Annotated in this window: 41 protein-coding genes; 15 read left to right on the top strand and 26 right to left on the bottom strand. The window is 66.8% G+C overall.

All coding sequences use genetic code 11. From position 1 onward, the window contains the following. Positions 1-42 precede the first annotated feature (42 nt). Both C1Y63_RS08140 and C1Y63_RS08135 read right to left on the bottom strand, forming a co-directional pair. Positions 43-2,664 carry a hypothetical protein gene (locus C1Y63_RS08140; protein ID WP_106015965.1) on the bottom strand — a complete coding sequence of 874 codons (2,622 nt, stop codon included), beginning with the start codon at positions 2,662-2,664 and terminating at the stop codon, positions 43-45. Next, the gene (locus tag C1Y63_RS08135) at positions 2,661-4,163 is read right to left on the bottom strand and encodes an NUDIX hydrolase (protein WP_106015964.1); all 1,503 of its coding nucleotides are present in this window, start codon (positions 4,161-4,163) and stop codon (positions 2,661-2,663) included. Before C1Y63_RS08135 ends, C1Y63_RS08140 begins: the two co-directional genes overlap by 4 nt. A 287-nt stretch (positions 4,164-4,450) precedes the next feature. Between C1Y63_RS08135 and C1Y63_RS08130 the strand changes: the two genes are divergently transcribed. Together C1Y63_RS08130 and C1Y63_RS08125 are read left to right on the top strand one after the other, a co-directional pair. Next, positions 4,451-5,923, top strand: a complete 1,473-nt coding sequence (locus C1Y63_RS08130) for a CCA tRNA nucleotidyltransferase (protein WP_106015963.1) — start codon at positions 4,451-4,453, stop codon at positions 5,921-5,923. Positions 5,924-5,971: 48 nt separating this feature from the next. Beyond that, positions 5,972-6,580, top strand: coding sequence for a YqgE/AlgH family protein (locus C1Y63_RS08125; protein WP_106015962.1), 609 nt, complete (start codon positions 5,972-5,974; stop codon positions 6,578-6,580). 1,216 nt (positions 6,581-7,796) lie between these two features. Here C1Y63_RS08125 and C1Y63_RS08120 read toward each other — a convergent pair. The 11 genes from C1Y63_RS08120 to C1Y63_RS12525 form a co-directional block, all read right to left on the bottom strand. Beyond that, positions 7,797-8,129 (bottom strand): hypothetical protein, encoded by a 333-nt coding sequence (locus C1Y63_RS08120; protein ID WP_146128903.1) that lies wholly within the window; start codon positions 8,127-8,129, stop codon positions 7,797-7,799. 10 nt (positions 8,130-8,139) lie between these two features. Next, positions 8,140-9,117, bottom strand: coding sequence for a bile acid:sodium symporter family protein (locus tag C1Y63_RS08115; RefSeq protein WP_106015960.1), 978 nt, complete (start codon positions 9,115-9,117; stop codon positions 8,140-8,142). 247 nt (positions 9,118-9,364) lie between these two features. Then, positions 9,365-9,769: a Rieske 2Fe-2S domain-containing protein gene (locus tag C1Y63_RS08110; protein ID WP_106015959.1), complete on the bottom strand. Its 405-nt coding sequence runs from the start codon at positions 9,767-9,769 to the stop codon at positions 9,365-9,367. 404 nt (positions 9,770-10,173) lie between these two features. Next, a complete protein-coding gene (gene trpA, locus C1Y63_RS08105; protein WP_106015958.1) occupies positions 10,174-11,013 on the bottom strand; it encodes a tryptophan synthase subunit alpha in 840 nt (279 codons plus the stop codon). Next, positions 11,010-12,296 (bottom strand): tryptophan synthase subunit beta, encoded by a 1,287-nt coding sequence (gene trpB, locus C1Y63_RS08100; protein ID WP_106015957.1) that lies wholly within the window; start codon positions 12,294-12,296, stop codon positions 11,010-11,012. The genes trpA and trpB overlap by 4 nt, the downstream gene beginning before the upstream one ends. Positions 12,297-12,439: 143 nt before the next feature. After that, positions 12,440-13,912, bottom strand: a complete 1,473-nt coding sequence (gene trpCF / locus C1Y63_RS08095) for a bifunctional indole-3-glycerol-phosphate synthase TrpC/phosphoribosylanthranilate isomerase TrpF (RefSeq protein ID WP_106015956.1) — start codon at positions 13,910-13,912, stop codon at positions 12,440-12,442. Then, positions 13,905-14,942: an anthranilate phosphoribosyltransferase gene (gene trpD / locus C1Y63_RS08090; protein ID WP_106015955.1), complete on the bottom strand. Its 1,038-nt coding sequence runs from the start codon at positions 14,940-14,942 to the stop codon at positions 13,905-13,907. The genes trpCF and trpD overlap by 8 nt, the downstream gene beginning before the upstream one ends. Positions 14,943-15,030: 88 nt before the next feature. Further along, positions 15,031-15,699, bottom strand: coding sequence for an anthranilate synthase component II (locus C1Y63_RS08085; RefSeq protein WP_106015954.1), 669 nt, complete (start codon positions 15,697-15,699; stop codon positions 15,031-15,033). Beyond that, positions 15,696-17,363: an anthranilate synthase component 1 gene (locus C1Y63_RS08080; RefSeq protein WP_106015988.1), complete on the bottom strand. Its 1,668-nt coding sequence runs from the start codon at positions 17,361-17,363 to the stop codon at positions 15,696-15,698. Before C1Y63_RS08080 ends, C1Y63_RS08085 begins: the two co-directional genes overlap by 4 nt. A gap of 293 nt (positions 17,364-17,656) precedes the next feature. After that, positions 17,657-18,190, bottom strand: coding sequence for an NUDIX domain-containing protein (locus tag C1Y63_RS08075; RefSeq protein WP_106015953.1), 534 nt, complete (start codon positions 18,188-18,190; stop codon positions 17,657-17,659). A 308-nt stretch (positions 18,191-18,498) separates the two neighbouring features. Next, on the bottom strand, positions 18,499-19,194 hold the full coding sequence (locus C1Y63_RS12525) for an SdpI family protein (protein ID WP_146128902.1): 696 nt from the start codon (positions 19,192-19,194) through the stop codon (positions 18,499-18,501). Between the two features lie 552 nt (positions 19,195-19,746). On the opposite strand from C1Y63_RS12525, the gene C1Y63_RS08065 reads away from it, so the two are divergent. From C1Y63_RS08065 to C1Y63_RS08045, 5 genes are all read left to right on the top strand, one after another. Beyond that, positions 19,747-21,000 (top strand): dicarboxylate/amino acid:cation symporter, encoded by a 1,254-nt coding sequence (locus tag C1Y63_RS08065; RefSeq protein ID WP_106015952.1) that lies wholly within the window; start codon positions 19,747-19,749, stop codon positions 20,998-21,000. A gap of 633 nt (positions 21,001-21,633) precedes the next feature. Then, positions 21,634-22,065, top strand: a complete 432-nt coding sequence (locus C1Y63_RS08060) for a hypothetical protein (RefSeq protein WP_106015951.1) — start codon at positions 21,634-21,636, stop codon at positions 22,063-22,065. Between the two features lie 306 nt (positions 22,066-22,371). Continuing rightward, positions 22,372-23,481: an ATP-binding protein gene (locus C1Y63_RS08055; protein WP_106015950.1), complete on the top strand. Its 1,110-nt coding sequence runs from the start codon at positions 22,372-22,374 to the stop codon at positions 23,479-23,481. Between the two features lie 308 nt (positions 23,482-23,789). Then, the gene (gene leuS, locus C1Y63_RS08050) at positions 23,790-26,645 is read left to right on the top strand and encodes a leucine--tRNA ligase (protein WP_106015949.1); all 2,856 of its coding nucleotides are present in this window, start codon (positions 23,790-23,792) and stop codon (positions 26,643-26,645) included. Between the two features lie 265 nt (positions 26,646-26,910). Next, a complete protein-coding gene (locus C1Y63_RS08045; protein WP_158256122.1) occupies positions 26,911-27,456 on the top strand; it encodes a VanZ family protein in 546 nt (181 codons plus the stop codon). Positions 27,457-27,642: 186 nt separating this feature from the next. Here the strand turns inward: C1Y63_RS08045 and C1Y63_RS08040 are convergent, their stop codons facing one another. Beyond that, positions 27,643-28,548 (bottom strand): Fpg/Nei family DNA glycosylase, encoded by a 906-nt coding sequence (locus C1Y63_RS08040; protein WP_106015947.1) that lies wholly within the window; start codon positions 28,546-28,548, stop codon positions 27,643-27,645. Between the two features lie 18 nt (positions 28,549-28,566). Between C1Y63_RS08040 and C1Y63_RS08035 the strand changes: the two genes are divergently transcribed. After that, the gene (locus tag C1Y63_RS08035; RefSeq protein ID WP_106015946.1) at positions 28,567-29,508 is read left to right on the top strand and encodes a rhodanese-related sulfurtransferase; all 942 of its coding nucleotides are present in this window, start codon (positions 28,567-28,569) and stop codon (positions 29,506-29,508) included. Positions 29,509-29,774: 266 nt separating this feature from the next. On the opposite strand, the gene C1Y63_RS08030 is transcribed toward C1Y63_RS08035, so the two are convergent. The 3 genes from C1Y63_RS08030 to C1Y63_RS08020 form a co-directional block, all read right to left on the bottom strand. Next, positions 29,775-30,185 carry a hypothetical protein gene (locus C1Y63_RS08030; RefSeq protein WP_106015945.1) on the bottom strand — a complete coding sequence of 137 codons (411 nt, stop codon included), beginning with the start codon at positions 30,183-30,185 and terminating at the stop codon, positions 29,775-29,777. A gap of 398 nt (positions 30,186-30,583) precedes the next feature. Next, positions 30,584-31,057: a hypothetical protein gene (locus tag C1Y63_RS08025; RefSeq protein ID WP_233195648.1), complete on the bottom strand. Its 474-nt coding sequence runs from the start codon at positions 31,055-31,057 to the stop codon at positions 30,584-30,586. A 471-nt stretch (positions 31,058-31,528) separates the two neighbouring features. Next, positions 31,529-31,984 (bottom strand): MarR family winged helix-turn-helix transcriptional regulator, encoded by a 456-nt coding sequence (locus tag C1Y63_RS08020; protein WP_106015944.1) that lies wholly within the window; start codon positions 31,982-31,984, stop codon positions 31,529-31,531. Between the two features lie 1,450 nt (positions 31,985-33,434). Here C1Y63_RS08020 and C1Y63_RS13310 point away from each other — a divergent pair. After that, a complete protein-coding gene (locus C1Y63_RS13310) occupies positions 33,435-34,052 on the top strand; it encodes a DUF5318 family protein (RefSeq protein WP_158256121.1) in 618 nt (205 codons plus the stop codon). Between the two features lie 226 nt (positions 34,053-34,278). Here C1Y63_RS13310 and C1Y63_RS08010 read toward each other — a convergent pair whose 3' ends face one another. The 6 genes from C1Y63_RS08010 to C1Y63_RS07985 all read right to left on the bottom strand — a co-directional run bounded on the left by C1Y63_RS08010 (position 34,279) and on the right by C1Y63_RS07985 (position 40,278). Further along, complete coding sequence (locus C1Y63_RS08010) at positions 34,279-34,680, bottom strand: hypothetical protein (RefSeq protein ID WP_106015943.1); 402 nt, start codon at positions 34,678-34,680, stop codon at positions 34,279-34,281. 617 nt (positions 34,681-35,297) lie between these two features. Further along, entirely contained in the window at positions 35,298-35,750 is a 453-nt protein-coding gene (gene rplI, locus C1Y63_RS08005; protein WP_106015941.1) for a 50S ribosomal protein L9, read from the bottom strand. Between the two features lie 87 nt (positions 35,751-35,837). Continuing rightward, positions 35,838-36,383 (bottom strand): single-stranded DNA-binding protein, encoded by a 546-nt coding sequence (locus C1Y63_RS08000; RefSeq protein ID WP_106015940.1) that lies wholly within the window; start codon positions 36,381-36,383, stop codon positions 35,838-35,840. A gap of 75 nt (positions 36,384-36,458) precedes the next feature. Beyond that, a complete protein-coding gene (gene rpsF, locus C1Y63_RS07995; RefSeq protein WP_106015939.1) occupies positions 36,459-36,755 on the bottom strand; it encodes a 30S ribosomal protein S6 in 297 nt (98 codons plus the stop codon). Between the two features lie 698 nt (positions 36,756-37,453). Beyond that, positions 37,454-37,648: a hypothetical protein gene (locus C1Y63_RS07990; protein ID WP_106015938.1), complete on the bottom strand. Its 195-nt coding sequence runs from the start codon at positions 37,646-37,648 to the stop codon at positions 37,454-37,456. Between the two features lie 473 nt (positions 37,649-38,121). Beyond that, complete coding sequence (locus C1Y63_RS07985; protein WP_369831036.1) at positions 38,122-40,278, bottom strand: transglycosylase domain-containing protein; 2,157 nt, start codon at positions 40,276-40,278, stop codon at positions 38,122-38,124. Between the two features lie 1,325 nt (positions 40,279-41,603). Between C1Y63_RS07985 and C1Y63_RS07980 the strand changes: the two genes are divergently transcribed. From C1Y63_RS07980 to C1Y63_RS07965, 4 genes are all read left to right on the top strand, one after another. Next, a complete protein-coding gene (locus tag C1Y63_RS07980) occupies positions 41,604-43,355 on the top strand; it encodes a SpaH/EbpB family LPXTG-anchored major pilin (protein WP_158256120.1) in 1,752 nt (583 codons plus the stop codon). 112 nt (positions 43,356-43,467) lie between these two features. Then, positions 43,468-44,463, top strand: a complete 996-nt coding sequence (locus C1Y63_RS07975) for a class C sortase (protein ID WP_106015936.1) — start codon at positions 43,468-43,470, stop codon at positions 44,461-44,463. A gap of 1,194 nt (positions 44,464-45,657) precedes the next feature. After that, positions 45,658-47,313, top strand: coding sequence for a replicative DNA helicase (gene dnaB / locus C1Y63_RS07970; RefSeq protein ID WP_106015935.1), 1,656 nt, complete (start codon positions 45,658-45,660; stop codon positions 47,311-47,313). Positions 47,314-48,039: 726 nt separating this feature from the next. Then, on the top strand, positions 48,040-49,605 hold the full coding sequence (locus tag C1Y63_RS07965) for a sodium:proton antiporter (protein WP_106015934.1): 1,566 nt from the start codon (positions 48,040-48,042) through the stop codon (positions 49,603-49,605). Between the two features lie 351 nt (positions 49,606-49,956). On the opposite strand, the gene C1Y63_RS07960 is transcribed toward C1Y63_RS07965, so the two are convergent. Next, entirely contained in the window at positions 49,957-52,242 is a 2,286-nt protein-coding gene (locus tag C1Y63_RS07960; protein ID WP_106015933.1) for a cation-translocating P-type ATPase, read from the bottom strand. 272 nt (positions 52,243-52,514) lie between these two features. Continuing rightward, entirely contained in the window at positions 52,515-52,721 is a 207-nt protein-coding gene (locus C1Y63_RS07955) for a heavy-metal-associated domain-containing protein (protein WP_106015932.1), read from the bottom strand. Positions 52,722-53,133: 412 nt separating this feature from the next. Between C1Y63_RS07955 and trxA the strand changes: the two genes are divergently transcribed. Together trxA and C1Y63_RS07945 are read left to right on the top strand one after the other, a co-directional pair. Beyond that, entirely contained in the window at positions 53,134-53,523 is a 390-nt protein-coding gene (trxA, locus tag C1Y63_RS07950; RefSeq protein WP_106015931.1) for a thioredoxin, read from the top strand. A gap of 442 nt (positions 53,524-53,965) precedes the next feature. Continuing rightward, positions 53,966-54,769: a PspA/IM30 family protein gene (locus C1Y63_RS07945; RefSeq protein ID WP_158256119.1), complete on the top strand. Its 804-nt coding sequence runs from the start codon at positions 53,966-53,968 to the stop codon at positions 54,767-54,769. A gap of 267 nt (positions 54,770-55,036) precedes the next feature. On the opposite strand, the gene C1Y63_RS07940 is transcribed toward C1Y63_RS07945, so the two are convergent. Further along, entirely contained in the window at positions 55,037-56,593 is a 1,557-nt protein-coding gene (locus C1Y63_RS07940; RefSeq protein WP_106015929.1) for an NYN domain-containing protein, read from the bottom strand. Positions 56,594-57,671: the final 1,078 nt, after the last annotated feature.

The following is a 57,671-nucleotide window of genomic DNA, read 5'->3' as shown; positions in this document are numbered from 1 at the left end:
TCGCCTCGCGCGGCCCCTCCCCCGCTGGGTTCGCCGCGCTGCTTAGTCCTGCTGCTGGCGGGCCGCGGCGCGGGCTTCGCGGGCGCGCTTGCGCTGGATGAAGAAGCGGGCACCCAGGGCCAGCAGGGCGACGGTGACGGTCGCCGCGTAGGCGGCACCCTTCTTCACCATGCTGCTGCGGGTCTGCACGACGAGCTCCACGGGGGAACTGATGGCGGCCCCGGCGCGGGTCGCGAGCCACATGCTGATCTCGATGCGTTCGTCCTCGTCCGGCACACTGGCGGGCAGCATCACCGTCACCGAGCCCTTCGCGGGGATGAGCTGTTCCTCCGGCACGCCGATCTCCACCCCGCCGGGCGCAGCGTAGCGCAGCGACGCCATGACGGGCAGGGGCAGCCCGTTGCGGGCGACCATCGGCAGCGGGGACGCGTCCGAGGTGCGGGTGAAGACATTGCCCGGCGGCAGCAGGGTGACGCTGCCGCGCAGCGTTTGCAGCATGTCCCGGTTGGCGTTGAGGATGCTGTCGGCTTCCTCAGTGGCGGCGACGTGGGTGCTGGCACTCATGCGGCCCTGCAGGCTCATGGCGCGGACCACGTCCCGCAGCAGCGGCTCAATGAACAGGTACGGGGTGAGAGCGATCTTCGGGTCGTTGACCATGAGCCGCGCCAAGTCGTCACTGTAGGTGGCCTGCTGGGCGCCGCGCTGGATTTCCAGGTCGGTGACCGACATGGGGTCCGCGAAGGGGCTCCCCATGAGCACCGGGGTGCCGGGATCCGCGGGCGCCTGCAGCCCCTCGAGGCGGGCAGCGTCCGGAATCATCGCCGCCGCTGCGGCCTGTGGCTCGGCGACACCGCTATCAATGAGGTCGGTGACCTCCCGGAAGATGGTGCGGGCATCCGCATCACCCGACAGCGTCGCCGGCGGCACCACGATGAGGTTCTCCCCCGCCTTCGCGCCGGCCGCCAATCCGAGGGCTGCCGCCGCGTCGAGGCGCCGTGATTCGGCCGAATCACGGCGGTAGTCGAAACGGGTCGCCGGGTTCGAGTACGGCACCGTGACGGGGTTGTCGCCCATCTGCGCCAGCGTCGCCGCCAGACTCGAGGGGTACAGGGACGCCGTCACCCCGAGCTCCGGGGAAAGGATCGCGGTCGCCGAATCGTGGGGCGTGCCCCACACGGTGTTGTCGGCGACGAGGACACTCGCCGCACTCCCCGCCAGCCCGGCCGCGCCGACGGCGGCGGGCGGGGTCGGGTCGTCGAGGGCACTGCGCTCAGAGCCGGCCCCGGCGGCCTCCGCGGCGCTCGCCACCCAGTCGCCGGCGACATCCGACTCGCCCACGAGCGTCATCGCCGGCACGGCGTGGGAGTCGACGAACCCGGTACCCGGGATGACGACGGTCCGCACCGGCTGCGCGCCGGTGGTGCGGACGATGGTGTCCGCCCCCGTGGAGATCCCCTCCCGCACCAGCCACGACGACCCCGTCGCCGCCAGGGCGTTGACATCCGCGTTCGCCCACGGCAGCGCCACACTGCAGCCACCACGGGCCGCCAACGAGACGCGCGCCAGCCAGCGCTGCGCATCCCCCACACCGGTGCCGTCGCGGCCGGCGTGGGCGTGGGCGTCCTGCCCCCACGAGTCCCGCAGGCGGAGCTTCTCCGCCACGGGTGACGGGCGGGTCGCGGAGACGGTGTAGCCGTGCGTCATCCGCTCCACGGTGTCGAGCAGCGCCGGATCCAACGCCAAGCAGGCGGCCGTACCGACACGCGGGTCGGCGACCGCTTCCTCGTAGGCCCGCAGCAGCACATCAAGCCGCCCCCCGGGCGCAAGTTCGGCGGCAAGATCCTCGTTCTGCAGGATCAATGGCGCCCGGTCGGGGGCCTCCCCCGTCGCACCGGGGGTGATGTGCGTGGCGGCCGCCAGCGGCCACAGCAGCGTGATGCGCGCCGGCAGCGCCGCATCGGAGTCCACGGCATCGTCCGCGGTGTCGTTGGCCGCGCCCGCGGCCTCCAGGGCACTCGCCGCCGCCCGGGGCGCGCCGCCGACCAGGGTGCTGCTGTCGCGGGTGTCGCTCACAGTGAGGAGGAAACGCTCCGAATCGACCACCCGGGGGCCGTCCTCACCGGCGGCCTCCAACGCCACCATGATGGGGTACACGCCGGGCGCGGTGATGTCGAGAGCCTCCAGCGACAGCGGCAGCGTCACGGTTGTCTCCGCGCCGGCCGCCACCTGCTGCGCCACGGGCATCGGCTCCCCAAACGCGGCAAACTGATCATCGTCCGCCGCAAGCGCTGCTCGCCCATCGGCGACGGTGCCCACCGCATCCGCCCGACCCAACTGGACCGCAACGTCCCGGTCGCGGTGCGCGGCACCACGCACCGTCACCGTCAACGCACCCACCTGGCCGGGGGCCATGCGCGTCACCGACTGCCCGCCCACCGTCAGCGCATCGACGTCAATCTGTGCGCCCTGGCCCGCGGGCCGCAGCAGCGGGTTCGCCCACGTCTCCGCCACGGCCTCCTCGGTCGGCGACTGCGGGGTTGTGGGCCGCGCCGAGCCTTGCGGCATCGCACCCCAGGGGCCGATGCACAGTGCCGCCGCCGCGAGCAGTGCGCCCGCGCGCACACCGGTGCGCCCGCGCCCCCCTGGTGCGCCCGAGGGGATCATCGGGGTGTCCTTCGGCCGGCGGCGCGCTCCGCGCGGGCCAGTTTCGGCAACACCTCGTGGGCGACACGCGCCAACTTCCGCTCGTCGGCGTAGGCGAGCTTCTCCACCAGCTGGCTGGCGGGCGCCCACATCACCTCGGTGACTTCCGGGTCCTCGTCGTTGAGCTCCCCATCGACGTAGCGCAACAGGTGGTGGTGCACCGTCTTATGGATGCGGATCCCGTCGGCGACGAACCAGTAGTCGATCTCGCCGAGGGTGCCGCACACTTCACCGATGATGCCGGTCTCTTCGAAGACTTCACGTTCCGCGGTGGCGACGATGTCCTCGCCGTCCTCCACGTGGCCCTTCGGCATCGACCACAGCAGGCGGCCTCGCCTGTCGAGGCGGCCGATGAGCGCCACGTACACGCGCGACAGGTCGACGCGTCCGTCCCGGCCCACGGCTTCTGCGAGGCCGCTGACAACCAGGCCGCCGGCGCTCGTCTCGTAGGACACGTCGAGGGCGGCGACCTCCGGCGGCATCGGCCGGGAGAAGGCCGGCTGGCGGGTGCGTCCGCCCGCGCGGCGGCGGGTCGTCAGCCGCTCCCGCGAGCGATCCCGACCCCGGGTCGTGGTGCGGCCGGTGCCACGCGACGCGGCACGACCGGCACCCCGCTTCGGTGCGGTCGTCGTCCGCCGGCGGCGCCCCGACTGATCCTGGGATCCTTCGCTGCCGCGGCCCGTCGATGCGGGCGTTGCCGCGGGTGCGGAGTCCTGGCGGCGGCCACGGCCCCGCGAGGAATCGCCGCGCGTGGAACCACCCTGGGCGGAACGCTCCTGCGAGGACTGCTGCTTCTGCTGCGTCGGCGTGGTGGCGTCCCCGCCTTGGGCACGACGACGCCGCCGGTTGCGGCGCTGCGCGGAGCGGCTCTGCGGTGCGTTGCCCTGGGTGCGGGACTCCTGCCCGCTGGAGGGAGTGCGGCCCTGCGCGCCTGCTGCGGACGCATCGGGGGTCGCAGAGGCGGACGAGTGTGCGGAGGCGGACTTCTGTGCCGGCTGGAACACCGGTGCTTGTGCGGTGGGCTGCCCGTCGCGGCGACGCCCGGAACGGGAGGAGGAACGCTGCTGCGACGTCGTGGCGCGGGAGCCCTGCGGGGCGTTCTGCGTGTCCGCACCCTGGGTGCGCGTGCCCTCGGGGCGCTTGCCCTGCCCCTGCTGCTGGCCCCGGCCGCGCCTGCGGCGAGAGTTGCGGGACTTTCCGTCGCGGGCGTTGGGGCGTTCCTGAGCGTTGGCGCCGCTGCGGTTCTCGCCGCGAGGGGCAGAGCTCTGCTGGGCGCCTGCGCGGCCGGTGCTGCGCGCGCCGTCGCGGGTGCCCTCGCGGGCGGGTTGCCGCTCGGAGTTCTGGGGGCGTGCGGAAGTACCACGGGAGGCATCTCCCCCGCGTCCGCGCCGCCGGCGGCGGGAACGACGTTGCGCGCCGCTCGTCGATTGGCCGGTGTTGGCCCCAGAAGTCTCAGTCATCGTGTGTTGATGCTAGTGCCTTGACCCACTCGGAGGGGAACAACCTCGCCGGGGAGTGCACACTCTTTGCCAGCCAACTGCCAGAGTTGGGGTGGAAGCCCCGGTGGTTGGGTGCCGCGGAAGGAGCACACGAGCCCCGGCGCCGTTGGGATCCCGTGGGAGAGGTGCGTGGCAGAGGTGAATGTTTCACGTGAAACATCGTCGGCCGACTTCTGTGCGAGGTACGCGTGTGAGTGGCCGGGCGCGGGGCGGCCGGGCAGAGGGGCTGGGCCGGTAGAGTAAGGCGGGTGACTTCCCCGGAGAACTCCCCCGCCCCCGCACAGCCGCTCGCCGTCGCCGAGAAGGTCCTTGGTGACGTCGCGGAACGCCATGTCGCGCTCACGCGCGCCTTCCTCGACGCGGGTCATACGCTGTACCTCGTTGGCGGGCCGGTGCGCGACGCCCTGCTGGGGCACGTCAACCACGACCTCGACTTCACGACGGACGCCACTCCTGACGTTGTGCAGCCCATCATGGAGGCCTACGCCGACGTCGTCTGGACCGCCGGTATCGAGTTCGGCACCATCTCCGGGGAGAAGGATGGAGAACAGCTCGAGATCACCACGTTCCGTGCCGACGCCTACGACCGCGTGAGCCGCAACCCCGTGGTTCGTTTCGGCGACACCCTCGAGGACGACCTCGTGCGCCGCGACTTCCGCGTCAACGCGATGGCGGCCCGCCTCGGCGTCGATGCCGACGGCCACGGCACCGTGGAGGTCCTCGATCCCCTCGGGGGCCTCAGTGACCTCGCAGCGGGCGTGCTTGACACCCCGGGCACCCCGGAAGACTCCTTCAACGACGATCCCTTGCGCATGCTGCGCGCCGCTCGTTTCGTCTCCCAGCTGGGGTTCACTGTCGCCCCGCGCGTCCAGCAAGCCATGACCGAGATGGCCGGCCAGCTGGAGCGCATCACGGTGGAACGCATCAACCAGGAATTCACCAAGCTGATGCTCGGCACCGACCCCGCCACCGGCATCGACCTTCTTGTGCAGACCGGCCTGTGCGAGCAGTTCCTGCCCGAGGTTCCGGCGCTGCAACTCGAACCCGATGAGCACCTGCAGCACAAGGACGTCTACGCCCACTCCCTCAAGGTGCTGCAGCAGGCCTGCGACCTCGAGGAGGACGAGCCGGACCTCGTGCTGCGGCTCGCCGCACTTCTCCACGACATCGGTAAGCCCGCCACCCGGGCCGCCAAGCCCGGCGGAGGGGTCACCTTCCACCAGCACGAGGTCGTCGGTGCGAAACTCGCGCGCCAGCGCCTCAAGGCACTGCGCTACCCCAAGGAGGTCATCAAGAACGTCAACGACTTGGTGTTCCTTCACATGCGCTTCTACGGCTACGCCGACGGCGCGTGGACCGACTCCGCTGTGCGTCGCTATGTCACGGACGCGGGCAGCCAGCTCGACCGCCTCAACAAGATCGTGCGCGCCGACTGCACCACCAGAAACCAGCGCAAAGCCGCACGCCTGCGGCGCGCATATGACAACCTGGAAGACAGGATCGCAGAGATCGCCGAGAAGGAAGACCTCGCGAAGGTCCGCCCCGATCTCGACGGCGGCGACATCATGCGCATCCTCGGCCTATCCCCCGGCCCCACCGTCGGCAAGGCGTGGACCTACATGAAGGACCTCCGACTGGAGAACGGCCCCATGTCCCCCGAGGACGCCGAAGCGGCCCTGCTTGCATGGTGGGCCGACAACAAGCCGGCCGACGACTCCTAAAAGCCCCTCGACGAAACCCAGCACCCAAGGAAGCCCCGAAGACACCCCATGGACGATCTCTTCGCCGACCGGCTCTACAACGCCTTCGAACGCAACGACCCCGAACCTGGCACGCTGCTGCTCGCGGCCCCGGACCTCGAGGATGACCGCTTTGCACGCTCCGCGATCCTCATTGTGGAAAACAACGAGCACAGCACCTATGGCGTCGACCTGACCCAGTTCTCCGACACTGCAATCGCAAGTGTTTTCCCCGAGCTCGATCCCATCGCCGCGCCGCCCAAGGCTGTCTTTCTCGGCGGCCCCGTTGAACGTGGCGCCGCCTTCGCTATGGGTGTCGTTAAGACCGGTGTGGAGAACCCTGGGGACCGGCCCTACTTCCGCCACCTCGGTTCCCGCATGGTCCACGTCGACCTCCACGTTCCCGTCAATGAATTTAAGGACGAACTCGAAGGGCTCCGTCTCTTTGCCGGCTACGCCGAGTGGGCTCCCGGTCAGCTGAACGAGGAGATCGAACGCGGCGATTGGTTCGTCACGCCCGCGCTTCCCAGCGACATCCTCGCCGGCAGGAACGCCGACGTGTGGGGCGGCGCTCTGCGCCGTCAGCGGGGCATCATGTCGGTCTTCTCGACCTTCCCGGCCGACTTGGACATGAACTAGATCCGCGTCCCCGAACGTCGTCAAAGCCCCATGTTTCACGTGAAACATGGGGCTTCGTTGTGCGATTTGTGAAATTGTCCCTGGTTACGGACGTCAAGCACTCGTACGCCCGTCTCGTGGCCGATCGTGTCACAGCCCCTTCCCTTTAGTGTCCCGCGGTGGTACCGCATCCCGAGCGGGACGCTGGGACGGGTGCTCCGGCTGCTCGTGGTTGGCGGGTGGCGGCGTGTTGGTGAGGTGGGGGTGCCTCACGAGTGTCCACCCTCGTGAGATGCGTGAGTTCTACAAGCGGGCATCCGCCTCGTCGGCGGAGTTCGAGCCCCCGTCGTTTCGCTGTGTTGTGGGGCTGATCGGTACCCCTCCCCGTCGTGGCGTTTCACGTGAAACATTCGCCGTGGGAGGTGGTGGGTTCAGGCTGCGACTTGGTGGGGCCGAGGGTTTAGAGCGTCAAGAGCATGAGGCGCTCCCCCACCTCTCATCGGGCGGCGGGCCCGGAAGGCTTGTGCATGCGAGTTGCCCGTCGACATGGTGCGGAGCCGGGGTCGCGCACTAGACTTTCTATTCGTTCATGCATTCGACAGTGGGAGATTTCCCGAGCTTCCCCTGTGTGCGGCTGTTGTCAATGTTGTGCCACGGTATGCAACGCTACGGCTTTGAAGTCGGGTTGGGTGGTCGGACTTGAGGGATGGGAGGCTGCTCCAAGGGGAGCCGGGGTGGAGTTCCGTGGGCCACTTCTCCCCGATGCGACTCTTCTCAGTTGCGTGGGCACGCTTGAATAACAGTGACGTTAAAGCGTCCGGTCGCTGGTGGAACTTTTTCGTCCCCCGACGGTCGATGTTGACCCCCTGGAGCCGATGAAGATCACGGGATTTCCTGTCGACCAAAACTCATCTTCCGAGTGGCAAATCGGAGTCCCCTCCCCTGGTGCCCTCGGGCCGACTCGTATCGCTCCACCGAGTGAACTTCGTTCTTGTTCCCACCCTCGCATGGTGACGGGTGGGCGCCGACATTCCGGAACTCTCTCTTGGTTCAGGTTCCGGATTTTCCCCGGCGGCACCCGTTCGGCGCGTGCTTCGTGGCGCGTGTCGGTGTGGAAAGAACTCGGCACTCGGGACGGTCCCTTGAGCGTCTGTGACTTACCGTGATTGGCACGAAAAAAGCGGCCTCCGTTTCAAGTGAAACGAAGACCGCAAGGAGGCCTGTTGTGCGCGGGGCGCTATTCGGCCGCGAGCTCCGGGTGGAGCATGATGGCCTCTTGCCACAATGCCTCAAACTCTTCCGCCGTGAGCGGGGTGACGTTGATGCCCTCAAAGTCACCGTAGGTGTCGGGGTGCGGCACGACGTCCATGGGCTCGGCCATGAGGTTGACGGAGCGGCCGCCATTCTTGCCGCCGGTGATGGACTGGCCGTCGGCCATTTCGATGTAACGCTGGAAAGTACAGTTCGGGCCTTCCGGGAGCGGAACGACCTCGGCTACGTGAGCCGGCCCGGCCATCCCGTCAACGACGGTGTCGAGGCGAACGTACATCGGTGCAGTGGAGGAAGCCATGCGCACCATCCTAGCCTTGTGTCGCGTTCTCGTCTGGTGCGGCGGCGTAGCGGGAGGCAACGGCCGCGCAGATCATGAGCTGCACCTGGTGGAAGATCATGAGCGGGAGGATGAGCAAGCCGAGGCCGCCTGTGCCGAAGATGACCGCAGCCATCGGCAGACCAGTAGCGAGCGACTTCTTGGTACCGCAGAATTGGATGGCTTTCATGTCAGCGGAGTCGAAGTGCAGCCGCTCTGCCGTGAAGCGGGTCAGCCACAGCATCGCCATGACGAGGACGATCGAGAAGACGATGAGTCCGAGCACCTTCGCCACGGAGACCTGGCCCCAGATTCCCTCGACCATGCCGTGAGAGAACGCCGAGTAGACGACCATGGTGATGGAACCACGGTCGACGATCTTGGTGGCCTTGTTCGCAGCGATCTCCTTGACCCAGCGGCGCGAGAGCTGACCCAGGATGAAGGGCAGGAGGAGCTGGATCGCGATGTCGAGGAAGACGTGTCCGTCGACGGTGATGCCGCTAGTGCCGTTGGTCATGAGCAGCATGACGAGCAGCGGGGTGGCGAACACGCCGATGAGGTTCGATGCACTGGCGCTGACGATGGCCCCTGCGACGTTGCCGCGGGCGATGGAGGTGAACGCGATGGAGCTCTGCACCGTCGACGGAACGAGCGTGAGGTAGAGGATTCCGCGATAGAGCTCGGGGCCGAAGATGTGGGCCAGCGGTGCGAGCGCGAGGCCGATGATCGGAAACACGACGAACGTGAAGGTCTGAATGACGCTGTGGAGGCGCCAGTGCTTGAGCCCCGCGAGCGCTTCGGCGGGTGAGAGCCGGGCGCCGTAGAGGAAGAAGAGGAGCGCGATGGCGATCTTCGTTGCGGTCGAGAAGATCTCGGCGGGCCTGCCCTGAATGGGCAGCACGATGGCGAGTGCCACCGCCCCGAGGATCAGCATGATGAGCGGATCGAGTTTGAGCTGTGGTCTGGGCATGGAACCAGTCTATGGGTGGTTGCCTCACCCGTCAGGCAGTCGGTCGGCTCACCGGCAAATGAGTGTGCGCAGCGCGCGTTCCTACCCGTCGGCGGTTTCACGTGAAACATTCCCGGCTCGCGCGTCCCCTAGCCCCCATCCCCTCCCCGGCCGCGCCCGAGGCGCTCGCGGCGCTTCACTCCCGAATAACAAGCGCTGCGGCGGCCACACGAGCGAGGTGTGGCCGCCGCAGCGGGAGATCGAGATGTTAGCCGACCGTGAGGGTGCTGCCCTCGTTGCTGAGGTCTGCTGCCTCAAGGCCCTTGCGGGAGGGGCCGGCGATGGGCGCGCCATCGGTGATGTCAAAGACGGAACCATGAGCCGGGCACGCGACCGTTGCGCCGTCGACAACGGACACCTTGGCACCCTGGTGCGGGCACCGCGCCGAGTAGGCGTGGAACACGCCCTCGGTGGGCTGGGCGACGATGTAGTCGCCCACGATGATCGCGGAGCCAACAGGGACGTCTGTGGCATCGATCTGCTCGGCTGCGGACTCTTTGCCCCCGCAGGCGGCGAGGAGTGCGCCGGCGGCGGTGGTTGCCGTGGCGACGAGGAAGGTGCGTCGGCTGCAGTGGCTGCGCTGCTGTGCGGGCGTGTGCGGTGCGTCGGTCATGCCTGTGATTATCCCCCGCTCTGTCCCCGCTGTCAGCGGAGGAAAGGCTAGCCCACAGCGCATGGATGAGGAAGGGTGGCTCACGGCTGCGCGCCTCCAGCGGCACTGGCAGCCACCGCATGTTTCACGTGAAACATCCGGTGGGATTCGGCTGGGGCCGCACCGATCCGCAACCGTGTGGACATGGGGACTCCTCGCGCACCCACTGCTACTCCACTCCGCCTGCGGGCGGGATGGGCGCGCGTGACACGTGCCCCGCATGATGAGCAGCCGTGGTGGCGTCTCGCCCAGCTCCTCTCCCGACGCTGTGCGGTTTACAGGCTGGCGATACGTGTCAGGCCCCAGCCGTCCCCGTACGGGGCGTGGCTGGGGCCTGAGGGCTCTCCTGGCGGCGGATGGTGCGGCTATGCGCGGGTGGCGGCCTTCATGGTGGAGACGAACTCGGTGAGTTCGGTGAGCAGTGCGTCACGGTCGTCGATGGTGCGCGGCGCGGGGCTGGTGCCGACGCAGTGCTTGGCGACGATGTCCGTGACGGCGGAGCCGCTGATCGCGCCAGCCGCGCCGGCGTCGATGGCGGCGGCGACGTGCTTGGGGCGGGAGATACCGAAACCGAGGATGACGGGTGCCCCACCGAAGCGGGTGAGGTTGTCCACGACCTCCTTGAGGCCGTCAGTGGAAGAGGCGTGTTCCGCACCGGTGACGCCGACGCGAGACACGGCGTAGATGTAGCCGCGGGAGTTCGCGGCCACGCCCTCGAGGGTGGCTTCGCTGGCGTGCGGCGGGGCGATGAAGATCTGGTCAATGCCGGCAGCGTCGGCGGCGGCGATGAAGTCGCGGCCTTCACGGACGGGAATGTCGGGCAGCAGGACGCTGTCCGCGCCGGCGGCGGCGACGTCGGCGTAGAAGGAGTCGAGCCCGCGGGCGAAGGGCACGTTGCCGTAGATGAGCAAACCGATGGGCAACTCGGGGTGGGCGTCGCGGATGCGGCGCACGATCCGCAGGGCGGTGTCGACGTCGATGTGGGCGTCGAGGGCGCGGATGTGGGCGGCCTGGATGGTGGGGCCGTCGGCGACGGGGTCGGAGAACGGCACGCCGAGCTCGAGGGCGTCGGCGCCACCGGCGATGAGCGCTTCGATGATGGCGACGGAGTCGTCTTCGGTGGGGTCGCCGAGCATGACGAAGGGAACGAAGGCGCCTTCGCCGGTCGAATTCAGGCGGGTGAAGAGTGCGGGGTAGCGGCTCACTTGGCGGCCTCCTTGTAGACGTATTCGGGGTGGGCTTCGAGGGTGCGGCGCACGTGGTCGACGTCCTTGTCGCCGCGCCCGGACAGAGACACGAGGATGGTGATGTTCTCCCCTGCCTCTTCCGCGGCGGCGGCCCGCTTGAGTGCGTAGGCGAGCGCGTGGCTGGATTCGAGGGCGGGGATGATGCCTTCGTGGCGGGAGAGCATCTGGAAGGCGCGGAGCGCTTCCGCGTCGGTGATGCCGACGTAGGTGGCGCGCCCGGAGGCGTGGAGGTGGGCGTGCTGGGGGCCGACGCCGGGGTAGTCGAGGCCAGCGGAGATGGAGTAGGACTCTTCGACCTGCCCGTCGGAGGTGCGCATGAGGTAGGAGCGCGCCCCGTGGAGGATGCCGACCTGCCCGGCGTGGATGGGTGCGCCGTGCTTGCCGGAGTCGAGGCCGAAACCTGCGGGCTCCACACCGACGAGCTCCACGCCGTCTTCGTCAATGAAGTCGGCGAACATGCCGATAGCGTTGGAGCCGCCGCCGACGCAGGCGGTCACCACGTCCGGCAGGCCGCCGGTGCGCTCCAGGAACTGGGCCTTGGCTTCCTCGGAGATGACGCGGTGGAAGTCGCGCACGAGCGTCGGGAAGGGGTGGGGGCCGGCGGCGGTGCCGAGGAGGTAGTGGGACTCGTGGAAGGTGGCGGTCCAGTCGCGCAGCGCTTCGTTGACGGCGTCCTTGAGGGTGCCGGACCCGGAGTCGACGGGGACGACCTTCGCACCCATGAGTTCCATGCGGTACACGTTCGGCTGCTGGCGGGCGACGTCCTCTGCGCCCATGTAGATGACGCACTCGAGGTCGAGCAGCGCGCAGGCGAGGGCGGTGGCGGTACCGTGCTGGCCGGCGCCGGTCTCCGCGATGATGCGCGTCTTGCCCATGCGCTTCGCGAGCAGCGCCTGACCGATAACCTGGTTGGTCTTGTGGGCGCCCCCGTGGACGAGGTCCTCACGCTTGAGGAAGATGCGGGCGTACCCGCGACCTTCGCCGGGCAGCGGCAGGTTCTGACACTCCGTCAGTGGCGTTGGGCGGCCGAGGTAGTCGGTGAAGTAGCGGCGCAGCTCTGCCTTGAACTCGTCGTCGTTCATGGCGTCGACGAAGGCCTGCTCGAGCTGGTCGAGTGCCGGGATGAGGAGCTCCGGCACGTACTGGCCGCCGAACTCGCCGAAGTAGGCGGGCAGCAGCGTGCGGCCGCCGTCCGCGGGGGACCCGGTCCCCGGTGCCGTGGGTGTGGACTCAGTCGTCATGGGTGATGTCTTTCCTGTGGTGGTTGTCTGTGGTGGCTAAGTGAAAAGAATAAGTTAGTGTCCAGCGCAACGCCGGGTTGGCCCGCAGGCCCGGGGTGGCGTGATGTTTCACGTGAAACATCACCACTCCCCCACGCGGACGCTCAGTGTTTCACGTGAAACGTGCGCACCTTATCCAGGGCCCGGGCGAGCGCCGCCGAGTCTTTCGTGTGCGCCGGCTCCCCGGGGTACTCCACCCCGGAGTTGAGGTCGACACCCGCGCACCCGGTGGCGAGCGCGTCCTGCACGGTCTCCGGAGTAATGCCGCCGGCGAGGAGGCTGTGCTCCTTCACCGCGGCCGGGATCCGCGACCAGTCGAAGGCTTCGCCGGTGCCGCCCACGCCGGAGTCGAGCACGAGGCGATCGACTCCGTGGACGACCAAGGCCTCTGCGACGGCGGGCCCCTGCGGAGTCGTCATGCTCACCGCGCGCCAGAGCTCCACGCCCTCGGGCAGCTCGGTGCGGATGCGATCGACGAGCGCGAGTTCCTCCTCGACCGTGCCGGTCGGCGCGTGCACCTGGACCGCGACGATCCCCGGCTGCAGCAGCTCGTCGTATCCGGACGTCTGCCGGGACACGGCCACGTACCCGAGGTTCGGTTCGCCGGCGATGATCTCGGCCGCAGCCTCAGCGTCAACGGCGCGCGGGGAGGCGGGCTCGAAGATGAGGCCGCCGTAGGTCGCACCCGCCGCGCGGGCCGCCTGGGCGGCGGCAGCGCTGCGCAACCCGCACACTTTCACCGGGCCATAGACAAGGGAGCGGATTGCGGCGTCGATGTCCGCGCTGCCGGTGAGCTGGGAGCCGACGAGGAAGCCGTTGACGGCACCCGAGAGCGCCACCACGTCGGCGTGGGTGCGGATGCCGCTTTCGGAGAGGTAGACGACGTCGTCCGGGATGAGCGGCGCGAGCTCGAGGGTGCGCCCCAGGTCAATGCTCAGGTCGTGCAGGTTGCGGTTGTTGCAGCCCACGATCCGTGCGCCGAGCCGCAGGGCACGGTCCACTTCTTCGGCGTCGATGACTTCGGTGAGCACGTCGAGCCCAAATCGTTCGGCCTCGGCGGCGAGCCGCGCGTAGGTGTCGTCGTCGAGGATCGACAGCATGAGCAGCACAGCATCCGCACCGAAGTAGCGGGCGGCGTGGATCTGCACCGGGTCGATGATGAAGTCTTTGCACAGCACCGGCAGGTGGGTGCTGAGCGCCACCGTCTGCAGGTGGTCGTAGTCGCCGCCGAAGCGCTCCGGTTCGCAGAGCACGCTGATGCCGGCCGCGTAGCGGGAGTACAGGCGAGCAATGTCACCAGGGTGGTAGTCGCTGCGGATCACCCCGAGGGAGGGCGAGGCACTCTTGCACTCCATGATGAAGCGTGCCCCTCCCCTCCCCTGCTGGAGGGAGTCGTAGAGGGAGCGCGTGGAGCGCGGCAACGCCTCGACGTCGACGTGGGCGATGCGGCGGCGGATGCCCTCAAGGTGACCCCGGCGGGCCGTCACAATGCCCTCGAGGACGGTCGGCACGCCCGCGGGCAGCTGCACGCCGCGGAAGTCCTCTGACGCAGCGGCGGAGGCGGTGGGCTTAGACATCGAATTCTCCTGCGCGGGTGAGGTGGGTGGCGGCCCAGCGGGCGGCCTGCCCGGAGTCGATGACCTCACGGGCACGGGCCACACCACCGGCGAGGGTGTCTGCGTGACCGGCGAGGTAGAACAGGGCACCGCAGCTCGCGAGCATCGCATCCTTGTGGGCCTCGCTGCCGCGCCCGGCGAAGACGTCCATCATGAACTGCGCATTGTCGCGACCATCGCCCCCGACGAGAGAGGACAGGGTGTGGGTGCCCAGGCCGAGGTCCTCGGGCGTGACGGTGTAGTGGGTGATCTCCCCGTCGCGGAGCTCCCACACCTCAGTCGGCCCGTGGACGGCAATCTCGTCGAGGCCACTGCCGTGGACGACGAGCGCACGCTCGCGACCAATCTGCCGCATCACCTCGATGAGGTGGGGCCCGAGCTCCGCCCGGGCGGTACCCATGAGCTGGAGTGCGGGGCGGGCCGGGTTGAGCAGGGGGCCTAAGAGGTTGAAGATCGTCGGCACGCCGAGGGCCTGGCGGACGGGCATGACGTGCTTGAACGCCGGGTGGTAGGCCGGCGCGAAGAGGAAGGTAAAGCCCTGGGATTCCAGGGTGGCGGCCGCCTGCTCCGGGGAGAGATCCAGCGGCACCCCGAGGGCCTCGAGGACGTCCGCCGCGCCCGACTTGGAGGACACCGAGCGGTTGCCGTGCTTGACGACCTCCAGGCCGCCGGCCGCAGCGATGAGCGCCGAGCCCGTGGAGATGTTGATCGTGCCCGCCCCGTCGCCGCCGGTGCCGACGCAGTCGATGATGCCGGCCCCGGTACGGGGGAAGGGAGTGGCGGCCGCCGTGAACGCAGTCGCTGCCGCTGCGATATCCTCAGGGGTCTCGCCCCGAGTTTTCAGCGCGATGAGCAGGGCCGCGATCTCGACGGGGGTGAACTCGCCGGCGGCGACTGCACGGAACAGATCCTGCAATGCCGTCGGCTCCAAGCAGGCGCCGTTGAGCAGGGCGCGCAGGTCCGCGGCCGGGGTGGTGGGGGGTGTCGTCATGGTGCTAGCTATCCAAGGTGTGGGGGGTGTACGAGCAAAGGAGAAAGAAGAATGCCAGTGGTGGGGTGTGTGCGCCGGGCGCGTGCCCTTAGCTGTGGAGCAGGTAGTCGACGCAGCGGGTGATGATGTGCGGCCCGGAGGGGGTGAGCACGCTCTCGGGGTGGAACTGCAACCCCAGCGCTGTGCCGTTGGTGGTCGCGGCCGCCATGGTGACCTCCCCCGCCTGAGAGGTGCAGGTGCCGAAGCCGACGAGACCTTGAGGCAGATCCGTGCAGCCGAGCGAGTGGTAGCGGGCGACCGGCACCCGGCGGCCCACCTTGCCCGGCAGGTCCGGACCGGCATCGACGGTGAGCCCGTCGAACAGTCCGGAGGCGATACCCTCGTCGGTGAGCAGCATCGTGTCGCTGATGCCGTGGACGGGGCCCACGGCCCGCACCGTGCCGTGGTGGTGCTCGAGGAGGGCTTGGAATCCGAGGCAGATCCCCAGCACCGGGATGCGATCGAGCGCCCGGTCGAGGATGGTCATCATGTTGCCCGCCTCGGTCGGGTGGCCGGGTCCGGGGGACAACACAATGAGATCGGGGTCGGTAGCGAAGATGACCTCCGGGTCGACACTGTTACGAAACACGGTGCAGTCGTAGCCGGCGACAGCGAAGGCGTCGACGAGGTTGTAGACGAAGGAATCCTCATTGTCGACGAGCGCGATCCGCACCGGGCGGGCATCCTGGGGCGTGGGCGTGGTGGTGGCTGTGTTCATCGGACGACCTCAACGTCGGTGTGGTTGGCGGCGGCAATGGCGCCGAGGACTGCGAATGCTTTGTGGACGGTTTCGTCGGCTTCCGCCTGCGGTTGGGAATCACGGACGACGCCGGCGCCGGCCTGGACGGCGGCGATGCCGTCGCGCACGAAGGCGGAGCGGATGACGATGCAGGTGTCCATGTCCCCTGCCCCGTTCAGGTAGCCGACGGCACCGCCGTAGGAGCCGCGCCGGGTGCCTTCGTGGGTGCGCAGCAGTTCGGTGGCCCGGATTTTCGGGGCCCCGGTGAGGGTGCCCATGTTCATGCACGCCCGGTAGGCGTCGAGGCTGTCGAGGTCGTCCGCGAGGCGGGCGGTGACCCGGCTGATGAGGTGCATGACCCGGGAGTAGCGGTCCACGTGGAGCAACTGTGCGACCCGTCGGGTGGCGGGGGTGGCGACGCGCGCCAGGTCGTTGCGGGCGAGGTCGACGAGCATGACGTGCTCGGCGATTTCCTTGGCGTCGGTGCGGAGTTCGAGTTCGCGGCGGATGTCGAGCTCGTCGTACACACTGCCATCGGCGTGCAGGCCGCGGGGCCGGGTGCCGGCGATAGGGTACAGCTCTACCTGGCGGGTGGATTCGGTGTATTTGAGATTCGATTCGGGCGAGGCGCCGAAGAGTTCGTAGGCGTGCCGTTCCCCGCGGGCACCCGCGATGCCGCGCACGTAGAACATGTACGGGCTGGGGTTGGTGCGCTTGAGCGCGGTGTAGGCGGCGAACGCGTCGGGGCAGGCGATGGTGAAGCTGCGGGCGGGCACGACTTGGTAGATGTCGCCGGCGGCGATGTTGCCTTGGAGTTCGGTGACGGTGGCGCGGAAGGATTCGTCGCTCCGCGACGCCACCGCCTGTAGGGTTGTGGATGATACAGGTGCGGTGGCTGTATTATTCCCGCTAGCAACATGTGCGGCCCGGTTGAGTGCCGCCACATTCACCCCCTGCGGCGCGGGATCCGCGAGTGCCGGCGCGGTGAAGTCCGCGATGCAGGCCGCCAACTCGTCGAGGCGTGCCTCCACTGCGGCGGCGTCCTCCTCCCCCGCGAGGCTCACGGCAACAAGCTCCGCGGTGCGCGCCGTGTGGTCGATGCGCAGCACCACCTCCGCGAGCAGGAACTGGTAATCCGGGTACGTGTTCACCCCGGCCGCGACCTCCGGGAGGGTTTCGAAGGTGCCGAGGTAGTCGAACGCGAAGCCGCCCGCCAGCAGCGGCAGCAGGCCGTCTGAATACCCGGAGTGCCGCTGCAGCAGCCGTAGCGGCAGCACCGTCGAGTCCTGCAGGAGGCGCTGCCGCTCCTCGGTGGCATCCGCCGCCGGCACCCGCAGACGCACCACACCAGGTGCTGCCTCCGCGTCGTCAGACTCCAGCAGGTACTGCTGGCACTGCGCGGCCACACGCTGCGCGGCGACGGCACCACTGTCGGTGAGCGGCTCAAGGGTCACGGTGTCGCCCTCACACGTGAGCCGCAGGGAGCCGGCCAGCACGGCCATGGACTGCAGCCCCACCTTCGATTCGATGTCCGCGGACTCGAGCAGCACGCTGTCGGTGGCGCGGGTGCCGCCGAGGTGGGCGAAGAGTGCGGAGGCGTCGTCGTGGTAGGCCACGCTACGGCGGGCCACATGCGCCTGCACGGCGGGCGCGTCGTCGGCGGGGTGTGTGGGTGGCGTCGTCGCCTGGGGGTGTGAGCTCACGGCGGTGGAATCTTTCGCTTCGGGGCTTTTGTGGTCGGTGGGGGCAGACACTGGGGGTGCGGGCTGGGCCTTGAGATAAGAAAAACCCGCCGATACCTCCCCGGGTGGGGTGTATCTGCGGGCGGTACGCGCTGCTGCTGCGCGTCAGGGTGCCGAGAAACAGGTCAGTCGGCGGCCCGCACTGTGTGCGCGCCACCACCAGATGTTTCGTCGAGCAGTCATGGTTTGGGATTCTACACCATCGTCCCCGGCTGGTGTGGTTTGGGGCACGCCGCCGTATCCCGCCCCCACCCGGCGGGCCGGGAATCCCCCGCCAACGCCTGCGCGATGAGGGCTTCGAAGCGCGGCTTCATCGGTGGCAACTGGTCCACGGGGACGAAACGCGCCACGGTGGATTCGTCGTCGCCGACGGCGGGCTGTTGCGCCGGGTCGACGAGCCGTGCGACGAAGGCGGTGTCCATGTACACGCAGCGGTCCCCGTTGCCGTACTGCACTTCGTCGGTTGCCTGCACGCGGAGCAGCCGGGTGACCTCAATGTCGACGCAGGCTTCTTCCCGCGCCTCCCGGCGGGCCGCCTCATCGGGCTGTTCCCCGGGGTCCGGGATGCCCGTGATCGGGGTGAAGGAGCCATCGTCGGCCCGCTGCACGAGCAGCAGCTCGGGGCCGCTTTCGCCCTGACGGAACACGAGTGCTGTGACCCCGGGCAGCCACAGCAGGTCGTGGCCGATGCGGGTGCGCAGATCAGTGATGAATGGTGGCGTTGCCATGGGGCCTCCAGCGCCGGTGGGACGGGGATGTTGACGCCCGCGCCGGGGAACACCACAGACGACACGAACGACAAGACAAAGAAAGAAACAACAAAGAAAAGATGGGAGAGGAAGAAAGAACACGCACACAACCACGCAGGCGGCGCGCTCTCCCCCACCAGCGTAACCCTCCCCACGCCCGCTGGCGCCCAGTGCGAGCAAAGAAAAAACCGCCTGCCCCTGTCCGGCCCTGGTGGGCTGACGGTGGGGCAGGCGGGAGATGGCCGCGAGCAGATTGCGGTCGTGCGGGGTGGTGCCCCGCGCGGTGGCTAGTCCTGCTGGGTGGCTGCGCGCTGCAGGGCGTCGAGGTCCACGCCCTTCGCGGCGAAGGCGGCGTCGCCGCCCTCGCAGGAGCCGTTGAGGGCGCAGGACCCGCAGCCGCCGGTCACGCCGCAATCCTTGGAGGGATCGTCCTCCTCGCAGGCGCCGGCAGCGGTGTCGGCCGGGGTGCAGCCAGCCGGGGTGCACATCTCCACACCGGTGTCCATGCCGGCGGGTGCCTGCAGGTGCGCTGCGGCGGCCAGCAGGGCGGCGTTGTCCACCGACACCTTGGGCGCCGCGTCGGCGGCATCCGCGGGAGTCTCGGCACTCGGGGCCTGCTCCGCCGGGGTGGTGGAAGGCTTGTTCTTCTCCGAGGCGTCAATGAGCGCCACCGCGTTGGCGGCCATGCCGGCACCCATACCGACGAACACCAGCCAGGCGAGCACACCCACCATGACGAGCAGCAGCATCCAGCCCCGGGCGGTGAACCCGAGGACGCCGGCGAAGAGCAGGGCCACGCCGGCGGCGGTCCACAGCGGGCCGGCGATGCGGTGAGTCAGGACCCACATCTCCTCGGAGGAGCGGGCCTCCGGGATGCGGATGCCGATGATGTTGTTGCCGGGGAGTTTGCCGGTCCAGGCGAGGATGCCGACGACGAGCTGGATTGCGGCGAGCACCAACAACACAGAGGCCAAAATAGTCATACTGGCCAGTCTAAACCCCGGGTCAAATGGTGCCCGGGAGGTCCGCAACCTTTGCCGTGGAGCCCGACGCGCGGGCACCCACAGTGCGTCGAGTGGGTCCCGACACCTGGTGGCCCACCTTCCCGCCCGTGAGGCGCGGGCGTGTGGAAGCAGCGTGGTGACACGCAGCAGATGTGCGGCACGTGTGCGCTGGCTGAGGGGCCGATGTGTGCCCCCTGAGAGCCCCCGCACCCGGCGGCGGGGCTTGGGGGTGGGGTTTGTGGGTGCCACCTGGGGCGATGTTTTCTTATCAGTCCGGTACGCTACACACAGGCGACCGACGACATCAGACGTCTGTGTGGATGTGTGGTGTGCGTGGTCGCTGGGAGTGTCCCCGCGTGACCTAGTCTTCCGCGTGGCCGCCACGTGCGCGTCAGTGCGCGTGGGTGGTGCCGCTGGGGTGGGTGTGTGGGGCGCTGGGTTGCCACCACCCGTGCTGGGGCGGTGCGTGACCCCTGCCCCGGCATCCGCCGGTTGTTGTCCCCACCGCTACCCACACGAAAGAGAACAACCATGGACGTGAAACGTCTCACCGGTTCGTTGCTGTTCAAGATTGTGGTGGCGATCATCCTCGGCATCATCTCCTCCCTGTTCTTCCCGGAGAACCTCGCCCGAGTCTTCGTCACCTTCAACAGCTTCTTCGGCAACTTCCTGGGATTCTTCATCCCAGTGCTGATCTTTGCCCTGATTACTCCCGCGATCGCCGGCCTTGGCCGGGGTGCCGGCAAGTGGCTCGCCGTCACGACGGGCATCGCGTACGCCTCGACGATTTTCTCCGGCCTGCTGGCCTTCGGTGCGGCCCGCCTGCTGTACCCGAAGCTGCTCGCCGGCCAGGACATGGTCATCGCGAAGGATGTTGATAACGGCGCGCTGAGCCCCTACTTCAACATTGAGATGCCGCCGCCGATGGGTGTGATGACGGCACTGCTGCTGGCGTTCACCATTGGTGTGGCGATGACGTCGGTGAAGTCCGACACCCTGTACGCGGGTGTGCGCGATCTGGAGCGTGTCATCATGCGCGTCATTGCGAAGTTCATCATCCCGCTGCTGCCGCTGTTCATCTACGGCATGTTCCTGTCGATGGGCATGAACGGCAACCTCACCGACACGCTGTCGGCCTTCGCGAAGGTGCTCCTCGTGGCCGTCGTGATGACGGTGGTGCTGCTGGCGATCCAGTTCCTCCTGGCGGGCTCGATTGCCGGCCGGAACCCGCTGACCGCGCTGAAGAACATGCTGCCCGCCTACGTCACCGCACTCGGCACGAGCTCCTCGGCGGCGTCCATCCCGGTGACCTACGAGTGCGCCAAGAAGAACGGCGTGTCCCCCACCGTTGCGGGCTTCACGATCCCCCTGTGTGCGACGACGCACCTGTCCGGCTCCATGATGAAGATTGCCCTGTTCGCTTTCGCCATCATGTACATGACCGACCAGCCGCTGTCCTTCGGTATGGCGCTCGGCTTCATCCTCATGCTGGGCGTGACGATGGTGGCGGCACCGGGCGTGCCCGGTGGCGCCATCATGGCGGCCACGGGTCTGCTGGCCGCGAACCTGGGCTTCACCGACGACATGGTGGCCCTCATGATCGCCGCCTACATTGCGATTGACTCCTTCGGTACCGCCTGCAACGTCACCGGCGACGGTGCAATTGCTCTCGTGGTGAACAAGCTGACCAAGGGTCAGATCAGCCGCGCGGAGCTTGAGGAGCCGCCGATGGGCTACGAGATTGAGCCCATTGAGGAAGACGTGGACACCACCGTCACCACCTAGCGTGACGCTCTGCCGCACTGAATGTGTGGCTCTTCTCCCCGCCGGAGGGCACCTGCCCCCGGCGGGTTTTTTCATACCCACCCCGCCCCGCCTCGTGCGCGTGCGTGGCAGGGTGGGGCAGTCGCGACGCCAGGATGTCGCGATGCCGGCGAACGTGACACCGGCGCATGGGGGTGCGGGAATTAGCGGTAACCACGAAGGTGAAGCTGCGGCGATGTTTCACGTGAAACATCCGCGCCGAGAGTCGCCCTGCAGCCGCATGGCGAGGCGCCGAGGCGTCGAGTGAACGCCGACAAGCATGCGACCACATGAGTCGGCAAGGCCGGCGAGGGCGCCAAGCGTGGCACGTTGCGATCGTGCCGAAGAGGCGGACTGTGGCGGGCACGCCCGGAGGTGCCGCACCCCTTCCCTCACGCCCAAAGAGGACTGAGCCGGTCGACGTGCTCGCCTTGAGCTCGCGCTATGAGCCGGTCGTTCCCACTGCGCGGGCGCGCCGGGCGATGCGAATGTGGGGCGCACGGGCGTCCGTCGGGAGGTCTCGCGTGCCGCGCATCGGCGTGTGCCAGGGTGCGTGCGGGGGAGCGATCTGGGCTGTGGTGGACAGTGGTGCCCACAGCTGGCAGTCTGGCGGGCATGTGGTTGGAATACCCCGAGATCACTCCCCCGTCCCGCCTCCGCCTGTGGGCGCTCCAGCACCCCCGCGCGCGCCGCACCCTCCTGGTGGCCCCGTGGGTGGGGATCACAGCGGCCGCGGTGTCCCTGGCGTGGACCCTCACCGAGGGTGGCGTCCACCGGTCCTACCTGTGGGCTGAGGTGCCGCACCCTCCTGTGGCTGTGGCGGTGTTGGTGCTGGGTGCGATCTGTGGGGTCGTGGGCGTCGCGCTGGATGCTGCGTGTGCAGAGGAACCGATGCGCAAGGTTGTCTGGTCGACGTTGGTATGCGGGATGATGGGCTACCTGATTGCCTGCTGCATGGGCCTGCTGGGGTTGTCGCTCGGCATTGTGTTGCTGGTGGTCTTAGGGTCCGCGCTGCCCGTGGTGGAGCTACTGAGTGAAGAGTCTTAAGTCCATCGTCGAACATGATGGTCCTGTACTGCCATCACTCATACACGCGGGATGTGGTCTAGTGTGTGGATGAATTCGCCGCGTCTCATGTGGGGATGCGGTGCACCCCATCGTGGAGCTTGACACTGTATGTCCTGTGGCAATACAGGTGGTGAGTATGTGTGATCAGCAGCCCAGTCTCAATCGCCGCCGCCTATAGAGCGGCAGACACTCGAGCAATGTGTGGAACAATGACGTGGTGAGGCTGACGTGCGATCGGTGAAGAGAGATCGCTGACGTCCACCAACCAGGATCGGGGAGGAAGAAATGTCAGGTGTTGCCACAGGCCGAAGCCCGTACACGCCGGGGCGTGCGACGGCCACCATTGTTGGTCGTGCGTCCGAGCTGGATCGCGCCCGGAAAGAGATGAGCTTCATTGCGGCGGGAGCGCCGAGCCTGCGGCCGCAGTTCTTCCTGGGGCCTCGTGGTGTGGGCAAGACCTCCGTGCTTATGGCCCTGCAGGAGACTGCGGAGGAGATGAACTTTGTGACTGCCTGGGTTCAGGCGGGAGAAGCGGATCTCGTGGTCCAGCTGGCGGAGGCGCTGAGCCCTGCGGATGGTGGCCCCGCACCGGTGAACCGTGGGGCTCGTGCATCTAGCGGGCCGGGCCGTTCGCGCAGCCGTACGGTGAAGGATCTCTTCGTGTCGGCTGCGCGTGCGGCGACAGGGGCGGGGGCGGCAGGTGTGATCGTCTTCGTTGACGACGTTCACCACGCGGATGCCGAAGGCCTTGCGGCCTTCGCGACGGCGGTGCAGCTCATCCAGTCGGAACACCCGGACCTTCCCCTCGGGATCTTCTGCGCGGGACTGTCTTGTGCGCTGGATGTGGTCACTGAGGTTGCTCCGTACGCGGAGCGCTTCCAGTACGACGAGATCGCCTACCTCGATGACGCGCATGCCCGGGACGTGTTGTTGCAGCCGGCGGCGCGTTGGAACGTTGGCTGGTCGGACGACGCCCTGGATGAGGCGGTGCAGGTCTGTGGCGGATTCCCTCCTTTCCTGCACCTGCTTGGTGAGGAGGTGTGGACAGCCGCCACCTGTGCCGGTGGCGCGACCATCACGCGTGACGATGTGCAGGCCGGCCGGGTTGCGTTCGACGCGGCACGTCACGACTTCTTCCGCGCGTGCTGGAGCGAAGCGTCAGATGATGAGCGCGACATGCTGGGGGCGCTGGCGATGGCGCTGGCGGTGTCGGGGGAGCCGTGGGTGCGAGTGCGGGATCTTGCGGCGAACTTGAGTACCGCCACGACCGCGCTCGGTGTGACGCGCCAGCGACTCATCGACAAGGGCCTCGTGGAATCCCCCGCCCGTGGGTGTCTTGCCTTCACTCTTCCCGGGTTCGCAGAGTTCGTTCACGGCGTGGAAGGCGACCTGTAGCCGATAATTCTGTGGGGTAACCGCGGACCCTGCTTGTTATACGTTGTTATAGATCGCCGATGTATAACAACGTATAACAAGCTCGCCGCCCTGGAGTGACCTCGTTTTTCGGCCCGGGCGACGCGAGATGCCGCACCCGCGAGCGCCACGGGCGCTCTCGCGGGGTGGTTGAGGTGCACCGCAGTGTGGTGGGGTCGCGCGGGGTCGCGCTCCGGCGGTTGCCTCGGCGGCTGAGTGGGGAAAGAGGCGTGGCGGGGGGATCGGGTGGCCTGCCGGATGCGCAGCGTGGGCGGCTATGCTGTATCCCCATGAGCACGAGCGTCGAAACTCCCACCCACCGTTATTCCCCCCAACTCGCCAGCGAGATCGAGAAGCGCTGGCAGAGCTTCTGGATCGACAATGGCGTGTTTAATGCGCCGAACCCGAGCGGCGAGCTCGCGGAGGTCAACCCCTTCGTGCCGGATGCTGTGGAGCGCACGAAGCTGTTCGTGCAGGACATGTTCCCCTTCCCCTCCGGGGCGGGCCTGCACGTGGGCCACCCGCTGGGCTACATCGCGACGGACGTGTTTGCCCGCTACCACCGCCTGCGGGGCAAGAACGTGCTGCACACCTTGGGCTATGACGCGTTTGGTCTGCCGGCGGAGCAGTACGCGATCCAGACGGGTACGCACCCGCGGATCAAGACCCAGGAATCCATCGACAACATGGAGCGCCAGCTCGGCCGCCTGGGCTTGGGCCACGATCGTCGCCGTGTGGTGGCGACGACGGATCGGGAGTTCTACAAGTGGACGCAGTGGATCTTCCTGCAGATCTTTAACTCCTACTTCTGTGTGGAGGAGCAGAAGGCGAAGCCGATCGCCGACCTGGTGGCCCGCCTGGAGGCGGGCGAGGTGCCGGGCCACGAGGATTACCCCTCCTTGGATGCGGTCGCCCAGGCGGAGGTCGTTGATAGCTTCCGGCTGGTGTACCGCTCGAATTCGGTGGTGAACTGGTGCCCGGGCTTGGGCACGGTGCTGGCGAACGAGGAGGTGACCGCGGATGGTAAGTCGGAGCGCGGTAACTTCCCCGTGTTCCGCAAGAACCTCTCGCAGTGGATGATGCGCATTACTGCCTACGCGGATCGTCTCATTGATGATCTGGATGTGTTGGATTGGCCGGAGAAGGTCAAGTCGATGCAGCGGAACTGGATTGGTCGTTCCCAGGGCGCGGAGGTCGACTTCGCGGTGCCGGCCGCTGATGGTGCCGCGGAGACCATCACCGTGTTCACCACCCGCCCCGACACTCTCTTCGGCGCGTCCTATGTGACGCTCGCCCCGGAGCACGAGCTCGTCGACCGCCTGGTGGGGGATGCCCCGTACGCGGCGGATGTGGATTCCCGCTGGACGTTCGGCGAGTCGTCCCCGGCGGCCGCGGTGGCGGCGTACCGGGCGGCGATTGCGGCGAAGTCCGACCTGGAGCGCCAGGAGAACAAGGACAAGACCGGTGTGTTCTTGGGTGTGTACGCCACGAACCCGGTCAATGGGGCCCAGGTGCCGGTGTTTGTGGCCGACTATGTGCTCACCGGCTACGGCACGGGCGCGATCATGGCGGTGCCGGCCCACGACTCCCGCGACTACGACTTTGCCCGCGAGTTCGGGCTGCCGCTGCTACAGGTCGTCGCCGGCGGCAATCTGGAGGAGGAAGCCCACACGGAGGACGGCCCGGCCATCAACTCCGCGAACGGCGACGGCCTCGACATCAACGGCATGACCCGTGAGGCGGCGAAGGCCGCCACCATCGAGTGGCTGCAGGCCCAGGGCCTGGGCACCGCGAAGATCCAGTACAAGCTGCGCGATTGGCTCTTTGCCCGCCAGCGCTACTGGGGCGAGCCTTTCCCCATCGTCTACGACGAGAATGGGGTGGCGCACGCCCTCCCGGAGAGCATGCTCCCCATCGAGCTGCCGGAGGTCGACGACTACAAGCCGGTGTCCTTCGACCCGAACGATGCGGATTCCTCCCCCCAGCCGCCGCTGGCGAAGGCCACCGACTGGGTCACGGTGGAGCTCGACCTGGGTGACGGGCCGCGCACCTACACCCGCGACACGAACGTCATGCCGCAGTGGGCCGGTTCCTCCTGGTACCAGCTGCGCTACATTGACCCCCGCAACCACGAGCAGTTCTGCGCCCTCGACAACGAGGCCTACTGGTCCGGCCCGCAGGCCGATAACCCCGCCGACCCCGGCGGCGTGGACCTGTACGTCGGTGGCGTGGAGCACGCCGTCCTGCACCTGCTCTACTCCCGTTTCTGGCACAAGGTGCTCTTCGACCTGGGCTACGTGACCTCCCGGGAGCCGTACCGCCGCCTGTTCAACCAGGGCTACATTCAGGCGTTCGCCTACACCGATGCCCGCGGCATCTACGTGCCGGCCGCCGAGGTGGAGGAACGCGACGGGAAGTTCTACTACCAGGGTGAGGAAGTCACCCAGGAGTACGGCAAGATGGGCAAGAGCCTGAAGAACTCCGTCAGCCCCGACGAGATCTGCGACGACTACGGTGCGGACACGCTGCGCGTGTACGAGATGGCGATGGGCCCCCTGGACACCTCCCGCCCGTGGGCGACGAAGGACGTGGTGGGTGCGCAGCGCTTCCTGCAGCGCACCTGGCGCCTCGTCGTCGACGAGGATTCCGGTGCGGTGCGCCTCACCGATGCCGCCCTCACGGAGGAAGACACCAAGCAGCTGCACCGCACCATCGCCGGTGTGACCGACGACTACGAGAACCTGCGCCTGAACACGGTGGTGGCGAAGCTCATCGAGTACGTCAACTACCTCACCAAGACGTACCCGCAGGGCGCACCGGTGGCCGCCGTGGAGCCCCTGGTGGTCATGCTCGCGCCGGTGGCGCCGCACATCGCCGAGGAACTGTGGCGTCGCCTCGGCCACGAGGGCACCATCGCCTACGTCGACTTCCCCACCTTCGATGAGAAGTGGCTTGTCGACGACACCATTGAGCTGCCCGTGCAGGTCAATGGCAAGGTGCGTGCCCGCATCCAGGTCGCGGTCGACGCCGCTCAGGATGATGTGGTCGCCCAGGCTGTGGCCGCCGTGCCCACCCACGTGGAGGGCAAGACCATCGTCAAGCAGATCGTGGTCCCGGGCCGCATGGTCAACCTCGTCGTGAAGTAACCACCCCACCCGGGCCGGGCCCACGGGCTCGCCCGATCTCCTCGCACCCCGCCACCCCCGCACACTCCACCCCACCCCACCGATGTGGGGCCGGGTGTGCGGGACGTGTGCGGGGTGCTTCTGCGTTGTGCCCCAAGTCCGGCGCACCGCGCCGCGGGCGCACGCCTGCGTGGGCGTGCGCGCAGGTGGAGTGTGGCGGATGTTGCCAGTGTTTTCCCAACTGGCTTTCAAGCAGGGCCAATCTTGTGCAGTAGGGTGGGGACGCATGACCTACCGACGCCGCCTCCAACCCCGCCCCCTGCTCACTGTGGCGCTGTTCGCCTGGGGTGCGGTTGTGGTGGCGTTGACGATGCTCAAGGCCTACTACCAGATCGGCTACCTGTGGAACCCGGCGGCCCACCACCACCGGGGCCTGTACCTGTTGCCCTTCAGCCAGCTGCTCCGGGCGAAGAGTATCTTCGGCCCCGTCTTCGACGCGGTGGGCAACGTGGCGTTGTTCATCCCCGTCGGGTTGCTGTTGGCGATGCTGTGGCAGGGGATGCCGCGGCTGCTGCGCAGGGTGGCGCTGGCGGGCTTCCTCGGGTCTGTGTCTATCGAGGTGGCACAGTATCTGTTCGCGTTGGGGTACTCCGACATCGACGACGTCATCCTCAACACCGTGGGTGCGACCGTGGGTGGGCAGGTGGCGATGCGGGTGAAGCGGTGGCTGCAGCGGCTGTTCGTGTGGGGCATCCTCGCCGCCTCTGCGGTGTTTGGGGTGCTGGTGCACTTAGGCCCCAGCCTGGGTGACCCCGCGAAGGTAGTGGGCTGAGCACACCCCACACCACCGACATCCCCCACCGCAGCCGCCCGACGGTTGTGCTGGGGGTTGTCTTTTGTCCGGGCACCGGCTGCGGTGCGTGCGTCCGATGCCCGCACCGTATGGACGCACCATATGCCCGCAGCTCCTGTGCCCGCGCGCCCCCGCCCGCCGCCTCACGTGCCGCGGGCGGGGGGCTTAGTCGGTTTGGCAGCCGGGGCAGTAGAACAGGTTGCGGCCTTCGAAGGGGCGCAGTGCGATCTCTGCGCCGCAGACGTAGCAGGGCTGCCCGGCACGCCGGTAGACGTACACCTCTCCCCCGTGGTCGTCTTTCCGGGGTGCCCGCCCCATCGCCTCAGGGGTGTGTTCCTCATCGACGGTGTCGATGCGGCCGCGCTGCACACCCACATCCATGAGCCCCACGAGGTCGTCCCACACCTCCCGCCAGCGGCCCTCGTCGAGCTCCTTCCCCGGCGTCATGGGGTCGATGTGGTGCCGGAAGAGGACCTCTGCCCGGTAGATGTTGCCCACCCCGGCGAACAGGGCCTGGTCCATGAGCAACGAGGCCACCGGTTTGCGGCTGCGGCGGGCCCGGGTAAGGACCGCCGTGGGGTCCTCCCCCGGGATGAGCGGATCGGCGCCCAGCTTGGCGCGCGCCGTATCGAACTCCACGTCACTGATGAGCCGGCACCATTGCGGCCCCCGCAGGTGGGCGGCGCACTCCGGGGTGGCGAGCCGCAGCCGGATCTGCCCGTGGGTGTCCAGTGGTTCCTCGAGGCGGAACGTGCCGATGAGCCCTAAGTGGATGTGCACGATGGCGGTGGCCTCCACGGGGTGGGCCTGGGTGGCGTCGGTGTCCGGGTGGTTGCCCGCACCGGCCACGAGGGCCGGCTGCCCCGGGGCCACGCCCGCGGCTGCGAGGGCTTCCGGGGTGGCGAAGTGGAGAAACAGTTGCTTGCCGTGCGCCTGGGCGGCGGCCAGCCGCAGCCCCTGGAGGCCGTCCGTGTCGAAGCGTCCCTGCGGGGAGGAGATGACCAGCGGCCGGTTGGCGAACGCCCCGTTCACATCCCGGGCCAGGCGGTGAAGTACGTGTCCTTCAGGCATGCGCCTAATATTAGGCCCGTGGCTGTCAACAAGATTCTCCTGTACTACGTGTTCACTCCCCTGGCCGACCCGGAGGCGATCCGGCTGTGGCAGCGGGACCTGTGCCGCTCCTTGGGGCTGACTGGCCGCATCCTCATTAGCGAGCACGGCATCAACGGCACCGTCGGCGGTGACCTGGAGGCCTGCAAGAAGTACGCCCGCATCACCCGCGAATACCCCGGCTTCAAAAAGATGGAGTTCAAGTGGTCGGAGGGCACCGGCAACGACTTCCCGAAGCTGTCGGTGAAGGTCCGCAAGGAGATCGTGGCGTTCGGCGCGGCCGATGAGCTCAAAGTCGATGCCGACGGCGTCATTGGCGGCGGCGTGCACCTGAAGCCGGAGGAGGTCAACGCACTCGTGGCGTCCCGCCCGGATGCGGTGTTCTTCGATGGGCGCAACGCCATGGAGGCGCAGATCGGCAAGTTCAAGGACGCCATCGTGCCGGACGTGCGCACCACCCACGACTTCATCCAAGAGATCGAGTCCGGTAAGTACGACGACCTGAAGGATAAGCCGGTCATCACCTACTGCACGGGTGGTATCCGCTGCGAGATCCTGTCCTCCCTCATGAAGAACCGTGGCTTCAAGGAGGTCTACCAGATCGATGGTGGCATCGTCCGCTACGGGGAGAAGTACGGCAACAAGGGCCTGTGGCAGGGCTCCTTGTACGTCTTCGACAAGCGCATGCACATGGAGTTCGGCGACGACGAGAACTACACCCAGCTGGGCCACTGTGTGAACTGTGGGCAGGACACCAACAAGTTCGAGCACTGCATCAACGAGGACAACTGCCGCGACCTGGTGCTCATGTGCGCTGATTGCTACGCCAACCCGGCGACCCGCCACTGCGGCAAGCCGGAGTGCGTGGAGGTCGCCCGCGCCGCCGCAGCGGCCGACACCCAGGCGCATACCTCGGCATAGCGCCCCCGCCAACCACGAGGGATTCCCCTCACTCTGTCTGGCGGCACACGCCGCAGACACCGGGCCCCACGCTCCCCAGTATCGGGTGTGCGTGGGGGCCGTGGCGTGCAGGGTGACGTGCCCACACGTGTGGACGCCGTGGGTCGCGATGACAGCAGGGGCGCACGCGGCTGCCTGCGCGCGGCACCGAACTGGGGCTCAGGAGGTCAGCGCCCCTGAGGCGAGGATGCCGTCCGGGGGTGGGGCTAGAAAAGCGCCTGCGGCTGTTAAGGGCGCTGCATCCACACGTCCTGCTGCGGCAGCCGCCGCCAGAACCACCAGCACACCACCAGCGTTGCCGCCATCATGAGCAGCCGGCCCACAGTGCCACCCAGCAGCAACACCAGCATGACGGCGATGAAGGCGGCGCACACAGCCACATAGCGGCGGCTGGGGTGGCGGGACACCTGGTAGCCGATAAGGACCAGGCTCATAGCCAAGGTGATGCCGAACGGGAGGTAGAGCCCCAGCCCATCGATGTCCGGGTTGTGCTGCTGCGTGTTCGACAACGTGACGAAGGCAGCGCCGGCGAGGACGAAGGGCATCGCCGCCGCCGCGACGGTGGCGAAGGTCTGCGTCGTGCCCGTCGGCGCCTCGCGAGGCAGCGTGGCGCGCGGGGAGCGAGGGGTGTCGTTCATGGGAACTCCTTCTACGCACGGCGCCGGGGATCGTGGCGCGAGGGCCACCGGGATCCTGCGGCGGTTCGGCCCGCCCTGCGCGCCCTACCGTGCGCTGGGGTGCTCCCCGGGCGGAGGAGCAACCCTCTGCGTGCGGGCGAGGAACAGGGGCGGGTGGGGCTTGTGCTGCCCAGCCTAGCGAGAATCCCACCACCGCGGGCGCGTGGTGCGCGGGCACCGTCACGGTGCCCGCAGGGCGCCGCCGCAGCACGCAGATGCTGAGAACCTCAAGCGCCCCCCGAGGCAGGAGACCCCCTTGTACAAGCCACCGCCCACCCAGGCTGTGGAGCCTGACCCCCGGGGAGGTGACCCCTGTCGACGCACCGCGTGTGATGCCGCCGCGGCGGGGTGTGCGCGTGCTACTTCTGCCCCAGGATCGCGATGGTGCCCGTCGACGTCATCCACAACAGGAAGAACGGCATGAGGAACCACATGCTCGCCAACCACGGCCGCCAGCGCACCCCCTGCCTCCACGTCCAGTACGTCAAAAACGACGAACCCAACACACCCCCCAGTGCCACACAGCCAGGGATGACGGGGAAGAGGATCTCAAACGTGCGGGAACACAACCAGGACGACACGCCCGCATCGCACAGCGGGCCGCCAGCAGCCCTGCTCGTGAGCGCCACGGCGAACGCCACAATGCCCGTCAGCACCGGGATGGCCACGCAGTACAGGATGGCCATCCGGGTGGAGTTTTCGTTGCGCTCCAGGCGGGCGAGGGGATCGTCGACGAAGTCGAGTTCCCGGCGCAGGTGCTCGGGGAAGTCCTCGTCCGTGGCCCAGGGGTCGTTCTCCGGGTGCCAGTGCGGCAAAGACTGATTGCTCGTCAATTCGGACACCTCCACAACATCGCCCCACCGTGGCGGATGAGCACACCCGCCATCGGGGGCAGGGCAGCCAGCACACAGGGGACTGGGGAACACAGAGTAGGACGGGGATTGAAGAAGAACATTGAAAAAGAACACGGCAGGAAACAACAGCACCACATCTGTGGGCGCGCGCCGCCACAGACGGCCATCGTGCGGCTACTGCCACTGTCCTTATTCCAGGCTAGCCCCGCAGCACGCGAATGCCACACGGCCACCCCCATCCTATCCCCCACGGGGTATTGCACCCGCGTGGGGGTGGGGGCACTTGGGGGCGATATACGCGCCGTTGGAAGCAAACAAACACACCATGGCTGCAGGGCGTCAATAAGCGGTGCCGCGGCGGGCGCGCCGGGCTGCGGGTTGTGGAGATATGCCGACGCCCCGACACGCACAGGGGCGCGCCGGGGCGGATGAATGCGAGGAGAGTGCGGCCTAGCGACGGTTGGCGAACGCGGCGGCGGAGTAGTCCTCCGCCAGCTTCTTAATCACCGGCACCATCTGCTCAGCGATGGCGAGATCCTTCTCGTCCAGGGTCTCCAGCATGCGGGCCAGGTGCTTGGTGCGCTCCTCGCCGACGCGGGCCAGCTCCTGCTTGCCCTTACCGGTCAACTGGACGCGCACACCACGACGATCGGAGATGTCGCGGAGGCGCTCAATCATGCCGCGCTCCTCGAGCTGGTGCAGAGCGTTGGATGCGGTGGGCATCCGGATGCCCTCCTCGCGGGCCACGTCGCTAATGCGCGATGCGCCGTTTTCGGCGAGGCGGGTCATGATGGTCAGCTGCGGGCCGGTGAGGTCCGACTGGCTGGCCATGCGGAAGTAGGTCACGTAAAGCTTCGTCATCGACGGCCGAATCTCGGCTGCAATGTCCTCAGGAGTCGCTGTCATGGCATGAATTGTATCGTTTTGCCAGCCCACATAGCTAGTCGAGGGGCAGAAAAAAGGCGGGAAGTTAGTAAAACCACAGCCTGTGGGCCTGTTAGCCAAATGCCACAAACCTGCTACCGGGCGGCGAGCGAGCACTGTGAGGGCTGCGAACCACGCCACATGTGCCGCGTGATTGCGCAGGTCGCTCGGGGCTGTGTTGCGTTCACCCTAAGGGGTGGCGCGTTGAATATTTGCCGGTCTATTCAATGGGTTGCAATAGGTCATGGCTAAAGTCATCCGCGTGTGCGCTGTGAGCGAACGGGCCGAATTCGCGCCCGCGAATTAATCGTAGTACCAACGGGTTCTCACCCGCCTGGAGGGGGTGGGGGGTATTGCTCGCCAAATAGTATGCAGGCACGCGAATCGCGACGCTGCAGCCTGCCGATCCTTTGCCCCATCCGGGATTGACGGGCTGGGCTTCGCGGGATAGTTTCACGCTGCCGCTGGCGTGGGGTCAGAGGCGGCCTCGGCGCAGGTCAACGCCCATGCTGGGTTGGCTGACGGGACGCCTGTGTCGGCTCCGACGGACATGTCACGGATATTGGCTTCGCGGGAAAAGGGGCCGGAATTCGGGCGGCAAAAAATGCCGAAAAAATACGACACTCCGCACTCGCGTTGGGGAACCTCCGCACGGGCGACAGTGAATGTGCTGCTCAGGGGCGTGTGCGGCGTGCGGATACCCCTCCCCGCAATGGGTATCACTTGGGCTTGCCCCCGCCCTGCTCGCGGGGGCATCTGCCCGGCAAAGCCCCGAAGCTCGCAGCCCTCTGTCCTCTTGCAGCTGTGAATGTGTGGCTGCGTGGTCCGCTTCCACTCCCCTGCTGCCCGGCGTGCAGACGTCGCAGGCTACCCACCACGAGCGTGGCACGGTCGCTGACCGTGATCCGGACGTGAAAGGCTCCGGGCGGCGGGCATCCCGGAGGTGCGAACGGTCGGTTCCGTGGTGGGTTGCTGCGATGGTGGTTGTCGCGTGAGCTTCGCGTTGCTGTCGCGCGTGTGAATGGGGAATCCCTCACGTCGGCGATTTCTCTCGCGGCAGCGAGGGGTCTCACGCGCCCCGATCCTCATGTCCTCTCGTGGGTCCTGAGGGTCAAGTCCTGAGTGTGCTCTGCCGGTTGGTCGGCCAGTGATGGGCGTGGCCGGTGCGGGGCTTGCGAAGGTGGGAACCGGTCCATGGGCCGCGTTCCCGCGCTTGGCGGACGTGGTGTGGCGGGCGCGCAGTCGGCGAAACTCTTGATGTCGAGGCGTGACCCTCAGAGGTTCTTGAGAAGCAATTGAACGCTGGTGAAGTGACCTGACTTGTGTGTGGCGCAGTGTGCTGACCTGCAGGAACGACAAGTTGTGGGTGCCAATCCGGCCGACCTGTGCAACTGTGGTTGATCACGCGCTGCGGGCGGGTCGGAACACTGGTATGACTGACGTGGTGGAAATCAACTATGAGTGGCAGCGAAGGAACACCATCCGCCTCTACCGGGAGGGTGCCCTGCGGCGCGATGACCTGTGTGACGCGGACCCGCTACTCATCACGGCGAGCGAGTACCACGGCCAACCGGCCGCCTACCCTTGCCCGATCTGTGGCAGCCTCAGTTTGCGCACCGTGTCGTGGGTTTACGGCGACAACATCAAGGGGGCCTCGGGGTCGGCGCGTTCCGCAGAAGAACGGCAGCGCCTCGCAGCGGATGGGAGTATCTTCACCACCCACGTCGTGGAGGTGTGCCCGGAGTGTCGGTGGAATCATTTGCTGCGGGCGACGACGCCGGACGATTCCCGCCCCGCCGGCACGGTGCCCGCGCCGGCGCACAAGGTGCAAGCCCAGCACGAGATGATGGACGACGGCCAGCAGCCGGTGGGCGGGAACGGCAGTGAGCGCAGTGCGGGCAGCGCCGACGGCGAAAGAGACGACGGAAGTGCTGACACGACTGCCGCGGCCAACGATCCGGCGACGGCCGACACCGACGAGGCCTCCACCAACGCGGCAGTGACGCCTGTGCCTTCTCCCCTGGCACCTCCCACTCCTTTCGACGACTAGGCAGCCGACACCCATGGGTGTGGTGTGAAACTGCGGCACGCGCACCCGGCATGGTGCCTGGCAGTCTCCTCGGCTCCGCTGTGCGGCAATCTTCCCCCACGCTGCGTGGCAGCCGCGCTCCACGCACGCCCCCACCCCATGACGCACTGCACCCCGCGAGAAGGCTTCCTCGCGGGGTGCAGTACTTTGCCTGCCGCAGGCAACTGCGGCAGTGGGGGTAGAAAAATTACATCTTCACCGGAACAACGGTGCGGGACTCGGTCGGCAGCGGGATCGACACGGTGCGCTTCCCGCTGAACAGGCCGTTGCACTCGACGGTGATCTTCTGCTCACCGGTCTCCCCGGCACCGGGGTTGTCGAAGGTGTAGATACCGTCGCTGTTGGTGTAGCGGGCGACCTCGCGGGTATCCCAGGACGCGGTGACGGCGCAGCCCTTGGCCGGCATGCCGAGGGTGTTGGTCACGACGACGTGGACGCCGTCCTTCTTCGGCGGCTCAGCGTCGGAGGACGCGGAGCTACCAGCGCCACCGGTGGCGAGGGCGGCAACGAGGGCGATGACGCCCACCAGGCCGCCGACGAGGGCGAGCAGCTGCTGCGGGATCTGCGGGAGAGGGGGAAGAGCGGGCATGAGGAGACCTCCTGAAAAAAGATGTGCGGATTGGCAGGATGCCTGATACTCCCCACCGCGTCATCCACCGCGAGTGGGTTTCGCTGCCGGGAGTGCTGCCGACTGTACACATCTGTTGCCGGGGGGAAGTGGCCGACTGCACAAATGCTGCCAGTCTACCCCCGTTCGGACTGGGACGCCGCCGGCAATCGGCGCGGAAAATCTGCCGCTGGCCTGGCGAAATGGGTGGCCCGCGGTGGGAGCTTATGGCGGCGATGTATGGGGTAGCCCGCACAGCCCTTGAGCCACGGATGCGGCGGCTTTGTGGGCCGGCATCGCGTGGCCCCCTATGAATATGTTGTGTGCTGACGGGTCTACGCACAGCGCCAAGTGCCTGCCCTGGCCGAGCGCATAGTCGCGGCCGCAGGCGTGGTTGCCGGCGCCGGATCCGGCATCAGCACGTACGCCGACGAGTGCCTTGCCGCGTGGGCGGCCGGCGACACACAAAAACACACGACCCCCTCGCAGATACCGGCCCGACATGGTGTCGGTGGCTTCCGCTAGGGGGTCGTGTGAGTGCTGTTGTCATGTGGCCACACCACGGATGGATGGTGGGCCGCCGTCGCAGTGCCTATCGTTTAGGCAGCGACGACCTCAAAGTTCACGTGAGCTGCAATGTTGTCGTGCAGCTGGACGTCTACCTGGTACTTACCGGTGCTCTTGACGTGGCCCTTCTTCAGGGCGACGGTGCGCTTGTCAAGAACGGGACCGCCGGCTGCCTTGATGGCGGCGACGACATCGTCAGCCGTCACGGAGCCGAACAGCTTGCCAGCCTCAGAGGTGCGCACCGCAACGGTGACACCCTCGAGGGCGTCGAGCTGGTTCTTCAGCTCGTGAGCGTGGTCCAGATCGCGGATTGCGCGAGCTTCCTGAGAGCGCTTGATGCCCTCGATCTGCTTCTCAGCACCACGGGTAGCCACGATGGCCATGCCGCGGGGAAGCAGGTAGTTACGTCCGTAACCGGCCTTGACCTCGACGATGTCGCCAGCGACACCGAGATTGTCAACGGCAGTGGTGAGGATCAGCTTCATGATCCCTGCCTTTCGTTGTGCTTGCCGCCCCACTTTCGCGTTTGCGTTGCGGCTGGGGCTAGCGAGGAAAACTGGTGGAAAAGATTGTTAGAACGGGGGCTCGTCGTCCGAGCCACCAAAACCACCGGTAGCCGGTGCCGAGTTCCACGGGTCGGACATCGCCTGCTGTTGCTGCTGGCCGCCACCGAAGCCACCCTGCTGGGCAGGGGCCTGCTGGCGGGGAGCGGCCTGCTGGCCGCCACCGTACGAGCCGCCGGACTGGCCGGGCTCGTTGCGAACAACCTGCGCGGTCGCGTTCCGCAGGGAGGGGCCGACTTCGTCGACCTCCACCTCGAACACGCTGCGGCGCTCACCCTCGCGGGTCTCGTAGGAGCGCTGGCGGAGGCGGCCGGTCACGATGACGCGCATGCCCTTGGTGAGGGACTCGGCGACGTTCTCGGCGGCCTTACGCCACACGTTGCAGGTGAGGAACATGGACTCGCCGTCCTCCCACTTGCCCGTCTGCGAGTTGTAGCGGGACGGGGTGGAGGCGATGCGGAAGTTAGCCACCTGGGTGCCGGAGGGCGTGAAACGCAACTCCGGGTCGGCAACGAGGTTGCCGACGATGGTGATCTGGGTATCTCCTTGGGCCATGTCGTTCCTTTCGTGGGGGCAAAAACTACTGGAGTTTTTTCACTGGCGGAGGGTTACTCCACCAAGTGTCCCGTTTTAACGATCGACCCGCAGCACCTTGGTGCGCAGGATGTTGTCGTTCAGGTTGAGCAGGCGGTCGAGCTCCTGGACGGTGTCGGCCTCGCAGTTGAGGTCGACGACGACGTAGATGCCCTCGCCCTTCTTGTTGATGGGGTACGCGAGAGAGCGCTTGCCCCAGATGTTCACCTTGTCGACGGTTCCGTTTTCCTTGCGGACAACCTCGAGGAACTTGTCCAGGGACGGGCCAACGGTGCGTTCGTCCTGGCTAGGATCGACAATGATCATGAGTTCGTAATGACGCACGGACCTCATCACCTCCTGTGGTCTAGATAGTTGGATTTCGGCCATCACCGGTCTTCGTGGTGGTGGCAGGAGGGTCGTTGCGTCAGCAACCCGTCTAAGATACACCAGCTCATCCCGGTTGTCGATTCGGCGCGCGGCGGCCTGTGGACAGTCCACCTACCGGGTTACCTGCGACAACGCCCACCCCGGCCCCGATTCGTGAATGACAGCGCTGTCATTCGGCGGCCCTGGGGTTGCTCCCCCAGAATTCTGAGCAATGCTTCGTCCCCACCTCGAGGATCGCCAACCGGTGCCCAAGCTCGGGCCCGGACTCGGATGCGACCATGGCTGCGTTCTCCCCCAGGTGCCGTTACCCTGCGCCCGTGCGACCTTCGTTCGCTCACACGCGGTCCGAGTGGTTCAACCCAGAGGCCGCGGGGCGCGCGGGACCGACAGGACCGAGCCGCGCCTACTCCCCTCGTACTCCCCTGTTTCCCCGTGAGGTCCCCGTCTTGCCTTTGCGTCGAGTGAGCGCGTGGGTGGCCGCGTCCGCCCAGTGGATCGCTGGATTCGGCAGCACCATCCGCGGCCGGGTCGCACCCCAACTCCGGGGCGAACCCCGGGTGGACCGTGGGCGTGCGAAAAATCTCAAAGGTCTTCGGACGCGCCCGGAGCGCGCCCGGGGGCCGGCACTGCCGCGGCGGGCAGCTGCCCGGCGGGCCGGGGTGTTAGTCCGCCCCGAGGGTTGCCCAGAACACGCCGATCGTCGTCGGGATCAGCGTGATGAGGATGATGGCGGCAACCATAAGGCCCCAGGTGAGTACCTTCGGCTTTTTGTACATGAAGGACAAAAAGCTGCCGGTGAAGCAGGCGAAGCCGGCGAAGACACTGGTGATGGTGATGATGAGAGCAGTGTTGGACACGCTTCTAACTGTCCCACATTTCTTCATTCCCTTCTGTTCCCAGTGGGGGTGGTGGCCTGTGGGGTGTCGTTCGGTGGCTTACGGCGCAGTGCGCAGAGATGATTGCCCGCCGGGTGGCGTCGTGCCGGTTGTGTGGCACCCGGGTGGTTGCCGCCGCCGCGCACAATGATGCTTTGATGCTTTCGGGCCTTCTGGTTGCTTCGTCGACAGTGTTTTGTTGTGTTTTGTTCTGTCGTCCTTGTCCGTTTGGGTCGAGTGTTCCCGACCTGCGGGACCTACCAGTTCAGCCGCGTGAACCAAGCCAGAAGACGCTGTCACAGGAGGCTGCCACACCGGGCCCAAAGCAAAAAGGGGCAGCGCCCCTGCCGCTGTGCGTGAGGGGCGCTGCCGTATGTGCCGTGATGATGATCCCGCCGCCGGTGGGCGTGTGAGCGGTGCTCGCCGGGTGGGGTGTGCCGTGGTGGCCTGTGCCGCTATTCGGCGGCGACTTCGGCCGGGGCCTGGAGGGCCGGGGGGATGAGCTCGCCGGGGATGACGAAGCCGGGGGCGATTTCGACGTCGGCCGGTGCGGGCGGCTCGTAGACCTCGATGGGGGCTTCCGCGGCGGGGGCTTCCTCCGGGGTGTCGGCGGGGGCCGGGGTGTTGTTGTAGGTGGGGGTGGGCTCGTAGTACACGTACGGCACGGAGGAGTAGCCGAGGCCCTTCGGGGTGGGGAATTCCTCGTAGTCGGCGCCCTCGAGGGCGCCGTCCATGGTGGCTTTCCAGATCCGCGCCGGGGTGGAGGAGCCGTACATGAGGCCGCCCCAGGAGTTGAGCAGCGGGGAGTTGTCTTCCGTGCCGACCCACACAGCGGTCGCGAGCTGCGGGGTGGAGCCAATCATCCACGCGTCCTTGTTTTGGCCGGTGTCGCCGAGCTGGGCGGTACCCGTCTTGGAGGCGCTGGTGCGGCCGCCGGCGAGGCTGTTGCCGTTGGAGTAGGCGGCGATGGGGCCCATAGCGGCGACGACGTTGTTGGCGACGTTGGCGCTGACGCGGCGTTCACCTTCGCTGGGCTTGTGCTCGTAGAGGACTTCGCCGGTAGCGTCTTCAACCTTTTCCACGAAGTAGGGTTCGTGCCACACGCCCTCGTTGGACAGGGTCGCCAGGGCGACAGCCATGTCGAAGGGGCGGGACTGGTACTGGCCGAGGATGATGCCCTGGTAGGGCTCCCCACCGTTCTCGGTCAGGGTGGCGCCGACGCCCGGGAGTTCCCGTGCCACGCCGAGGGCGTGCGCCATGTCGGCGACGTCCTGAGGGCCGTTCTCCAGGTCGTTTTCCAAGCGGATGAAGCTGGTGTTGTGGGAGCGCTTCAGTGCTTCCTGGATGGAGCAGTAGCCACAGTCGTCGCCTTCGACGTTGGTGACGGTGACGTCACCGGTCGTCACCGGCGCCGAGGAGTAGGCCTGCGACAGGGGGATGCCCTGCTGGAGGGCGGCCGCCAGGCCGAAGATCTTGAACGTGGAGCCGGTCTGCAGGCCAGCGTTGGCGTAGTCCCAGCCGTTGGGGTCCTCGCCGCCGTAGTAGGCGCGCACCGCGCCCGTCTTCGGCTCAATCGCCACCACCGCGGCGCGGGTTTCGGGCTTCAGCGGCTCCAGGTTGTTGTGCACCGCCGCCAGGGCGGCGTCCTGATCCTGGGGGCTGATGGTGGTCGTGACCTTGAGGCCACGGGTCTCCACATCAGTTTCGCTAATCCCGTGCGCGGCGAGCTCCGCAATGACCTGGTTCTTGATGAGGCCATTGGTGCCGTCCGCCTGGGTGAACGCCTGGTTGAGGGCCGGGTCGATGACCTCCGGGTAGACGGCGGCGGCGCGCTGCTCCGGGGTCAGTGCGCCAGTCTCCACCATGCCGTCGAGCACGTAGTTCCACCGCTGTTCGGCTTCCTCCCGGTTCGTCCACGGATCCAGGGTGGAGGGGCGCTGAATACTCGCCGCCAACACCGCCGACTCCTCGAACGTGAGATCCTGCAGCGGCTTACCGAAGTAGGCCTGGGCGGCCGCGGCCACACCGTAGGAGTTGCGGCCGAAGTAAATCGTGTTGAGGTACGCCTGCAGCACCTCATCCTTCGTCCACTCATTGGCCATCTTTGCCGAGTACACCAACTCCTTCAGCTTCCGCTTGTAGGAGCGGTCATTACCCACCACGGCGTTTTTCACGTACTGCTGGGTAATCGTCGAACCACCACCGGCCGAATCGTCGCCGGTCAGCTGGCCCTTAATCGCGCGGGCGAAACCGGAGACGGAAAACCCTCGGTTGGTGTAGAACTCGCGGTCTTCCGCCGCGAGAACCGCGTCGCGCAGCGACTGCGGAATCTGGTCAATGGTCACCTGCTCGCGGTTGCCCTCCGGGGGGACGATGCGGGCGATTTCGGTGGTGCCATCGGCGGCGTAAATATTGGACACCTGCTTGGTGACCAACTCGCCGGGCTGCGGCACTGTCGCCGCCGCATAGGCGATCGCGAACGCGCCCACCGGTGCCAGGATCATCACGGCCAGCAGGGTGGCCAGCGTGATGAGCACCTTCGCCTTGCGGCTGCGGGGCGCGCGCCGGTGTCGCCGGCGGCGCGGGGTGGTGGTGTCTTGGTCGTTGCTCACGGTTCTCACATATCCTCACAGCCGCCTGCCGGCGGCCGGGGTCGTAGATGATAAGGGGAGGTGTACCCACCACGGCACAGGTGGGAACACACACGGGTGAAGAAAAGGAAGAGAAAAGTCTGGGGTGCATAGGCACCGGCTGCACACACGCCGGCTAGCGGCGTCGGCCCTGGACTCGGCGACGTGCGCAGTTGTCTCTCACAGTATTATTCCGCCACGCTACCCAACCAAAGCGACAAGCCACGCAGCGCGCAAAGAATCCCGCCCCATTGTGCTGCGCATGCGCCCCGTAGGGTACACACATAGTTGGTGTCATCTGCCCTGATGCTGGACCATCCTGAGACGGTAACGAACGTTGGTGCCCGAGATTGACGGCGCGCAGCCTCCGATAGAGACGCCGTCGGAGACGGAACCAGGACTTGTGTTCTCAAAGCGTCGATGTTGCCTCCAGCGGTCGCGAAAGGGCGATACCGATTGCTAGGAATCAGTGACCGCTGTAGCCCTCCCTATTCAATCCCGGGTGGGCGGGAACCCTCGGTTCGAGAGCGGTGTAGGCGTATGGAGCTGCACCTCGTCGAAATCTCACAGCGTGCTGCATGTTTTTCATCCATCGGAGGGGTTGATAGCAGCGAAAGGTCGGACCAGTGGGTCGCGTTGACATTGAGTGATCGTGGTCCAGAGGGGGCGTTTCGCGTCTTCAGGGTGGTGATGGCGTCACGACGCCATCGCTTGAAGGCCCAGCGGCACATATACTGTCGCCCGAAAGGGTCGGGGTGAGTACCCCTGGATGGGGGCATGTGTCGCAACACACAAATTCGCGTCGGGCATGACTGGAGCTCGCGCTTGTCTGCTCCCTGTCAAGGTGCTGAGAATTTTCACATCCACACGTCTGCCTGCGGGAACGGTGAAATACCATGCCGGGCATGGGAGATTCGGCGCCACTCTTAGAAATTTCTCAGGAAGCTTCTGTGGGGGCTTCACCTGTGTGAACGGGTGGTTGGGGAGAAAAAGTTGCGTGTCGGAGTTGTTGCGCCCTACCCAATCCTTTAAGGTTTCTGTAAGGCATCAGGCCGACGTGGGCATGACTGGCTCCTGAGAATCCCAAGATTTTCCCAGCGGAGTCGCAGGAACTAGCCATCATGAGACGTCTACTGTCTGCCAAACTCCATACGCCCCCCAGTGGTGGGGGTACCGCCGACCCAGAGTTGGCACGCATTCAACACGGCCCTTCGGGGGTTGTTGAGCGCTGCATGGTCGGTCGAATGGTTCCGGGCATCCGCCTGGACCCACATTCACAGCATTACGGGATACCTAGGAGAAAATCTATGACCCGCAAGAGCATGGGCCGCGCTACCACCGCGGGCCTCTCGATCGCTGCAGTGGCCGGCCTCGGCTTCGCTGCAACCCCGCTCGCCTTCGCTCAGGACGGCGCCACCACCGCTCCGGCTGCTCCGGCAGCTTGCGAGGCTGGCACCCAGACTGACTTCGACGCCACCAAGGACGTCGACTTCACCCTGCACAAGAAGCTGAAGAACGACGGCGGCACCGTCGACAACAACGGCAAGAAGCTCGACAGCGAAGATGGCCTCGGCGAGGCTCTCGAGGGTGTCACCTTCTCTGTCCAGCGTGTTGAGGCTGTCGACTACGCCGGCGACATGAACAAGGCTCAGCAGGAAGCTGCCCGCCTGACCGAGGAGTACAAGAAGAACGAGGACGCTGCTGCCCTCGGTACCCTCGGCGCTGCCGTTGACATGGTCACCGGCGCCGACGGCGTTGTCTCCCAGAAGTTCAAGCCGGGCCTCTACCTGGTCACCGAGTCCAACACCCCCGAGGGTGTTACTCCGTCCAAGCCGTTCCTCGTGAACCTGCCGCTGACGGACCAGACCAACCGCGCTTGCTGGAACTACGACGTTCACGTCTACCCGAAGAACTTCAAGGTTGAGAAGCCGGAGCTGAACAAGACCGTCAAGGACGTCACCGCACCGGGCTCCAACTCGGAGAACAACCACTACACCTACGAGGTGTCCTCCAAGTTCAAGGCTGCCGCTAACGGTTGGGCTAAGTTCCAGCTCATCGATCCGCTGTCTGACAAGCTCACCTACGTGGGCGACGAGGCCGGCGACAAGGCTGACAAGGTCACCCTGAACGGCACCGAGCTGGTCAAGGACACCGACTACGAGATCATCAAGGCTGAGAAGGATGGCCTGACCTGGGTTACCATCGGCCTGACCAAGGCTGGTCTCGAGAAGATGGGCACCGCCGAGGGCGAGGTCGTCTGGACCATCAACGTTGAGGCCAAGGACACCGAGGGCCTGACCGACATCTACAACATCGCGTCCAACATCGCGGTGCCGAAGGTTCCGGAAGGCACCCCGCCGACCGATCCGAACTACCCGCCGGACCCGGAGAACCCGAACACCCCGGACCCGAAGAACCCCTTCGATCCGAAGAACCCGCCGGAGACCCCGGATCCGAAGAAGCCGACTCCCCCCGGTGAGCCGACCCCGTCCGTCGACACCTACTACAACAAGCTGGTGTTCACCAAGGTCGGTACCCCGCGCGGCGAGACCGAGGAGCAGAAGCTCCCGGGCGCTAAGTTCGAGGTCTACGAGTGCGACGCTGACATGCAGCCCACCGGCGAGTGGGCCGGCAAGCCGGTCGGCGTTGACAACAAGAAGGTCTTCGAGTCCGACGCCAACGGTGTCGTCACCATCGACGGCCTGCTGGTCAACGACTTCCGTAACAACTCCACCTTCGTCAACGGCACCGATGGCGATCTGTGGAAGGACAAGTCCTTCTACTGCCTCAAGGAGATCGAGGCTCCCGAGGGCTTCGAGCTGCTCCCGGCTCAGGTGAAGTTCCAGGTTCTGAAGAACGGCAACGTCATCTTCAACGGCGGCGAGGAGAAGCTCCCCACCGCTGACCTGACCCTGAAGAACCAGCCGAAGAACAACGGCTTCAACCTGCCGCTGACCGGTGGCGCTGGTATCGCACCGCTGGTCGTCGTCGGTGGCCTGCTGATCGCTGGCTCTGGCGCTTACGTTGCTGCTGCTTCCCGTCGCAAGAAGCAGGCCTAAGTAACGGCCAACTCAGAGTGCACTGAGGTGTAGTCTGAAACCACCCTGGGGAGGAGAACGCTTGTGAAAGTGTTCTCCTCCCCTTTGGGGCTTTAAGAACCGAAGGAGACTCGTGGCCCTCTTCCAACGTAAGCACGCAGAACCCGGCGACGCGTCAGCTGTCGCTGTCGCCGACAACTCGCCGGCCGCCCCGGCGGAGGCAACCCCGGACAAGGGGGCGTCGAACTTCCGTCTGTACATCCCGATCGTGGGTGTGCTGCTCGGTATTGCGCTGTTGCTGTACCCGGTGTTCGCCACCCGTCACAACGACGTGGTGCAGCAGCAGCAGTCGAATAACTACTCCATCGAAGTCAACGGCATTCCCAGTGAGACTCTCGCAGAGGAGCTGGCAGCTGCGGACACGTATAACGAAGACCTGCGCCAGGGTGTCATTCTCGATCCCTTCATCAAGGACGTTGCTCCCGACTCGGAGCAGTACCAGGCGTACTTGAAGTACTTGGATCTCACGGACGTGATGTCCCTCGTGCGTGTTCCTGCGGCTGACGTGAACCTGCCGGTCTACCACGGCACCTTCGACGACACGCTGCAGAAGGGTGTCGGTCACCTCTTCGGCTCCTCGCTTCCGGTCGGTGGCGATTCCAGCCACTCCATCCTGACCGGTCACACGGGTCTGCCGAATGCGACGATGTTCGACAACCTGACCAAGGTCAAGGAGGGTGACGCGATCTACCTCAACACGGCGAACCGCGCGTTGAAGTACGTCGTCAACGACATCCGCGTCGTGGAGCCCTCGAACGTCGATACCCTCGGCCGTGTGGAGGGCAAGGACTTGCTGACGCTGATCACCTGTACCCCGTATGGCGTGAACTCCCACCGTCTTCTCATCACCGGCGAGCGTGTGCCGCTCGACGATATTGAGGAGCAGGCCGTCAAGCAGATCGAGGAGCCTAAGGCTCACTGGTCCTGGTGGATGTTCGTCCTCCTCGGCGGCGCAATCCTATCCGCGATCCTCATGTTCGGTGCCATCATCCGCCTCTGGCTGCTGATGCGTCGCTCCAACGAGGACAAGAAGGACGCGGAACGTGCACCCCACCCCGAGAACTCCTAGTTTCTTAGGGTCCCAACCATCCCGCCCAGCGCGGGAGGGTGTGTAATTCAAGCCCCCGGCTGTTTGCCGGGGGCTTGTTGCATCTTTGGGTGCGCTGTGGGGTGGTTCCTGTGCGGCGTTGTGGCCTGTGCTCTGGGTGCGCTTGTGGGCCGCCAGGGGCGATGCGGCTTATTCTGCCGGGCAGTTTGTCAGGGGTCCCCCGTGGGGCGGAGTGAGTACACATGACGGGGGTAACTGTCGTGCTATAGAAAAGGGGGTTGTTGTGATGGTCGGATGGGGTAGTGCGTGTGCAGCGGCCGTGCTGTCGGTTGTGAACTTTGCGTTTCGGTGACGATGACACGTGTCCTTCACGGGCGCGTTCCGTGAGGTGGATGCTGTGAGGGGGTGGTCGCGTTCCCAGCATTTTCCCAGTGTGGGGCGAGTGTGACGGCTTGCATTTTTGTTTTTATGCAGAAATTGCGACGAGTCTGCCTATGCCATTAGGATTCGGGTCTTCACCGGCAGGTGAACCCCTCGCCGCCGCTCTGCGTGGCCGCAAGGGTGTCCCCATTGAGAAGGAGGCTTCCTGTGTTCTGGTTCCGTGTCATTGTTTCTCTGGTTCTCGCCATTGCCTTGCTCATCGCCTGTGCCGCACCGCTGGCAATCGCAGTCGTGGAAAGCTTCCATCACAGCTAGCTTGGGTGCCATTGTGCCTGCGCCTCCGCCGCTTTCGCACGCGCCGCTGCTTCGCTTTGTGGGGCCACGAAATTGTGCCCGCGCAGCGCCATAGCCCAGTGCGCGCGGCCCCAGGCGTGATGAGCCCTCCACGACACCCCGCATCGAACGTATCGTGCGGGGGTCCACCGTGGCGGGGTGCTCAGGTCTCGTTACCGGGCACCGAAGGTCGTCACGCGCCCTTGTGGAAGGCCTACTGCGTGGAATTGGAGCCCTGTGCTAACGCGGGCTTCGTGCTCATCATTCAGCATCGCAGTGTGGTGCCGTTGGGCTGTATTCCGGGCGCACGGCCCTCAGTTCGGCTCAGGCGGCCATCTGGCGGTACGGGTGGCTCTGCTGTGGACAAATCCCCCTCGGTAAATGTCTCTGCGGTGCTCCCCGCGTAAGCTAGCCGGGGCAGCGCCCACCCGGGATCGTTGGAGCTTTCCTCGGGTTGCTGCTTGCCGCTGTAGGTTGTTGCTTTCAAGGAGTGTGTGCGCCATGACGAACCCCACCAGCCCTGACCCCTCGACCGCTGCGGACGGTACCAGCCCGGCTGCAGCTTCCCCCGCCGAGGGCGAAGATTTCGCTGTGGCCGGCGTGGCGAGCAGCTTCGACGACGACAGCTACGTGCCGCCGGGCGACCTCGACGCCCCGCCCCCGGAGGCCGACTACTCCCCCGACTTTGCGCCCACCACAGCCTTCGGTGGCGGTGGCTCCTCGGACTGGAATGGCGGTGGCGGCCGCCGCCGCGGCGGCCGGGATAGCTTCTCCGGGAAGGACTTCGTGTCCTCCCGGCGGGGCTTCGAGCCCCCCGGCCCGGAGGGCCGGGACTTCGGCCGGCAGCCCCCGCATGACAACGAAGCAGAGCAGGGCGTGCTGGGCGCGATGCTGCTGAGCTCCTCGACGATCGCCGACATCGTGGAAGAACTCTCCCCGGAGGACTTCTACAAGCCGGCGCACCAGATCATCTACCGTGCGATCCTCGATCTCTACACGGAGAACAAGGAAGTCGACCCGGTGATCGTCTCCGCGCGGCTGGACCGCGCGAACGACCTCACCCGCGTCGGCGGGGCGCCCTACCTGCACACCCTGGTGCAGGCGGTGCCCACGGCGGCGAACGCTCGCTACTACGCCGAGATCGTCGCTGAGAAAGCGATCCTCCGGCGCCTCGTCGACGCCGGCACCCGGGTGGTGCAGCTCGGTTACGAAGGCACCGAAGGCGCTGAGGTCGACGCCGTCGTCGACATGGCGCAGCAGGAAGTCTTCGCTATCGCGCAGAAGAAGTCCGCCGAGGATTACTCGCCCCTGTCGGAAATCATCCGGCCCACCATGGACGAACTCGACCAGATTGCCGCCCATGGCGGTCTCGCGCAGGGTGTGCCCACCGGGTTCGTGGACCTCGACAACCTCACCAATGGTCTCCACGGCGGGCAGATGATCATCGTCGCCGCCCGACCCGGTGTCGGTAAGTCCACGCTCGCACTGGACTTCATGCGCTCCTGCTCTATTACGCACCACAAGACCTCGGTGTTGTTCTCCCTCGAGATGAGCAAGTCGGAAGTCGCGATGCGTTTGCTCTCCGCGGAGGCGGAAGTGAAACTGTCCGACATGCGCTCCGGGCGCATGACCGACGAGCAGTGGGCGAAGCTCGCCAACCGGGTGGGCGAAATCTCCGAGGCACCCCTCTACATTGATGACTCGCCCAACCTGACGATGATGGAGATCCGCTCCAAGGCGCGTCGCCTCGCCCAGCAAAAGGGCCTCGACCTCATCGTGGTGGACTACCTCCAGCTGATGAGCTCCGGCAAGAAGGTCGAATCCCGCCAGCAGGAAGTCTCGGAGTTCTCCCGCCAGCTCAAGCTGCTCGCCAAGGAGTTGGATGTTCCGCTCATTGCGATCTCGCAGCTGAACCGTGGCCCGGAGTCTCGTACGGATAAGCGCCCCCAGCTGGCCGACCTGCGTGAGTCCGGCTCCCTGGAGCAGGACGCCGACATGGTCATGCTCCTGTATCGCCCGGATAGTCAGGATAAGGATGATGCCCGCGCCGGTGAGGCCGACATTATCCTGGCGAAGCACCGTGGTGGCCCCATCGATACGGTGAGTGTCGCCCACCAGCTGCACTACTCCCGTTTCGCGAACCTCGCCCGCGGTTAGCCGCCCCGCCGCAGGGGCGGCGCGGCCCCTCTGCGCCTGCCATGCCATGTGCGGCCGCCACCTGCTCTCCACGCTTCCGTGAGTGTGCGGTGTTCGCGCACTCCGCACACGGCACTCGTGCTTCAGTCCGCGTGCCGGCGGGGCGCCCGGGTGGCGGTGGGTGCCCTCGAAGTGGTTGATTAGAAGAACGAACCTCGATACTCACGCCCTCACGCTCGTGTGGCCTGCTCCTCGGCGGCAGCACCTGTGAGGCGTGTGGTTGTCGGCTCTTTTTCGATTCTTCCCTCGCTCTTCTTCGCACACCCCCTCATTCGTTGTTTTCTCCCCCGCCAGTGCCGAGGTGCTGTGCAGTCGTGCTGTGCCGCGATACTGCGCGCCCACGCTGTGCACCGGCCTGTGCTGGTGCGGTGCGTGACCGGGCGGCGCCTGCCTGATGGGGAGCTTCTCCCCTGGGGCCAGTGTTCTGGTGCCTCATCAAGGGCGCCACTGTCCTGGTGTGGTCACCTGTGTGGTCTGTTGTGCGCGGGTCGGCCTGCGCGCCTCGCCGTGTGACTGTGCGACCGTACGGCTGTGTGACCGTACCGCTGCGTGGTCGCGTGGCTGCACGGCATCGTGACCATTCGGCTGTGCCCCAGCGGTGTGGGTACTCGTGCTGTGCGCCCGCGTGGTGTGGGTGTGGGGTGTGGTGTTGTTCGGCTGCCTATCTTCCTGCGTGAAGGAGCTTGCATGGAATTTCTTCTCATCACAATCGGATTGCTGACAGCAACCGTCATCGTCGTCGCGATCGGCGACCGCATTGGGTTGCCGTGGCCGGTGCTGCTGACACTGCTGGCGGCCGGCACCATGGTGATCCCCGGGATCCCTGCCGTGGAGATCCCCGCCGATCTCATCCTGCCGATCTTCCTCCCCCCACTGCTGTGGGCGATGGCGCGGCGCAGTAGTTGGGCGGTCATTAAACAGCAGCGCTTCGTGATCTTGACGCTCAGTGTGCTGCTGGTGTTCCTGTCGGTCATTGCGGGCGCGGCGACTGCCCTGTGGCTGATGCCGGGGTTGTCGATCGCGGGCGCAGTGGTGCTGGCGAGCGCGTTGGCGCCGCCGGATCCGGTGGCGGTGGACGCCGTCGCGGAGCCCGCCGGTGTGCCCCGGCGGCTTATCGCCACCCTGCAGACCGAGGGCCTGTTCAACGATGCCTCGTCGATTGTGTGCTTCCATGTGGCGTTGACGGCGCTGGTGATGAAGGAGGACCTGCACGTCGGCGAGTTGGTGTTGACGTTTGTGTACTCCTCCGTCGTGGCTGTCATCGTGGGCCTCGTGGTGGGCTGGGGTGCGGCGAAGCTCACCGACTGGATGGAGCTCACCGTCGCCCGCAACGCGTTTAGTTGGGTGATTCCTTTCGCGGTGTACATCATCGCCGAGGAACTGCACGCCTCCGGGGTCATTGCGATCGTCATCGCCGCCGTGGAGATGCACTCCCGCGCCAAGGCGGAGGCCGCCGACCGGCTCACCGGCCACGCCTTCTGGGAGACCATCGAGATGCTGTTCACCGGTGTCGCTTTCGGCCTCATCGGTCTCAACGTGCGCACCGCCGTCGACGAGGCCGAGTACGTGCTGTGGCACGGGGTGTTCGTCGGCCTGGCGATCTCTGTTGCGTTGATCGCGGTGCGTTTCGCGTGGATCATGCTGCTGTACAAGCACAATGTGCGCCGAGGGAAGAAGCACGCGGCACCGCTGCGGCTCCAGGAGGTGCTGCTGCTGACGTGGGGTGGCATGCGCGGCATGGTGACCCTGGCGCTGGTGCTGTCGATCCCTTACGGCTATGTGCCGTTCCAGCAGGAACTCACCGTCATAGCGTTGGTGGTGCTCATGTGCACCATGGTGATCCCGGGGCTGACGCTGCCGTGGCTCATGACGAAACTGTCGTTGGATCAGGGGCCGGACGCCCAGGGCGATATCGCCCGGGAGCGCATCATCCGCCGCGCCCGCGACGCCGCGAATGAGGTGCTGCACTCCCACGCCGAGGACCTGCCGGCGAACGCGGTGGCGGGTATTCAGCACTGGATTGCGGAGGAGACCGGCACCGAGGATTTGGACGATGTGGAGTGCAAGGACACTCAGGCCCGCAGGAAGGTTGCTGAGGTGCGTCGCCGCCTGGAAGTCCTGCGCGTGGAGGCCCTTGCCGCCGCCCAGGAGGAAGTGTTGGCCGCCCGCAGGGAGCCGGGCGTGGATCCCGCCATCGTGGACGAGGTGTTGCACGACCTGGACCGCATGATGGTTGCTGCCCGCCGCGCCTAAACCGCGCCGCAGGCCTTGTCCCTACCCGTCCCTACTAGTCCCTGCCAGGGCACCCCGCGGCGGGAGGGACGCTCACCGTCATCCTGGCCGTCCTCCTCAGCAACACCCTCACCGATAGCTGCACCGACACGTCCACCGACGTGACACACCCCCGCCCCCAGGGGCACCCGTGACGCTGATGCTGCACGTGGTGCACTCCCCGGAGGCGGGGGTGTGTTGTTTGTCGTGGATGCGGGGCGTTTGCGCGGGCGCGCCCCGTGGCTGGGCCGCCACGGTGCCTGGTGGTGCCGCGTGGTGCCTCGTGGTGCCGCGCCGCGGCGCGGCAGTCACACCGTCGTGGGGGACGTAGTCCTAGCCGGTGGTGGGCTGGAAGCGGCGCAGCCGCAGCGAGTTCGTCACCACGAACACCGAGGAGCACGCCATCGCCAGGCCCGCCCACATGGGGTTGAGGAACCCCAGGGCCGCGATCGGCACGAGGGCCACGTTGTAGCCGAACGCCCACACGAGGTTGCCTTTGATCGTGCGCAGCGTGGACCGGCTCAGGCGGATGGCGGTGGCGGCCGCCCGGAGGTCATTGCGCATGAGTGTGATGTCGCTGGCGGCCATCGCGACGTCCGTCCCGGAGGCCATCGCCAGGCCCAGGTCCGCCTGCGCGAGGGCGGCCGCATCGTTCATGCCATCACCCACCATCGCCACCACGTGGCCTTCGTCTTGAAGTTTCTTCACCACGGCGACTTTGTCCTCAGGGCGCACACCGGCGGTGACGTGGCTGATGCCGACGGCGCGGGCGACAGCATCGGCGGCGTCCTGGTGGTCGCCGGTGAGCAGGTAGGGCTCCAGCCCGAGGTCAACAAGCTGCTGGACGCCCTCGGCGGAGGTGTCTTTGATGGTGTCGGCGACGGCCACCCACCCGAGGTAGTTCCCCTCACGGGTGATTTCCACGGTGGTCGCCTCCGGGTGGGCGTGTTGGGCGGCGAGCGCCTCGTCGTGGTGGGGTCGGCCGACGGTGATGCGGGCACCATCAATGGTGCCGCTAATGCCCTCCCCGGGGGTGGCAACAATGTCGCTGGCATCTGCCAGGACGCCGCCAGGTGCGGCGGCAGGATCTGCCCCTGCGCCGGCCGCGCCGGCGAGGTCCTGGGCGGCGGTGACGATGGCGCGGGCCAGGGGGTGTTCGCTGTGGCGCTCCACCGCGCCGGCAAGCAGCAGTGAGGCATCATCACTGTGTGCCTCCACGCTCATGGTGCCGGTGGTGACGGTGCCCGTCTTGTCGAGCACCACGACGTCGGCGCGCCGGGTGGATTCCAACACTTCCGCGCCCTTGATGAGCAGGCCTAGCTGTGCGCCGCGGCCCGTGCCGACGAGCAGCGCGGTCGGCGTTGCCAGCCCGAGGGCGCAGGGGCAGGCGACGACGATGACGGCGACGGCCGCCGCGAAGGAGGCGGCCGCGTCGTGGCCGGTCGCCCACTGGCCCACCAGCGTCAGCAAGGCGATGCCGAGGATGACGGGCACGAACACTTGGGAGATGCTGTCGACGAGGCGCTGCACGGGCGCTTTGCCGAGCTGGGCTTGGGCGACAAGCTCCCCCATCTGCGCCAGCACCGTGTCCCTGCCCACCCGGGTGGCCCGCACGGTGAGACTACCGGTGGTGTTCACGGTGCCGCCGGTGACCTCGTCGCCGACGGTCTTGTGCACGGGCAGGGATTCGCCGCTGAGCATCTGCTCGTCGACTTCGCTGGCGCCGGCGACGACCTCACCGTCGGTGGCGATCGTCGTCCCCGGGGTCACAAGGAACTCCATCCCCGGCAGCAGCAGCTGCGCATCGATGGTGCGCCCGTCGGGCAGGAGCACCTCGGTGGCCTGCACCTTGAGCAGCTCCTCCAGTGCGGATGCGGAGCGCCGCTTCGCGCGCTCCTCAAGAAGGCGGCCGACGAGAAGGAACACGATGATCATGGCGACCGAGTCGAGGTAGATCTCCCCCAGCCCGCCGTGGGCGGGCCGCGCCGTGAGCGCCATCTCCATCCGCATGCCTGGGTGCCCCGCATGGCCAATTGTCAGTGCCACGAGCGACCACGCCAACGCGGCCGTCGTGCCCAAGGAGATGAGGGTGTCCATGGTGAACGCCCCGTGGCGCAGGTTCACCACCGCCGCCCGGTGGAAGGGCCACCCCCCATAGACGTACACCGGCACTGTGAGCGCCAGGCACAGCCACTGCCAGTAGTCGAACTGGGCGGCCGGCACCATCGACAGCACCATCACCGGCACCCCCAGCACTGCGGCGACGACGAGGCGCCGCACCAGGGAGGACACCTGGGCCCGATCGTCACCCGCCGCAGGATCCACCCCGCCCGTGGTGGCGGGATCCGCCCCATAGCCGGCGTCCCGCACCGTCTGCAGGAGCTGCTCCTCAGAGACGGTCGCCGGGTCGTAGACGACATGGGCGGTTTCCGTCGCGAAGTTCACCGCCGCATCCACCCCGGGCAGTTTCTTCAGCTTCCGCTGCACCCGCGCCGAACACGAGGTGCACGTCATGCCGGAGACTTTCACGTCGAGCGCCGCCTGCGCCACAGGTGCCGCCACACCTGCCGCGGCGGCCACACCGGAGGCCGCGGTGGGGGAATCAGTGGAATCGTTCATGCTTCACACAACGCACCACCCCGCCCGCCGCATTCCGCCCCACCCATACCCGGGGGCAGGGGCAGGCCCGCCCCCCAGGCCACCAACCCAAGCCCAGGGCCGGGTGCACCCCGCCGGCCCCGCCGCAGCACACACGACACCCCCGGACCCATGCCGGGGCGCGAAGCGCCGGGCACACACAGGGGCCGGGGGTGTGGAAGAGAACAACAGGAGGACGACCCCGGAATAGGGCCGCACGGGTGCGACCCTTGGGGGGCGACTCCCAGGGGAGATTAGTCGGCGTCGACGAGGCTGAAACCAGCCTCCTTGACTGCGGCCGCGATATCGGAGTCGGCGAAGTCCTCGCCGGACACAGTCACGAGCCCGTCAGCGACATTGACGTTGACGACGGTCGCGCCGTCGACCTCGTTGATCTCTTCGGTCACGCTCATCGCGCAGTGATCGCAGGTCATGCCAGCAACCTGGTAGTTCTTGACCATCGGGGCTCCTTGAAAAACAAAAGACGAATACAACAGCTGTGCGCTCCCACGGCACTCGCGAGCGCGGCACAGGTGTGCCTTAGCAGGCACGTGAGGTCACTATACGCATAGCGCGGAAACAGTGCGTTGTATTTCCGGCCGAGTGTGACCACATCAACGCCCACCCGCCCACGGCAGCGCGCCGGGCGGGTCCCAAGAGTCCGGGGTACCCAGTGGGGTGCGGTGGGAACAAAATGCGCGTGCGGGAAGTTGTGCGGGATAACGGCGCGCCACACCCCCGACGGCCTTGTCCCCGAGGACAAGCCCCGCGGTGCCTCCCCACACGGTGGGTGGGCAGCGGTGGGGTGCGGGCGCGCGGCGAAAAACCGCACAGAGACAAACCAGAGACACACACAGAAAAGAGAAACACATTATGGCAACTGTTGCTGCGACTGCAGAGAACTTCGGCGACCTGGTGAACACTGAGGGCATTGTCCTCGTTGACGCGTGGGCATCCTGGTGCGGCCCCTGCCGCCAGTTCGGCCCCATCTTTGAGAAGGTGTCCGAGAACCACCCGGAGGCCACCTTCGCGAAGCTGGATACTGAGGCCAACCAGGAGCTGGCAAGCGTGTTGCAGATCCAGTCGATCCCGACGCTGATGATCTTCCGTGACGGTGTGCCGATCTTCCGCCAGGCGGGTGCCATGCCGGCGGCCGCCCTGGAGGATCTGTACTCCCAGGTGGAGCAGCTCGACATGGAGCAGGTGCGCGCCGATTACGAGGAGCAGCTCGCGAAGGCGCAGGCGGAGGCCGCCGGCGAGTAGTCGCCGCCCTACCCGCGGTGCCCGGCACCGCCTGGCGCGCCGCCCCTTCCTGCCCCCGCAGGATGCCAGTGCGCCCCACACCCTTTTTCAGCCCGCAGCCTGTGCTGCGGGCTGTGGTGTATCTCGGGGGCTGTGGCCTGTCTGCACCTGCGCTGTGGCGTGCAGATCCGTGGGCAGAGGAGCGCAGGACCCGAGGCCGGGTGGCCGGTGTGGCAGTGGGGGCGTGGGCACGCGCGGCGTGGTGGTGGGTGCCGGTTGCGGGGTACTGCCGATCGGGGTTGTTGCTGGGGTTTTCTTTTCGTGTCCTGGTGTGTTGGGTGCGCGGAGTGCGGCAGGCATAGCTACAGTTGGCGTCATGAAGTATCTGGCGGGTGTTTTTCCCCGCCGGTGATAACGCATGACCGTGACGCAGTGTCGCGGGATTGAAAGAAGGCGAGTTGCTATGCCGAACCCGTTCATCAAGGGCTGGAAGTATCTGACCACCGCGATGGAGCAAGCCATCGACGAGAATGCGTCGCCGACTGTGCAGATCGCGCAGGCGGTGGATGCGGCGAAGGCGCAGCACCAGAAGGTGTTCGACCAGGCCGCCGTGGTGGCGGGGAATCGCAACCAGGTGGAGATGAAGCTGCACCGCATGCAGGCGGATCGTGACCGCCTGGAGGAGCAGGCCCGCCAGGCGTTGGCGGCCGCCGATGCGGCCGCGGCGAGCGGGGATGCGGCGAAGGCACAGGATCTGCAGGCCACGGCTGAGGTGTTTGCCTCCCAGCTGGTGGCGGTGGAGCAGCAGGTGGAGGAAACCACCGTCAGCTGGAAGGCCGCTGTCGCCGCCGCAGATGAGGCCGCGAAGCAGGTCAAGGAATCCGAGGCCCGCCTGAAGAGCACCCTCGCCGAGGCGGAGCAGCTGCGTGCCCAGGCGGCGCAGGCCGCCATGCAGGAGACTGCGATGGCCGCGGATGAGAAGTTCCAGGCCTTCCAGATGGATGATGCGGTGCCGACGTTGGATGCGGTGCGCGCGAAGATTGAGGCCCGCTACGCCAACGCCTTGGGCGCGCAGGAGCTCGTGGAGTCCACGGTGGGCGACCAGATGACCTCCATTGTGGCGGCGGGCCGCGACATGAAGGCCTCTGCCCGCCTGGAGGAGATCCGCGCCCAGCTGTCCAAGGAGACCGCGGGCGAACTCACCGCCGGTGTGGAGAAGGCAGCAGACGATGCGCCCGTCGACGCCGAGGTGGAGGACGAGAACTAGCGCGGAGAAGCACTCCACGTAGCCACAAGTCCGGGAGAGCGCTCACGCAGCCCCGGCGTGCACAGCCTGTCGCGTGCGGGCAGGCATGTGTGGGCCTCGCCCCCGCTTGGGCCGCGCGTGGGTTGCGAGCCTGCAGCGCTGACTTCAGAAAAGCTGGCATGCGCGGCGCGCACGACAAACACCACCGGCCGCCCCACTTTTCGCATCCTCGGTGATGCGGGAGTGTGGGGCGGCCGGTGGCGTTGAAAGGGGGTGTGCGGGTGCTGCTTAGTCGCGGTGGTGCAGCAGCACGGCACGGATGCCGGAGTGGAAGCCGTCGCGCAGGGCGACGCGCTGCTGCTCGTTGAGGGTGTACTCGTGCAGCGTCTCGCAGGCGAACTGCAGCAGCGGGCGGTCGACCTCCGGGGGGAGTCCGCCGCCGGACAGCATGTGGGCGTTGTCCCGCTGCTCCGGGGTGGCGGCGTTGGTGTACCACCAGGTGGCGTACTGTTGGCCCACATCGTAGGGGGTTTGGAACCCGGCGGATGCCCACACCTCGTTCGGCAGCGGCACGTACCGGGAGCGCAGCTTCCGGCGGGGAGCCATCATCGAGGGGTTCGGGGCGGGCTTCTTCGTTTGCGCCGGCGGGGTGTCCTGCTCCTCGTCGAGGTGGCGGGCCTGCTCGTCCTTCGTGTCCTGGGAGATGGTGTCCTGGGCGCGGGGTGCGGCGATCGGCTGGTCCGGCTTGCCGGGCAGCTCGGGCTCCGTGGAGGAGATGGAGATCCGCAACGATTCTTCCTCCGCCCGCACGGATCCGGCCGGCGTGGTGACGTCGACGCGGGTGGCTTCCGCGGTGACGTTGACGCGGCGCGGCTCGTCCTCGTCCGTGCAGCCGAGGTCGGCGGCCTGTGCGCCAGCCACCGCCGGGGAGCGCACCGGTGCCGGGGCCGGCGTGGGAGCGGGTGCCGGCAGGCCGACCTCTGGGGTGTCCGCGGCGGCGGTGCCGCCGGTGGTGCCCTGACCTGCGGCGGCAACATCTGCGGGGGTGGCCACGGGAGAGGTGGAGGCCTCCTGGGCGCCTGCTGCGGGGGCGTCGGCATCCTGCGCGGATGCGGCAGCCTCAGCGTCCTCGGCGGCAGGTGCTGCCGTGGCCGCAGCGTCGGTGGTCTCCGCGTCCGCGTCAGCGGGGGTCGTGGCGGGTGCCTGGGGGACCAGGCCCGGCACGGCCGTGGGTCCTACTTCGTCGATGGGCTCCGCATCACCGATCGGCTTCGTCGGAATATTCGGCGGCAGCGGACCCTCCAGGACCTGCAGCTGCATACACTCCGCGAACTCCTCCCGGGGATCCAGGATCGTCGTCGAATCACACGCATGCCGCAGCGCCGAGGACATCGAGTCCCAGCCAAAGCCGTACAAGTGCACCCGGATACCGGCGGCGGTCGCCTCCTGCACACCCGGGATCATGTCCGCGTCGCCAGAGACCAACACAATGTCGGTGCACTGCTGGCGCAAACCAGCAACCACCATGTCCGCCACCAGGCGGGTATCCACCGCCTTCTGGGTGCGGCGTTCACCCCACTCGATGAGCTGGCCGGCACGCAACTGCACCCCATCACAGGTGCGCAGTGCCCGCTGGTAGCGGTGCGGCCCCGAATCGGGGATGCCGTCGTACCACAGCTGGCGCTGAATGGGCTGGCCCAACTGGTTTTCGATCATGTCGCCCAGGGTGGCGACAACGGCCGGTAAATCGATCTCTAGCTGTGCGCGCGCCCCCGTCGCCCACGAGTTGTAAAAGCTCGCAAGCAAGTATGAGGTGTCGACATAGACCTGTGTGCGTTCAAGCATGGCTCCTAGGAATCCGTTTCTTCTATCGCTAAATAAGGTGCGTTCTGTGCTCTACAGTGTGCCCGAAAACAGAGGCCACCGCATGGTCGCCCGGTGAACACCAGGTGAGGCGTGTGACCTTCGTGTCGGGAATCGAGGGGCACCTCCGCCATTGTGTCACTGCCCAAGCAGCACCCTGCGCCCGGGGTAGGCGCAGAGATAACAGTGAGGCGACAATGCGTCGACGTACTCCGGGATGCGACGCAGTACTACTCAACTACTCAGCGCAACGCATCCGCGGCCACCGTGTTCCACGATTCACCCGGGACTGCGTGGTGCCGCGCTCGGGGCTGCCGGCCAAGCAGAGGGAGACGTAGACGTAGAGGAGAGAAGGGAGGACGACGCGAGCAACGACAGCGATCCGCGCACAGCGCCCGGGAGAACAACCCCCGCGGGAGAATCACCAAAGGAGTAGGCATACGCGGGGCGGAGCCACGGGTGCCCCGCGCGTGGCGGCGGGAAGTGAAGGAACGACGGGGAAGAAACCGGAGGAGGAAACAAGAAGAGAACAGCGAGCAGCTCTGCCGCGAGTCAAGGGCAGGTGCGCGGCGCACGACAGGAGCGATCGCCGAGCCGCACAAGGAGAACAGCGATAGCCAGGTGCAGCGATACAGCCCTGGGACACGATCGAGCGGTCGGTACGGCCCTGGGGTGAAGCGGCCGAACAGCCCCTAAGTGGCCATCAACCGGGACGACAGCACGTAAACGCCGTAGACGTACGCACGCAGTGCGCATACGGCGAGTAAAAAACCTGCTCTGACCAGCGGAGTTGTGAAGTGTCGCGGGGGTGTGTAACTTATAACGAGTCAGCGCGACCGACAACGCCCCGGCCAAGAGCTAGTGAGGCGGTAAGAAAACAGCGCAGACGAAATCCAAGTCTTTGAGCGAAAGCTTCCGATGGAAGTTGGTAGCTGCACTGACGCACGATGTTTGAGAACTCAATAGTGTACCAATGTACTAGTTTTTTTGTGCTGGTTCGATGGTTTGTGCTGCCGGGGACTGCTTGTCCCTGACGCAACGCTTGCATGACACGAGTGTG

The sequence above is a fragment of the Corynebacterium sp. 13CS0277 genome, from assembly GCF_002994655.1.
GTDB lineage: Bacteria > Actinomycetota > Actinomycetes > Mycobacteriales > Mycobacteriaceae > Corynebacterium.
This window is presented reverse-complemented; position numbering and strand designations above follow the sequence as displayed.

Excerpts from the sequence above, each read along its gene's own strand:
- C1Y63_RS08140 (WP_106015965.1), bottom strand. The coding sequence starts at position 2,664 with ATGATCCCCTCGGGCGCACCAGGGGGGCGCGGGCGCACCGGTGTGCGC.
- C1Y63_RS08135 (WP_106015964.1), bottom strand. The coding sequence starts at position 4,163 with ATGACTGAGACTTCTGGGGCCAACACCGGCCAATCGACGAGCGGCGCG.
- C1Y63_RS08125 (WP_106015962.1), top strand. The coding sequence starts at position 5,972 with ATGGACGATCTCTTCGCCGACCGGCTCTACAACGCCTTCGAACGCAAC.
- C1Y63_RS08120 (WP_146128903.1), bottom strand. The coding sequence starts at position 8,129 with ATGGCTTCCTCCACTGCACCGATGTACGTTCGCCTCGACACCGTCGTT.
- C1Y63_RS08115 (WP_106015960.1), bottom strand. The coding sequence starts at position 9,117 with ATGCCCAGACCACAGCTCAAACTCGATCCGCTCATCATGCTGATCCTC.
- C1Y63_RS08110 (WP_106015959.1), bottom strand. The coding sequence starts at position 9,769 with ATGACCGACGCACCGCACACGCCCGCACAGCAGCGCAGCCACTGCAGC.
- trpB (WP_106015957.1), bottom strand. The coding sequence starts at position 12,296 with ATGACGACTGAGTCCACACCCACGGCACCGGGGACCGGGTCCCCCGCG.
- trpCF (WP_106015956.1), bottom strand. The coding sequence starts at position 13,912 with ATGTCTAAGCCCACCGCCTCCGCCGCTGCGTCAGAGGACTTCCGCGGC.
- trpD (WP_106015955.1), bottom strand. The coding sequence starts at position 14,942 with ATGACGACACCCCCCACCACCCCGGCCGCGGACCTGCGCGCCCTGCTC.
- C1Y63_RS08085 (WP_106015954.1), bottom strand. The coding sequence starts at position 15,699 with ATGAACACAGCCACCACCACGCCCACGCCCCAGGATGCCCGCCCGGTG.
- C1Y63_RS08075 (WP_106015953.1), bottom strand. The coding sequence starts at position 18,190 with ATGGCAACGCCACCATTCATCACTGATCTGCGCACCCGCATCGGCCAC.
- C1Y63_RS12525 (WP_146128902.1), bottom strand. The coding sequence starts at position 19,194 with ATGACTATTTTGGCCTCTGTGTTGTTGGTGCTCGCCGCAATCCAGCTC.
- C1Y63_RS08065 (WP_106015952.1), top strand. The coding sequence starts at position 19,747 with ATGGACGTGAAACGTCTCACCGGTTCGTTGCTGTTCAAGATTGTGGTG.
- C1Y63_RS08060 (WP_106015951.1), top strand. The coding sequence starts at position 21,634 with ATGTGGTTGGAATACCCCGAGATCACTCCCCCGTCCCGCCTCCGCCTG.
- C1Y63_RS08055 (WP_106015950.1), top strand. The coding sequence starts at position 22,372 with ATGTCAGGTGTTGCCACAGGCCGAAGCCCGTACACGCCGGGGCGTGCG.
- leuS (WP_106015949.1), top strand. The coding sequence starts at position 23,790 with ATGAGCACGAGCGTCGAAACTCCCACCCACCGTTATTCCCCCCAACTC.
- C1Y63_RS08045 (WP_158256122.1), top strand. The coding sequence starts at position 26,911 with ATGACCTACCGACGCCGCCTCCAACCCCGCCCCCTGCTCACTGTGGCG.
- C1Y63_RS08040 (WP_106015947.1), bottom strand. The coding sequence starts at position 28,548 with ATGCCTGAAGGACACGTACTTCACCGCCTGGCCCGGGATGTGAACGGG.
- C1Y63_RS08030 (WP_106015945.1), bottom strand. The coding sequence starts at position 30,185 with ATGAACGACACCCCTCGCTCCCCGCGCGCCACGCTGCCTCGCGAGGCG.
- C1Y63_RS08020 (WP_106015944.1), bottom strand. The coding sequence starts at position 31,984 with ATGACAGCGACTCCTGAGGACATTGCAGCCGAGATTCGGCCGTCGATG.
- C1Y63_RS13310 (WP_158256121.1), top strand. The coding sequence starts at position 33,435 with ATGACTGACGTGGTGGAAATCAACTATGAGTGGCAGCGAAGGAACACC.
- C1Y63_RS08010 (WP_106015943.1), bottom strand. The coding sequence starts at position 34,680 with ATGCCCGCTCTTCCCCCTCTCCCGCAGATCCCGCAGCAGCTGCTCGCC.
- rplI (WP_106015941.1), bottom strand. The coding sequence starts at position 35,750 with ATGAAGCTGATCCTCACCACTGCCGTTGACAATCTCGGTGTCGCTGGC.
- C1Y63_RS08000 (WP_106015940.1), bottom strand. The coding sequence starts at position 36,383 with ATGGCCCAAGGAGATACCCAGATCACCATCGTCGGCAACCTCGTTGCC.
- rpsF (WP_106015939.1), bottom strand. The coding sequence starts at position 36,755 with ATGAGGTCCGTGCGTCATTACGAACTCATGATCATTGTCGATCCTAGC.
- C1Y63_RS07980 (WP_158256120.1), top strand. The coding sequence starts at position 41,604 with ATGACCCGCAAGAGCATGGGCCGCGCTACCACCGCGGGCCTCTCGATC.
- dnaB (WP_106015935.1), top strand. The coding sequence starts at position 45,658 with ATGACGAACCCCACCAGCCCTGACCCCTCGACCGCTGCGGACGGTACC.
- C1Y63_RS07965 (WP_106015934.1), top strand. The coding sequence starts at position 48,040 with ATGGAATTTCTTCTCATCACAATCGGATTGCTGACAGCAACCGTCATC.
- C1Y63_RS07960 (WP_106015933.1), bottom strand. The coding sequence starts at position 52,242 with ATGAACGATTCCACTGATTCCCCCACCGCGGCCTCCGGTGTGGCCGCC.
- C1Y63_RS07955 (WP_106015932.1), bottom strand. The coding sequence starts at position 52,721 with ATGGTCAAGAACTACCAGGTTGCTGGCATGACCTGCGATCACTGCGCG.
- trxA (WP_106015931.1), top strand. The coding sequence starts at position 53,134 with ATGGCAACTGTTGCTGCGACTGCAGAGAACTTCGGCGACCTGGTGAAC.
- C1Y63_RS07945 (WP_158256119.1), top strand. The coding sequence starts at position 53,966 with ATGCCGAACCCGTTCATCAAGGGCTGGAAGTATCTGACCACCGCGATG.
- C1Y63_RS07940 (WP_106015929.1), bottom strand. The coding sequence starts at position 56,593 with ATGCTTGAACGCACACAGGTCTATGTCGACACCTCATACTTGCTTGCG.